Annotated in this window: 54 protein-coding genes; 24 read left to right on the top strand and 30 right to left on the bottom strand. The window is 48.7% G+C overall.

The features are described 5' to 3' along the window. The first annotated feature begins 104 nt into the window (after positions 1–104). Together AAX04_RS07025 and AAX04_RS07020 are read left to right on the top strand one after the other, a co-directional pair. The gene (locus AAX04_RS07025; protein WP_066796073.1) at positions 105–896 is read left to right on the top strand and encodes a helical backbone metal receptor; all 792 of its coding nucleotides are present in this window, start codon (positions 105–107) and stop codon (positions 894–896) included. Between the two features lie 183 nt (positions 897–1,079). Next, on the top strand, positions 1,080–2,162 hold the full coding sequence (locus AAX04_RS07020; RefSeq protein ID WP_066796071.1) for a hypothetical protein: 1,083 nt from the start codon (positions 1,080–1,082) through the stop codon (positions 2,160–2,162). A gap of 327 nt (positions 2,163–2,489) precedes the next feature. Here the strand turns inward: AAX04_RS07020 and AAX04_RS07015 are convergent, their stop codons facing one another. Next, positions 2,490–3,350 (bottom strand): PD-(D/E)XK nuclease family protein, encoded by an 861-nt coding sequence (locus AAX04_RS07015; RefSeq protein WP_066796068.1) that lies wholly within the window; start codon positions 3,348–3,350, stop codon positions 2,490–2,492. A gap of 424 nt (positions 3,351–3,774) precedes the next feature. Here AAX04_RS07015 and AAX04_RS07005 point away from each other — a divergent pair, with 424 nt between their 5' ends. The 4 genes from AAX04_RS07005 (at position 3,775) to AAX04_RS06990 (ending at position 7,402) form a co-directional block, all read left to right on the top strand. Then, complete coding sequence (locus AAX04_RS07005; protein WP_066796062.1) at positions 3,775–4,536, top strand: Rieske 2Fe-2S domain-containing protein; 762 nt, start codon at positions 3,775–3,777, stop codon at positions 4,534–4,536. 9 nt (positions 4,537–4,545) lie between these two features. Further along, positions 4,546–5,925, top strand: coding sequence for a cytochrome bc complex cytochrome b subunit (locus tag AAX04_RS07000; protein ID WP_066796060.1), 1,380 nt, complete (start codon positions 4,546–4,548; stop codon positions 5,923–5,925). A gap of 41 nt (positions 5,926–5,966) precedes the next feature. After that, positions 5,967–6,728: an enoyl-CoA hydratase/isomerase family protein gene (locus AAX04_RS06995; RefSeq protein WP_084761256.1), complete on the top strand. Its 762-nt coding sequence runs from the start codon at positions 5,967–5,969 to the stop codon at positions 6,726–6,728. Positions 6,729–6,883: 155 nt separating this feature from the next. Then, positions 6,884–7,402, top strand: a complete 519-nt coding sequence (locus AAX04_RS06990; protein ID WP_066796057.1) for a DUF4382 domain-containing protein — start codon at positions 6,884–6,886, stop codon at positions 7,400–7,402. 88 nt (positions 7,403–7,490) lie between these two features. On the opposite strand, the gene AAX04_RS06985 is transcribed toward AAX04_RS06990, so the two are convergent. The 4 genes from AAX04_RS06985 to AAX04_RS06980 all read right to left on the bottom strand — a co-directional run bounded on the left by AAX04_RS06985 (position 7,491) and on the right by AAX04_RS06980 (position 8,934). Then, positions 7,491–7,718, bottom strand: a complete 228-nt coding sequence (locus AAX04_RS06985) for a hypothetical protein (RefSeq protein ID WP_066796055.1) — start codon at positions 7,716–7,718, stop codon at positions 7,491–7,493. 112 nt (positions 7,719–7,830) lie between these two features. Then, entirely contained in the window at positions 7,831–7,962 is a 132-nt protein-coding gene (locus AAX04_RS12475; RefSeq protein ID WP_255363531.1) for a hypothetical protein, read from the bottom strand. A 12-nt stretch (positions 7,963–7,974) separates the two neighbouring features. Then, positions 7,975–8,115 carry a hypothetical protein gene (locus AAX04_RS11935; protein WP_156519739.1) on the bottom strand — a complete coding sequence of 47 codons (141 nt, stop codon included), beginning with the start codon at positions 8,113–8,115 and terminating at the stop codon, positions 7,975–7,977. A 312-nt stretch (positions 8,116–8,427) separates the two neighbouring features. Beyond that, on the bottom strand, positions 8,428–8,934 hold the full coding sequence (locus AAX04_RS06980; protein WP_066796052.1) for a PaREP1 family protein: 507 nt from the start codon (positions 8,932–8,934) through the stop codon (positions 8,428–8,430). A gap of 78 nt (positions 8,935–9,012) precedes the next feature. On the opposite strand from AAX04_RS06980, the gene AAX04_RS06975 reads away from it, so the two are divergent. After that, positions 9,013–9,870 (top strand): hypothetical protein, encoded by an 858-nt coding sequence (locus AAX04_RS06975; protein WP_066796101.1) that lies wholly within the window; start codon positions 9,013–9,015, stop codon positions 9,868–9,870. A 194-nt stretch (positions 9,871–10,064) separates the two neighbouring features. Further along, the gene (locus AAX04_RS06970) at positions 10,065–10,835 is read left to right on the top strand and encodes a PD-(D/E)XK nuclease family protein (RefSeq protein WP_066796049.1); all 771 of its coding nucleotides are present in this window, start codon (positions 10,065–10,067) and stop codon (positions 10,833–10,835) included. Here AAX04_RS06970 and AAX04_RS06965 read toward each other — a convergent pair. The 4 genes from AAX04_RS06965 to AAX04_RS06950 all read right to left on the bottom strand — a co-directional run bounded on the left by AAX04_RS06965 (position 10,832) and on the right by AAX04_RS06950 (position 14,823). Then, a complete protein-coding gene (locus AAX04_RS06965) occupies positions 10,832–11,452 on the bottom strand; it encodes a thymidylate kinase (protein WP_066796045.1) in 621 nt (206 codons plus the stop codon). The genes AAX04_RS06970 and AAX04_RS06965 overlap by 4 nt on opposite strands. Positions 11,453–11,504: 52 nt before the next feature. After that, positions 11,505–12,206, bottom strand: a complete 702-nt coding sequence (locus tag AAX04_RS06960) for a queuosine precursor transporter (protein WP_066796042.1) — start codon at positions 12,204–12,206, stop codon at positions 11,505–11,507. A gap of 69 nt (positions 12,207–12,275) precedes the next feature. Beyond that, complete coding sequence (locus AAX04_RS06955; RefSeq protein WP_066796040.1) at positions 12,276–14,114, bottom strand: glycoside hydrolase family 57 protein; 1,839 nt, start codon at positions 14,112–14,114, stop codon at positions 12,276–12,278. 55 nt (positions 14,115–14,169) lie between these two features. Next, positions 14,170–14,823, bottom strand: coding sequence for a helix-turn-helix domain-containing protein (locus AAX04_RS06950; protein WP_238377832.1), 654 nt, complete (start codon positions 14,821–14,823; stop codon positions 14,170–14,172). A 270-nt stretch (positions 14,824–15,093) separates the two neighbouring features. Between AAX04_RS06950 and AAX04_RS06945 the strand changes: the two genes are divergently transcribed. Beyond that, on the top strand, positions 15,094–17,484 hold the full coding sequence (locus tag AAX04_RS06945) for an ABC transporter substrate-binding protein (RefSeq protein WP_066796036.1): 2,391 nt from the start codon (positions 15,094–15,096) through the stop codon (positions 17,482–17,484). A 69-nt stretch (positions 17,485–17,553) separates the two neighbouring features. On the opposite strand, the gene AAX04_RS06940 is transcribed toward AAX04_RS06945, so the two are convergent. Genes AAX04_RS06940 through AAX04_RS06910 form a run of 7 tightly spaced genes read right to left on the bottom strand, consistent with a single transcriptional unit; the run spans position 17,554 to position 23,592 of the window. Then, on the bottom strand, positions 17,554–18,507 hold the full coding sequence (locus AAX04_RS06940) for a MoxR family ATPase (RefSeq protein ID WP_066796033.1): 954 nt from the start codon (positions 18,505–18,507) through the stop codon (positions 17,554–17,556). A gap of 9 nt (positions 18,508–18,516) precedes the next feature. After that, positions 18,517–19,338, bottom strand: coding sequence for a DUF4350 domain-containing protein (locus AAX04_RS06935; protein ID WP_066796030.1), 822 nt, complete (start codon positions 19,336–19,338; stop codon positions 18,517–18,519). Then, positions 19,335–21,119 (bottom strand): DUF4129 domain-containing protein, encoded by a 1,785-nt coding sequence (locus AAX04_RS06930; RefSeq protein ID WP_066796027.1) that lies wholly within the window; start codon positions 21,117–21,119, stop codon positions 19,335–19,337. The genes AAX04_RS06935 and AAX04_RS06930 overlap by 4 nt, the downstream gene beginning before the upstream one ends. Beyond that, positions 21,116–21,370, bottom strand: coding sequence for a hypothetical protein (locus tag AAX04_RS06925; protein WP_066796024.1), 255 nt, complete (start codon positions 21,368–21,370; stop codon positions 21,116–21,118). The genes AAX04_RS06930 and AAX04_RS06925 overlap by 4 nt, the downstream gene beginning before the upstream one ends. After that, positions 21,363–22,073: a hypothetical protein gene (locus AAX04_RS06920; protein WP_066796020.1), complete on the bottom strand. Its 711-nt coding sequence runs from the start codon at positions 22,071–22,073 to the stop codon at positions 21,363–21,365. The genes AAX04_RS06925 and AAX04_RS06920 overlap by 8 nt, the downstream gene beginning before the upstream one ends. A gap of 36 nt (positions 22,074–22,109) precedes the next feature. Beyond that, positions 22,110–22,694, bottom strand: a complete 585-nt coding sequence (locus tag AAX04_RS06915) for a DUF1616 domain-containing protein (protein ID WP_238377831.1) — start codon at positions 22,692–22,694, stop codon at positions 22,110–22,112. Between the two features lies 1 nt (position 22,695). Next, complete coding sequence (locus tag AAX04_RS06910; RefSeq protein WP_084761250.1) at positions 22,696–23,592, bottom strand: DUF1616 domain-containing protein; 897 nt, start codon at positions 23,590–23,592, stop codon at positions 22,696–22,698. Positions 23,593–23,672: 80 nt separating this feature from the next. Between AAX04_RS06910 and AAX04_RS06905 the strand changes: the two genes are divergently transcribed. From AAX04_RS06905 to ppcA, 5 genes are all read left to right on the top strand, one after another. Continuing rightward, positions 23,673–24,305, top strand: coding sequence for a YraN family protein (locus AAX04_RS06905; protein WP_066796012.1), 633 nt, complete (start codon positions 23,673–23,675; stop codon positions 24,303–24,305). 28 nt (positions 24,306–24,333) lie between these two features. Then, a complete protein-coding gene (locus AAX04_RS06900) occupies positions 24,334–24,996 on the top strand; it encodes a hypothetical protein (protein WP_066796009.1) in 663 nt (220 codons plus the stop codon). A gap of 157 nt (positions 24,997–25,153) precedes the next feature. After that, positions 25,154–25,627: an archaellin/type IV pilin N-terminal domain-containing protein gene (locus AAX04_RS06895; RefSeq protein ID WP_066796006.1), complete on the top strand. Its 474-nt coding sequence runs from the start codon at positions 25,154–25,156 to the stop codon at positions 25,625–25,627. A 148-nt stretch (positions 25,628–25,775) separates the two neighbouring features. Continuing rightward, a complete protein-coding gene (locus AAX04_RS06890; RefSeq protein ID WP_238377830.1) occupies positions 25,776–27,134 on the top strand; it encodes a 2-isopropylmalate synthase in 1,359 nt (452 codons plus the stop codon). A 118-nt stretch (positions 27,135–27,252) separates the two neighbouring features. Next, entirely contained in the window at positions 27,253–28,794 is a 1,542-nt protein-coding gene (gene ppcA / locus AAX04_RS06885; protein WP_066796088.1) for a phosphoenolpyruvate carboxylase, read from the top strand. Between the two features lie 127 nt (positions 28,795–28,921). Here ppcA and AAX04_RS06880 read toward each other — a convergent pair whose 3' ends face one another. Both AAX04_RS06880 and AAX04_RS06875 read right to left on the bottom strand, forming a co-directional pair. Next, complete coding sequence (locus AAX04_RS06880; RefSeq protein WP_066796000.1) at positions 28,922–29,407, bottom strand: hypothetical protein; 486 nt, start codon at positions 29,405–29,407, stop codon at positions 28,922–28,924. Between the two features lie 356 nt (positions 29,408–29,763). After that, positions 29,764–30,834 (bottom strand): ATP-binding protein, encoded by a 1,071-nt coding sequence (locus AAX04_RS06875; RefSeq protein WP_066795998.1) that lies wholly within the window; start codon positions 30,832–30,834, stop codon positions 29,764–29,766. 124 nt (positions 30,835–30,958) lie between these two features. On the opposite strand from AAX04_RS06875, the gene AAX04_RS06870 reads away from it, so the two are divergent. Further along, positions 30,959–31,264, top strand: coding sequence for a hypothetical protein (locus tag AAX04_RS06870; RefSeq protein ID WP_066795996.1), 306 nt, complete (start codon positions 30,959–30,961; stop codon positions 31,262–31,264). A 3-nt stretch (positions 31,265–31,267) separates the two neighbouring features. Beyond that, a complete protein-coding gene (locus AAX04_RS12470) occupies positions 31,268–31,396 on the top strand; it encodes a hypothetical protein (protein ID WP_255363528.1) in 129 nt (42 codons plus the stop codon). A gap of 41 nt (positions 31,397–31,437) precedes the next feature. Here AAX04_RS12470 and AAX04_RS06865 read toward each other — a convergent pair whose 3' ends face one another. Further along, entirely contained in the window at positions 31,438–31,626 is a 189-nt protein-coding gene (locus AAX04_RS06865; RefSeq protein ID WP_066795994.1) for a hypothetical protein, read from the bottom strand. A gap of 640 nt (positions 31,627–32,266) precedes the next feature. On the opposite strand from AAX04_RS06865, the gene AAX04_RS06860 reads away from it, so the two are divergent. Continuing rightward, positions 32,267–33,349: a tropomyosin gene (locus tag AAX04_RS06860; protein ID WP_066795991.1), complete on the top strand. Its 1,083-nt coding sequence runs from the start codon at positions 32,267–32,269 to the stop codon at positions 33,347–33,349. Positions 33,350–33,446: 97 nt separating this feature from the next. Here the strand turns inward: AAX04_RS06860 and AAX04_RS06855 are convergent, their stop codons facing one another. The 3 genes from AAX04_RS06855 to AAX04_RS06845 all read right to left on the bottom strand — a co-directional run bounded on the left by AAX04_RS06855 (position 33,447) and on the right by AAX04_RS06845 (position 35,518). Then, positions 33,447–34,004, bottom strand: a complete 558-nt coding sequence (locus AAX04_RS06855) for a hypothetical protein (protein ID WP_066795988.1) — start codon at positions 34,002–34,004, stop codon at positions 33,447–33,449. 151 nt (positions 34,005–34,155) lie between these two features. Continuing rightward, positions 34,156–34,701, bottom strand: a complete 546-nt coding sequence (locus AAX04_RS06850) for a PaREP1 family protein (RefSeq protein WP_066795984.1) — start codon at positions 34,699–34,701, stop codon at positions 34,156–34,158. 100 nt (positions 34,702–34,801) lie between these two features. After that, positions 34,802–35,518: a hypothetical protein gene (locus AAX04_RS06845; protein WP_238377827.1), complete on the bottom strand. Its 717-nt coding sequence runs from the start codon at positions 35,516–35,518 to the stop codon at positions 34,802–34,804. 110 nt (positions 35,519–35,628) lie between these two features. Between AAX04_RS06845 and AAX04_RS06840 the strand changes: the two genes are divergently transcribed. The 5 genes from AAX04_RS06840 to AAX04_RS06820 all read left to right on the top strand — a co-directional run bounded on the left by AAX04_RS06840 (position 35,629) and on the right by AAX04_RS06820 (position 39,531). Further along, positions 35,629–36,837, top strand: coding sequence for an ATP-binding protein (locus AAX04_RS06840; protein WP_066795977.1), 1,209 nt, complete (start codon positions 35,629–35,631; stop codon positions 36,835–36,837). Between the two features lie 307 nt (positions 36,838–37,144). Then, the gene (locus AAX04_RS06835; protein WP_156519738.1) at positions 37,145–37,771 is read left to right on the top strand and encodes a hypothetical protein; all 627 of its coding nucleotides are present in this window, start codon (positions 37,145–37,147) and stop codon (positions 37,769–37,771) included. 2 nt (positions 37,772–37,773) lie between these two features. Continuing rightward, a complete protein-coding gene (locus tag AAX04_RS11930) occupies positions 37,774–38,313 on the top strand; it encodes a hypothetical protein (protein WP_156519737.1) in 540 nt (179 codons plus the stop codon). Next, positions 38,313–38,876 carry a PIN domain-containing protein gene (locus AAX04_RS06825; protein WP_084761249.1) on the top strand — a complete coding sequence of 188 codons (564 nt, stop codon included), beginning with the start codon at positions 38,313–38,315 and terminating at the stop codon, positions 38,874–38,876. The genes AAX04_RS11930 and AAX04_RS06825 overlap by 1 nt, the downstream gene beginning before the upstream one ends. 235 nt (positions 38,877–39,111) lie before the next feature. Next, on the top strand, positions 39,112–39,531 hold the full coding sequence (locus AAX04_RS06820; protein ID WP_066795963.1) for a PaREP1 family protein: 420 nt from the start codon (positions 39,112–39,114) through the stop codon (positions 39,529–39,531). Positions 39,532–39,558: 27 nt separating this feature from the next. On the opposite strand, the gene AAX04_RS06815 is transcribed toward AAX04_RS06820, so the two are convergent. The 6 genes from AAX04_RS06815 to AAX04_RS06790 form a co-directional block, all read right to left on the bottom strand. After that, positions 39,559–39,951, bottom strand: a complete 393-nt coding sequence (locus tag AAX04_RS06815; protein ID WP_066795960.1) for a retroviral-like aspartic protease family protein — start codon at positions 39,949–39,951, stop codon at positions 39,559–39,561. After that, positions 39,932–40,327 carry a hypothetical protein gene (locus AAX04_RS06810; protein WP_084761248.1) on the bottom strand — a complete coding sequence of 132 codons (396 nt, stop codon included), beginning with the start codon at positions 40,325–40,327 and terminating at the stop codon, positions 39,932–39,934. Before AAX04_RS06810 ends, AAX04_RS06815 begins: the two co-directional genes overlap by 20 nt. Positions 40,328–40,554: 227 nt before the next feature. Next, complete coding sequence (locus AAX04_RS06805) at positions 40,555–40,848, bottom strand: PaREP1 family protein (protein WP_066795958.1); 294 nt, start codon at positions 40,846–40,848, stop codon at positions 40,555–40,557. A 188-nt stretch (positions 40,849–41,036) separates the two neighbouring features. After that, complete coding sequence (locus AAX04_RS06800; RefSeq protein ID WP_202904429.1) at positions 41,037–41,417, bottom strand: clan AA aspartic protease; 381 nt, start codon at positions 41,415–41,417, stop codon at positions 41,037–41,039. 145 nt (positions 41,418–41,562) lie between these two features. Further along, positions 41,563–42,078, bottom strand: coding sequence for a PaREP1 family protein (locus tag AAX04_RS06795; RefSeq protein ID WP_066795956.1), 516 nt, complete (start codon positions 42,076–42,078; stop codon positions 41,563–41,565). A gap of 114 nt (positions 42,079–42,192) precedes the next feature. Then, positions 42,193–42,693 (bottom strand): PaREP1 family protein, encoded by a 501-nt coding sequence (locus AAX04_RS06790; protein ID WP_202904428.1) that lies wholly within the window; start codon positions 42,691–42,693, stop codon positions 42,193–42,195. 209 nt (positions 42,694–42,902) lie between these two features. Here AAX04_RS06790 and AAX04_RS06785 point away from each other — a divergent pair, with 209 nt between their 5' ends. Together AAX04_RS06785 and AAX04_RS06780 are read left to right on the top strand one after the other, a co-directional pair. Beyond that, entirely contained in the window at positions 42,903–43,511 is a 609-nt protein-coding gene (locus AAX04_RS06785; protein WP_202904427.1) for a PaREP1 family protein, read from the top strand. Between the two features lie 31 nt (positions 43,512–43,542). Continuing rightward, on the top strand, positions 43,543–43,938 hold the full coding sequence (locus tag AAX04_RS06780) for a PaREP1 family protein (RefSeq protein ID WP_066795953.1): 396 nt from the start codon (positions 43,543–43,545) through the stop codon (positions 43,936–43,938). Positions 43,939–44,310: 372 nt separating this feature from the next. Here the strand turns inward: AAX04_RS06780 and rfbC are convergent, their stop codons facing one another. Together rfbC and AAX04_RS06770 are read right to left on the bottom strand one after the other, a co-directional pair. Beyond that, complete coding sequence (gene rfbC / locus AAX04_RS06775) at positions 44,311–44,874, bottom strand: dTDP-4-dehydrorhamnose 3,5-epimerase (protein ID WP_066795950.1); 564 nt, start codon at positions 44,872–44,874, stop codon at positions 44,311–44,313. Beyond that, positions 44,855–45,304 (bottom strand): sugar nucleotide-binding protein (locus AAX04_RS06770; RefSeq protein WP_156519736.1); only part of this gene is annotated, 450 nt, incomplete at its 5' end. The genes AAX04_RS06770 and rfbC, both read right to left, overlap by 20 nt.

Below are 45,304 nucleotides of genomic sequence, written 5' to 3'. Positions count from 1 at the left end.
CAAGCAATCCCCTAACCCTATCTGAGTAGGCCATGGTTGGGTTGTGTGGTTGGTTTTATTATCTTTGTGGTGTTGCTTTAAAAGTAGGATTAGTATCCAGCGCCGTGAGGGTGTTCAGCGAGGTTATGGGTGAGGCCGTGGAGCTGCCTGATAAGCCAAAGAGAATAGTGTCCCTAAGCCCATCAATCACGGAAACTCTCTTCGAAATGGGACTTGGGGATAGGGTTGCAGGCGTGACGGTCTACTGCCATAGACCCCCAGAGGCAATGCTTAAGCCAAGGGTGGCGGCATACACTGGGGTATTGGTGGATAGGCTGAGGGGTGTTAACCCAGACCTAATACTAACCACCACGGGTGTCCAGAGGGGGCTAATCAACGAGGTTAAGGCCATTGCACCAACCTACCCAATACCAATACCAGTAACCATATATGGTGTCCTAGACTTCGTGAAGAAGGTAGCCCTGGTGGTTAATGAACTGGATAGGGGTGAGGAGCTGGCCATTGAGCTACTTAGGACCCTAACCGAGTACGCCAAGGCATGCCCACCCCTAAGGACATACGTGGAGATTGAGTTCGAGGAGCCGTACACGGCCGGCGCACACACCTACGTAGACTCAATGCTTAGGTTACTCGGCTTAAGGAATATTTACGGTGATGAACCAAGGGCGTACTTCAGCCTAGGCAGAGGGACCATTGAAGTGGACTTGGCCATATACGACCCTAAGCCCATTGGTAGGAAAAGGGGTAGTGAAGAGGTGGTTAATTGGCTTAAGGCTAGGGGTATTAAGGCTAGGGCCTACCTAATTACGGAAGGTGATGAACTGGCTCACCATGGGCCTTACTTAATCAGGGTGACCTTGCGTAAAATAGCCGAGATCTGCAATAAACTGCATTGAGGGTAGTGGTTTAAATAGGTGGATTAATAACCCTCAACGGTGATGAGGGGTCGATGAGTTGATGAATTATGATTATGGAAGGGACGAACTGACCTTAAACAGCATTACTATGCAGCAATGGTGAGACTTGCCGTTCTTTCGCCATGAAGGTACCTTTTTAAGTGCACCAGGTCTATGACACCTATGAGTATGGGTTGGGTTCAAGTGGGGCTGATACTGGTTGTGCTGGCGTTGGCGTTGGTTTCACTAGTGGCTTATCTGAACCCCATTAAACACTTCGCCGTTAACATATTGAACAGTGAGCACGTGGATAGGGCAAGTTACCTAAACCCAACCCTAAGCCTTGTTGAGTCAATTTACAGGTACCAGTACATCAACACATCCGCTGTGCTAAGTAACTTAACTGGGATTAAGAATGTGTACCTTTCACCCACACTAAACCTAGCCTGGAATGTGTACAGGTATGAGGCGGTTAATGAGTCAGCAACCCTCAGCAGGCTAAGCATGGTTAACTCAAGCCTCTACACAATGCTGATCAAGGTCCTTACTGAGCTAAATACGGACACGTCCAGCATAGTGAGTAGCGTTGAGGGTAGTGAGCGGGGCGTGTTGAGCGGGGTTAGGTATTACAGTAACTTAACGGTAGTTAATGTGACAAGTGGCCTCAAGGAGGAGTCCACTAGGATATTAAGTAGCATTGAATCTAACTCATCATTGATACTTAACTCAATGGGCTACTACTACAATGAGCTGATGGGTAACTTAACCTCAAGCTACATAAGCATCAACGGTAAGCTTAATGAGGCCCTTGGAGGGCTTAGCGGCATTAATAGCAGCATCGCTAGCCTAGGTAATGAGGAGGTAGGTATCTTAAGCAGCATCAACAACACGGTTAGCGAAATAGGCGACAATGTAACCAGCATTAAGGGTAAGGTTAACCTAATTCTAACCGAGTTAACCGCCATGTACCAGGTCTATGGGACTCCGGGTGTTCAATTGGGGGCTGGGCAATACGCACTGTTCACCTTCAGCAACTTAACCCTCGTCTCAAGCCTACTAATCAACTTAACGTTAACCAACCAATCAGCCTACATATACTGCTACACGGTACCCAGCACAGGCATATACGTTACGGCGGCTTCCATGGCGAATTACACCGGTACAGTGACTCTGAGGGTTGTTAATTACCCGTGTTGGCAGGTCACCGTTTACGCGCCTGGTGCAATGTTGAACTGGTTCTCAGGTGTCCTGCTTTACCAGGGTTAATCCATAGTCTTAGTTTAAATAACAACTATTAAACATTAAAACTGATACCACAATGACCCCCTCCCCGTCCTGAAGGGCGGGGTTTCACCGTGGGGGTCTTGGGTGTTACCCCGTCTGTTGCGGGGTTAGTGGTTTTGTTCTTGGGGTGGTGGTAGGGGTGGGGTATCGCCCCACCGGCTCATCCAAAAAGCCCAAACCCCCTCTTGGGGGCACCACCCCAAGCACCAAAACCCCAGCAGAGTTGAATTGTATAAACCCACCGCAATGAAACCCACACAGTGGTGCAACCCCGCCCCTAGAAGGGGCAAGGCTTGTCGTGTGCAGTCATTAACGGGCCAGGCTATAGGGGCAGTGGGACTTGTGGTCGCATAGTGCACACTTTCCCTGGCTTGGGCTTGGTTTGGCATTTCTTGAACCCAGCCAGTAGTCTAATGCATATTCGAGTTCACTCATGAACTCGTTGAAGCTTGTAACATCCACGACATGCATGTAGACCCCATTACTCAACTGCCTATGCCTAACCCCATCCTCAATAGCCTTGGTTATTGAATCCACGTGGTCTATTAGCCTATAATCCAGCCCCCTAATCATCTTAACCACCACAGCCCTCTCAACGTTTAGGTTCAGCATCCTTAGGAAGTGGTAATAGGCCTCCACCTGGTAAGCCTCCCTGGGGTTAACGTAACTAAGCCTATGTACCCTATTGGTGGTTTTAAGCTCAACCACTAACCATGGTTTACCATCCCTGTTAATTATCAGGTCCGGTAAGCCCAGTATTGGAATCCCCTTAACAATGGCTAGCACACTCCTCTCCTCAACATATGGCTTGGTGAAGTCCGCCTTACCCACCCAGTTCCTCATCCTCATGTTGAAGAAGGAAACCCCCTCCTCACCCCTATTAACCACTACAGGATCCCACCCCGACTCGAGACTAAACTCATCGGCTATGCCGCCGAGTTGCCTTGCGTGTTCGTAAAGCCCCTCCACGGCTTCATCCCCAATAACCCTGCCCTTGGTGTAGTCTAAGTGAACCCTGTATTCGCAGAACCTTAACTGGGTGGATAGTTGATTGACCATTAGGAACAGGGCCCCATGCTTAAGCCTCGGTACCCTATGCACCTCCCCACCCCACTCTAAGTACGCTTCATTATTATCAATCCTTAGTACAGGTACATCACTTAACCTCATGGTGACTTACCGTTAGTTAATGCTTAACGCCTAAAACACCTAGCCCATACCAATGCCTAACCATGTTACCCGCAGGGTAATAAGGTAAGTAATCATAACCATGTTCATTTACCGTAGGTTGGCGTATCATGATCCCGCGGCCTAGTTTCAATATGTTGAAGAAAAACGTATTAATTAACTCATCTAATGTCTCCTTAATGTTCATGAATCTTTCATTCGTTAAATGGTGTTTAATGTGCAATCCTTTATCATAACTCATGGTAATGCCCCTCCCCTTATTCATACCACCTCCACTACAATAGATGAAGTGGGTTATTTAAATTAAGCGTATCTTCATGTATACTTAAAGGCCTAACTCACCCAACCAATGGGTATAAAACGCTTCCGCTGTTAAATCTTAAATACGTCATGCGTATCTGCGGTTATGGCTGGTGGGGGTGTTGATGAAGGTAGGAGGAACTTTCTTAAGGCTATGATTATAGTGGCTGGGTTAAGTGTATTCGTCGGCATGTTACGTGGTCTTGAGGTTTTAGTACCGCCTAAGGTGGGGCTTGAGGAATTCCCAAGGCTACTACTTGTTGATGAGAGGGGCAACCCCATTAAGGCATCTAGCATACCAGTTAATGGTAGGCAAATTGCCCTATTCCCATATCCACTTAACAATGAACCTAACATGCTGCTTAACCTGGGTGATGAAAACGGTAAGCCTGTGGAGGTTCCACCAATCACCGTTGTGATACCACAGAATGGGGTCTCATACGAGTTTCCAGGTGGTGTTGGGCCAAGTAGGTCGATTGTAGCCTACAGTGCCATATGTCAGCACCTTGGGTGTACCTTCCCCGAGTTAACCTTTTACCCACCTGGCGTTAAGGTTATGACCGCTAATGGACCAATGGATAAGATAATCTACTGCCGCTGCCATGGCTCAACCTTCGATCCTTATCGCGGCGGTGCTGTGGTTACTGGCCCTACCGTGAGACCCTTGCCGGCTGTTGTTCTTGAGTGGGATCCAAGCACGGATGAGCTATATGCCGTGAAGATGATAGGGCCGGTGATATATGGTCATCCAGGCTTCAGCAACCCAACACTGGACACTGTTAAGAACCCAACGGGAGACCTACAGGGGGGATCACCAGCAGGAGTAGCAACAACGGTGGTTAAGTACTACAGTAACCCCATACTGTAAGGTGGTGATATGGGTGAGTGTAGTTTCTGGGATTGGATTACGGATACCCTTCACTTAAGGGATTTACCATTCATGGGTGCGCCAAGCCTCATGTTCAATGTAAGGTATTGGTTTGGGACCATAGCAGTAGCAGCGTTGGCATGGCAAGTGTTAACTGGGTTAATATTACTACTTTATTATCAACCTAGCAACGCCTACGACTCAACAATGGCTATAATACACAACGTCCCCTTCGGCTCGATACTACTCTCAAGCCACCTATACGGTGCATACGTAATGATACTTGCAGCCTATGTCCACGGCATTGACGTGTTCCTCAGGGGTACTTACAAGAAGTCTGGGGGTGCTCAGTGGGTGTTGGGTGTCTTACTGTTTGTATTAACCTTAGGTGTATCCTTCATAGGATATTCCCTAACTGGTGATGTGTTAGCAACCGATGCTGTTGATGTTGGTAAAGGCGTACTTACGGCATTAGGCTTACAATCGCTAATACCGGTGTTTTTCGGTAATGGAACGCAACTTGACTTATTCACAAGGTTGCTGGGTTGGCACATAATAGTTGCCGCTGTAATAATACTCCTCTTCATGCTCCACTACCCGAGGGTGGGCTATAGGGTGCCGGCTATATCGAGGAACAATGACCTTACAATCAAGCCTTGGTGGCCGAGGAACCTCATATTCACATTAGCAGTGACCCTCCTAACCTGGGGCGTAATTCTGCTGGTACCGTCAATACTAGCAGTGCCACAGGTACTGGGTAAGGTACCGATCCTGTTCTCACCATACCCAGGTCCATCACTAACTAGCCCACAGGCCAGCAGTATACCTGCTTACCCGCCGTGGTTCTTCCTCTTCCTGTACAAGATGGTTGACATGCCATTCGGCTTAACGGTAAACGCGGTAATGGGGATCGTAATACCCCTCGTGGTGCTTTTAATAATACCAGCCCTAGATAGGGGCGGCTCACCCCACCTGCTTGATAGGCCATGGGTGACCGCATTGTTCATAACCGGGCTAATCTGGGTTATTGAGTTAAGCGTATGGGGTGCAGTACAACCTGGCATACCCGTTAAGCCTACGTGGTTCGCAGTGGTCATAATACCCCCAGTCTTGGTATCCTTTGGAGGCGTCTATGCTGCACGTAGACGTTGGATTAAGGTTAAGGGGCGTATAGCCAGATTCACTACTAGAGGCGTAAAGTTTAGTCTAAGTAAAAACACGGCTGTGGCATTAGGCTACTCAACATCAATGATAGCCATAGTTGCAATAACCACATCCTTCGCCCTGAACCCTATTTCAGATGGCCCATATGTAGGCGTGATGTGGGGTATAGCCTTAATCTCACTAGCAGCCTCATTGATGGCGTACTTATACGTAGAGTACCTATAGGTTAAAACCCTAAAACCCGATTAAAAACATGGGTGATTGCAGTGGGGTTGAATAGGATTAGGGTTTGGAATGAGGATGGGGTTGGGGTTATAGCCATTGATAATGGCCCCGAGAACCAAATCACCGTTGACGTAATGGCCCAGTTAATGGAGGCCCTAATGGCGGCCAACCAGGACTCGAATGTAAAATGGGTTGCCTTAACGGCAACTGGTTCAGCCTTCTTCACGGCTGGGTTTGACTGGGGTTCCCTAGGGGAGGATTACGACTCGGTTAGGGAGTTCGTGAGGGTTTTTAAGGCCCTGGTGTCCCTCATGGTGACGCTCGATAAGCCGATAATAAGCATCCTAAACGGCTCAGCGGTTGGCATGGGCCTTGAATTGACGCTGCTCAGCGACTTAACCATAGCACCACCCGACGTTTACCTATGTTACCCGGAGGGTTCTGTGGGTGTCCCGCCGGCCTTCTCAATGCCCATCATCCAGGGTAGGCTACCTAAGCCACTTGCCATTAGGCTGCTTTCAGGTGAACCCATAACACCGGTGGAGGCTGAGGGGGCTGGTTTACTTAAGGTTGTGCCTAGGGGTAACCTGTTCGGCGACGCCAAGTCCATGATAATGGGTATTAGGGTTAATGCACTAATGCGGAGGCTGATGAATAGGGAGGTTAGGTTAAGCATTGATGAGGCTGAGTCCGTGCTCATAGACGCATTAATGTCTAGGTGCCTAACCCACACCTCAAGGGATGAGTTAATCAAGGCTGTTAAGGAGGCTAGGGGCAGGTGCAGGGGCAGGTACCATGCATAGCGCTCACCCCCAATGACCCTAAACCCCCCATTGATTAAATTAGCTATTTCGAATTTACCTGTAAGCCTTTCCACGGGAACGGAACCGTGAAACCTGAGGTGGAATCGCATGGAACTTGGATTATCCTTTTAAACAAACCAAACAATGAGGCTTATATGAGGTCTTGGGTAGTAGCCGTGGTGGTTGTGGTGTTGGCGGTGGCCGCGGTGGTGGGATACCTCAGCCTAACCTACGTTAAACCAGCATCAGTGTATGTTTACATGAGTGATAAGCCTACGCAGGTACAGCACCTTTACATTACCGTGTCATCAATAATGCTTCATAATGAGGCAAGCGGCCAATGGTACACCTGCAGCAACTCAACAATAAGTCTCGACCTAGCCCAGTTAACATCAACATCGCAACTGGTGGCCAAGTGTAACCCACCCAACGGCACCTATAACTTAATATTCCTCGGAATATCAAGCGTCAAGGCTGTGGTTAATGGACAGACGTACGACTGCACGGTGCCCAGCGGCGTAATCAAAGTACCCCTTGAACCCCAACCCATTGTAATAAATGGCACAGTGTACAACATAAATGTAGACATGGGCATGGTTAGCAACGTTAACCTAACTGGGAACGGCAAGTGCATAGTGAAGCCGGTGGTAAAGGCAACAACATCAAAACGTTAAATATCTACATTCCATTCTCCTTTAAAATCAATTACCTAGGTTTTTATGCCCATAGACTGTTTAAGGGAACCATGGGCAATGCTTCTCATTATACCTCCCTAGTGAAGTCGTTGATTGCTTTGAGGATGCCCTCGGCGTCTACATTAACCTTCCTCTCCTTAACCATTGTCCTCAGGGCCCAGTGGTATACTGGGACTTGGTATGCATAGTCCCCACCTACCCATAGCTCACTGGGTAACTCAGATAATAACTCAAGTCCAGGTATCCCTAGGTAGATCATTATGTTCTTCTCAAGGAGACTGAAGACACCCCTCACCGCATCTGGCTGAACCGTGAATTCACCAAGGCCACAGTTCCTGGCTCTGTGGCTACCATACGCTTATTAACCTTTGTAGTACATCGTTAACGTCAATGAGATTATGCCACTTTCAGTACTTCTTAAAGGCATCACATATAGCGGCGATGACTTGCTCATTAAGCCACGTCTTCATGTCCCAACTTAGCATTATGACCTCGTCAAGCATCCTCACGTTACCCCCTATTAGGGTCCACATCGACATTTTTAACGTCGGTTAGTTCAATGGCTTCACTAGCCACGTCCTTAAATGCTCCTCTTGTAGGTTCCAGGTTAAGTACCTTGGGCCACCCTTACTGCCCAATTTATCAATCACGGATATGGCCGCTTGGTCGCTAACCGATAGAAGCGCCTTCACCCATATATGACCCCCCTTCCCCACCCTTTGGGGTGGGGTTTCGTTGTGGGGGTCTTGGTTGTTACCCCCTCTTTGGGGTTACTAAAAACCCTAATAGAGCCAGTATTTACAACCCCATCCCACGTAGTGGGGCAACCCCACCCCTAGAAGGAGCGAAGCTTGACCATTATGTCACAGCGGTACTTATAGGCTTACCATAATTTAAAGCCTTTCATACCTCTTCCACCAATGCCGCTTAAAGATACATCAGTTAGTGCCCTCACCTTGAATCTTAGCCTAGTATTAATTGATAGATCTCAGGAGTAATGGGTATTAATGTATATTACTCATGATAATCTCTTGAGCCTTTTTAACCATTTTCTCTACGTTTGATTGCCTTACCTTAATGGCGTTTGCGTCTAGTTTTGCCTCGTGAAATCCCCATATGTGTAGGTAATTTGCCTCATCCCAAGCCACCCTAAACCATTCGCCAAGCCTCTCGCTTATTGCCTCCACTGCCTTCTCCAGTTCAGTTACAGTCCACCTACCCCTCTCATTAACCTTATTAAGCACTGTATCCAACTTGTAATGAATAGTCAACGCCTTAATAGCCTCCTCTGTAGCCTTGTAAAGCTTCTCACTGGCTTGAACAGGATCCCTATCCACTAACCCCTTACCCTCCTCAAGAAACATTACAGCTAATTCCATATGAGCATCAGCCGTGATTTCAGGATCCAAGCCCAGGTGCCTTGAAATTAGGTCTATTAAGTAGGATTCCGGTTCAATACCCCTCCCTTTAAGTTCCTCAGCTAGCCTCTTAGGGATGGTTAACGTGTACATTGGGTTTATGTTGTTATTTGATTAATGCTTTTAAAGCTATGCTTAACGTTGAATTAGGGTTTCGTTGAGGTGCGTTGCATGTCGGGTAATGTGATGCATAGCCTAGTGAGGGCTGTGGTGCTTGATGAGCCGATTAACCTAGGGCCTGATGTTATTGAGCTGGCCAGGTTGAATAAGGTCCTTCTTCACGTTCTCAGGGTTGCTAACCATGATGGTGAGTTAAGGGTATCCCAGGAGGATGGCTTAAGGAGAATTATTAATATTGTTGCTGAGGTTGAGGATGCCTTAGGCGGCATAGAGCACGCCTTCATAAAGCTCATTAAGCCCATTACCTACGTGCCGGCTGACGTTGACATTCTAGTTAAGGGTAGTCAAGTGCCGTTAGCCACCTTAAGGCTATCAACACTTGGCTACAGGGTTCTGGTACATGAACCATACACCATAACGCTGGTTAAAAATGGCGTTAACGTTGATCTATATACGCACCCATCAGCAGCCAACCTGGTTTACATTAGAGGTGAGGAGCTATTGAACTCAAGAGTTGAGGCAAATTTCAACGGCGTTAGGGTGACCAGCATTAATGAGAATTACGAGGTGGCTTTAACCGTGCTTCACGCAATCTACAAGGAGGGTATAGTGACCCTCAACGACTCAGCCACGGTCCTCAAGTGGCTAAATGATGACTCACTTAAATTATGTGCTAGGTTAAAGTGTATACATGCCCTTGGTTTAACGCTCAACGCCATGCTGCTGTCCATTGAGGGGCAATTAAGGCTCCCATACAAATTACCCATGGGCTACTGGGCGGTTAAGCTACTAGGCAGGGTAATCGGCAATACGCAGTATACGCCATCAATCCTACAGGGCATTAGGCGGATCAACGACCCTAGATTCATGATGCAGTTGGTCGATAGGATCACAAGGATAAGCTACTGAAAATTTAAACAAACCCCTCACCCTGAGGGGTAAGACTTCTCGAAATCTTTGGGTTAACCCATTTACCAATACCGCCATGTGATTCAAGTAACCATCACATGTGAAATTATCTACGTAAAAATGTAGTTAAAGTTTAACCTAGCTAAGGAAACACTTATTTAGCAGTACCCAATTTAACCCTTGAGGGGGAAGTAATGTCTGTTGATTTGAGGGGTTTGTTGTTGAGGTTGCTTCGTGAGGATGAGGAGTTTAGGTTGGCTGTTATGGGTTTGCTTGGTTATAGTGATGTTAAGTCTTCTGTTGATAGGCTTGTTGAGGCTGTTAGCGAGTTGGCGAAGGCTGTTAAATCGCATGATGAGAGGTTAACCAGACTCGAAAATGCAGTGGAGGAGTTAACGAGAGCAGTTAAGGCACATGAAGACAGATTAACCAGGGTAGAAGATAGACTAACCAGACTGGAGAATGCCGTGGAGGAGTTGACGAAAGCAGTTAAGGAACAATCTAAGGCGATTGAGGAGTTAGCTAAGATCGTGAAATCGCATGAGGATAGGTTGGCTAAGGTTGAGGAGGCTATTAAGGCTTTTGATAGGAGGTTGATGGCGCTTGGAGCTAGGTGGGGTGTTGAGTCTGAGGAGGCTTTTAGGAATGCCATGATGGGCGTGGTTGAGGGGATTCTGGGTGTTGCCACGGTTGGTAAGTGGGTTTACTTCGATAAGGATGGCGTGGTTTATGGGCATCCATCCCAGGTGGAGGTTGATGTAGCGATTAGGGATGGAACACACATACTAATTGAGATTAAGGCAAGTGCCTCAAGTGGCGATGCGCTGGAATTCTCAAGGGTTGGAAAGCTGTACGAGACCGTCACGGGCATTAAACCGAGACTCGTCCTAGTGACACCGTTCATTGATGATAGGGGGTTGGAGGCTGCTAGGAAATTGGGTATTGAAGTTTACACTAGTGTTTAATTTATCAATCCCAATCCACTAATTAACTTAGCTAGCGACTCTGATGGTGTCTCATGGGTCGTGTCTATGGTCACTAATCCCAGTTCCCTTGATAATGCCCTGTAGATAACCCACTGCTTTGGTATTGTCTTAGCCGTTGGCTCACTACCCTTACGCTTAACCAACTCCCTGGGGCTGGCGGTCACTAGCACGTTCCTGCAGTACCTAGTGGCCAAGGCTAGTGTGGCCCTACCCCATAGACTGCCTAAGAAGCCCACGTCAGTGGTTACACAGACCCAGACTAGGAAGTCTAGGAGCCCCCTCTCACCCACAACCACCCCGTAGGTGCCTGGTATTAGGAATTGGAGGAACCACCTTGGCAGCATTGATGCGAATTCTAGAAACCACCACAGTGGCCTTAAGCTACTGGGTATCGATATCCCGTAGTATGGGTTACCCGGTCCCCTCATGTTACTGAACAGTGATAGGAACCTGGCCATTAGTGAAGCTGCGGTATGAGATCCCCTTAGCCAAGATACCTTAACCCGCCTATTACTGGATAGGTGCTTAGCCAGTAACCTAGCTAATGTGCTCTTACCTGAGCCATCAGGCCCAGATAAGCATATTACCCTCTCCACGCGTTAAAACCGCCACAATGCCCTTAATAACTATTGGTAGTGTATGGGCCTGCTAGGCCGTGCGTATTAACGGCGCGTACTTGAGCGTGCTCCTGTTCATGGCGACGGCCCCTATGGTTAATGGGACTAGGGTTAACTTACCGAGTATTAGGCCTAGCATTGTGCTTAATAATGCTGGTGTTGGTATTACGCCTAGGAAGGCTATTGGTACAAAGACTAGGCTATCCACTGTCATGCTAACTGGGTCACTTACACCAACCCTCTTAAACACGTTGCCCAGTATCCTACTGACCAGGGTTACGTCGAGGGTCTCGGCGGTGAAGAAGGCCACCACGCTGGCCACGGCTATCCTGGCTGACTCACCCACTATGGCTATGTAGGCTGACTGCAACCCCCAGAAGGGTGCTGATGGGGCGTATATGGTTAATTGGGCCATGGCCCATAGGCCGAGTTGAAGTAGGGCTGCAACCCTAACAACCCAGTAACCCAGCCTCCTACCATACTTAAGCGTTATCACGTCTAGGGTGGCCACTGTGGCCGAGTACGTCACGGTGCCGGCTGGTAGGTTGGCGTAGCCTATGTTCATTATTTTGCTGGCTAGGAATTGGCTGGCTGTCAGGAGCATTAGGTATGTTGCCACTGATGAGGCTAGGAGCACGCTATCCCCTCCAAGCCTCCAGGACAGGTACATGACTATGGCCGTTATCCCATACACCACAGCAGCCTCGATTAGGAAGTAGATGGCAGGGTACATTGGGCAGGCCTGGGCTGCAGGTTTATAAGCTTTTACCTGTGTATTAATGAATCAAGATTCAGGTAACATTTAGATGAGAAACTTGCCCACTGGGTTACTAGGTTCACCAGCACTGCTGGGTGGGTCCCTGTTGCCGTAAACCACGTTCAGTGTTACGTAGGTTTGAAGGTAAATGTAGTTGCCGGATACGACGAATATTGGCACCCTGTATGAGCCCGCCAACCTAGGCACTACCGTGCACTTAACCCTCGATGAACCGGGCTGTATGGTTAACTCAATCTGGGTGTCCAGGCAGATGACCCTGAACCTGGCTTGGGTACCCATGTCGTTGTTGAACTCAAGCTCGATGTCAATTGGCCTATTCACAACCCCACTGTACACATCCTTAAGTGGCCTCATGGACATCTTGAACCGTGAGTCCAATACGCCCCTAGCCTCGTTGATCCAGTGCTCAATTAGGTCCGGTGTCCAGAATTCAGCCCACCAGAAGTCGCTGTCTAATGCATGCCAGATGGCGTACCTGGCCTCAGTCACCTTACCACCCAACGCCTCCTCAAGCCCCCTCATGTATCTGTAGGTGTCGAGGACCCTTACCCAGTAGTCAGCGTGCTCCCTCCTCTCCCCATCCCACTTAGTGAATCCACCTAGCCAACTGGTCGTTGGAACGTACGTTATAACCCTCCTGGGTTGGTTAACCTGGCTTAGCCTAACGGTCTCCACTATGCCGAGTTCCTGCATCCTGGTTAGGTATGAGTATAGCTTATCAAGCATGAAGCCTACCATGGCTGGGGTCTTGGACATGGCTATGAAGTTCTCCCCATCGAGTGCAATAACCACTAACTCACCCCCAGTCTCTACAATGGATCTACTTAACATTGCGGCTAACTTAAGGGCACTCCTCTCATCAGGTAGGTTGTTTTGGAATGACAATATGTCGCTGAGCCTCTCATCCCTAAAGAAGATGGTTAACCTACCACCCAGGCTGTAGGCCTCGTAAATACTCCCCTTATCACCCTGCACACCTGGGAAGTGGTTACCTCCGCAGAGGACCGTGTACCTTATGCCGTGCTTCTCGTAAATGTCGAGGAGATCCATGCTCCAGGCCATTTCAGGGGTCCACGCGCCCACTGGGTTAACTCCAAGTACGCTCCTGGTAACCTCCATGCCTGCCCCAAGCTCCTCGTCAACTACGTCAATCATCTCGTACCTTGAGGTTAAGTAGCCTAGTATCGTGTGGGCGTAGACGCTTGTTAGGGCCTCCAACTGCCCCCTACCAACCTGAACCCTATACATGTCAAGTGCCTTTGCCACGAGGCCAACCTCATCACTACCCCTTGGGTGGACCTCACCGTTAATCAGGGTGAAGCCCCTCTCAACTGCATCAACCCACTGCTTCAGTAGGCTTGGGGATAGGTGCACGTTAACCTTAATATCCTTATACTTTTCATGCAAATAGGCGTGGAATAGGTACGGGCCGCCGTTGAAGAATGGCCTCATTACTGGTGCGTAGACGTACCTAAAGGCCCAGTCGGCGTAATACTTACCATTGCTCATGTACCAGGGTGGCTGGTGCATGTGGTAGACTAGGGCCAGTTTAACGGGTCTCTGGGTCTCAATAACCCTAACCTTAATCGACTCCGTGAACCTGCTGCCCCCTGCATCACCGTTAAGCCTAATAACCCAAAGGCCAGGTTCATCAACCTTAAAGGACTCCTCAACCACGGTGGCCTCGCCGGGCAGCGCCATGGCTGACCCGCTCCACGAGGCCATGTGCCTATTATCAAGTAGGTAGTCTAGGGTTAGGTTAACCTTAATTGAGGACTGTGAATCATTAATCAACCTAACCTTGACGCCAACCTCATCCCCGACCCTATGCACAGGGCTATCGACATCAAGCAGTGACCTCATTAAAGTAGCCATGTCAGGGCTGAATTAATAAGACTTCCGAGGAAAATAATGAAGGTTACTGGTCATCATTGAAGCACCTGCTCATGACCTTTCTAACGGCATTCCTAAGGTGGAAGTCCACTGTAGCCTTGGATAAGCCTAATTCCTTAGCCAATTCACCCAACCCCACACCCCTGGGGTAGTTGAAGTAGCCGAGTTCAATAGCCTTAGTTAACACTACCCTCTCCATTAACGTTAAACCCCCACCCCTAACCCTCCTTTCCCCAACCCTACTGTACGTTAATGAGGCCACGTAGGCCTTCTCCCTAAGCCTACTAACAATCTCCCCAATAACCTTACCAGACCTATTACCTGGTATGGCCACTGTGAAGTATTCGAAGCCGTCACTGTACTTAGACGACTCTATGAAGATCCTACTATCCACGAAAACCGACTTAACGCTGAACTTGTAATCCGCGTAAAGCACTATGTCGGTGAAGTTCTTACCGGGATTAACACTAATGATCCTTACAACATCCCTATACCTACTCCTCAAGTCGCTGATAAACGACTTAATGGTGTCATCAAGCCTCTTATTTATCCTGAAAACCTCGAAGTTAAGGCCCTCACCCTGTAGGGGAATGAAGTACGGGTTATTAACCGTTAACTGATACTTCTCCGTTAACTCAGTCCAATCCCCATAATGGTGAAGCTTAATGTTAAGCAGCATCACAACTCCACATAATGATTACTCCTTATTAAGTTTTATTCATATATTTTACAAATATTTAACAATGAAATCATATGGTATTAAGACATACTCATTTAGTTTAAAAGAGAAGAAGAATTTCAAGGTTTGGCTAGTTACCCTTAGCAGTAGTTACTATGTCTTATGTGAAATTTAAAGTATATAATGTATCAATTTACTTATATTAAATGCATCTGAAACATCGAACACGTTAGAATAAGAAATATAAGTCTAGAACCATTAAGCTGGGTTATGAAGTGGGGTTACGTATTACCCGTGGTAGCGGTTGTTGTGTCTATAGTAGCTGTGTCTAGTGTTAATGTTGTGGGTGCCCAGCAGTCCTACCCAACATACTCAATGTATATGGCAGCCCCCTGGTACTATACGCTACTTCCACCTTGGCCTGCTCCTTGGTGGAATCCCTTCGCCACAGGTAATATACTGTTCTTTACCGGTACCTGGATGCCTATTGCTGATTTTGAGGATCCCACTGGTCAGTGGTGGCCTGTTTTGGCTAAGAGTTGGACTGTTTTTCCTCAGAATCATACGTTAATCATCTACTTTAGGCATGATCTTTACTGGTTTAATGGCACTGTCGTAATACCATTCACCGCATGGGATGCATATGCCTGGTTCTACATCAGTGATAAGGTGTTTGGTGATTGGGAATCCTATGGCTTAATGCCCCAGAACGCCGACAAGGACTTCATAATCATCAACAACTACACATTATCAATACACTTCGACTACTGGACAAATACCGGGTATTATTGGCTTCTAATGAGCTGGGTTCCTAATACGCCATGGCCAGTTTGGGAGAAGGTAGTCGAGGAACTTAAAACAATGAGTGTTACTCAGGCTCAGAGGTTTTCAAATAACATAACGAGCATGGTTGTTCCGTATTGGGGCCTTGCACCATATTACGTTACTAAAGTCTCCTCAGGTTACGTCACAGTTCAACTTGAGCCTGAGTACTTTAATGGCAAGCCACTGTTAGCCACATGGAATAAGATACTGCCATTCCACACGTGGCAATACTACCCAACAATAACGATAAACATTGGGCTCTCAGGTGGGTTAACCCAAGAGGTCTCATTAGCGATTCAGACCGACAACTACTTCATACATACATGGTATCCGTCATTAAACTTCATGCAGGTTCTTGAGAGTCATGGTTACTCAATACCGTTAATACCAGACATATCCATTGAGGGTATTGCTATACCAACCTACTACCCGTTTAATATTCCTCAGGTTAGGCAAGCCTTCCTCTACATTATTAATAGGACTGAGGATGCCTTGGCTTGGGGTGCACCGCAGTTAATCACCCCAGTTTACATTAATGTGCCTGCACCTGAGCCTAACGTTGTCCCAGGTCTGTGGTTGTCTTTCCCTGAGGATATTAGGGCTATGGTTGTTAACTTCACCCAGCCCAACTGGACTAAGGCGGCTCAACTCCTTGAGTCAGCCGGCTTGTATTATAAGAATGGGCAGTGGTACCTGCCCAATGGGACGCCACTAACGTTAACGCTTTATGCTAATTCGGGGGCTCACTTAGCTTGGCTTAAGGCGGCTCAAGTTGATGCGCTGGCATTAACCGAGTTTGGCATTAAGACTACCCTAGTAACTGTCGAGTCAAGCACGTATAGCACTGAGATCACCAGTTGCCAGTTGCCTAATACGGCTACTGACTGGTTCTATGCTGGTTCTAATAAGGGTGGTGTTGATGAGTCATGGATATACTACGACTACGCCTACGGTACGGCACCTGCACTTTACCCATCAGCATGGTGCATACCAGGTCGTACAACCCCATTCGCTTACCCGATTGTTCAGAATGGTCAGATTACTGGTTGGTACTGTAAGCCATTGGTCACGAACCTACCCATACCAAACAATACAATTATAACATGCGTAAACTCAACATTCGGCTACTTCAACTTCTCGAATTGGGAGAGTGCCATAAGTGCAGCCATGCCGGGTTCAAGCACATACTATGACTTGGTTAAGGCTTATTTCGCATGGTTCGAATACTGGGTGCCGGGTGTTGAACAGTTTGAGGCTCAGATAGCGTATGCGTTCCCAAGCGATAAGGTTGACCCAATGTGGGCCTACCAGTGTCTAAATGTCACTAACCCGAAGTACACTAGAGCAGCCTACGCGATACTTCACAATTGGGCTATGGGTTGGGGTTGGGATGGTCTCTACCCAGGATTTAACACCTGGCTATTCATGGGTGCCTTTGCGCCTCCAGGTCAGATACCACCATTAGCTCAAGCGATTATTAATGGTAGTCTTTGGACTAGGTATCCTCAGTATGCTGCTTTCATTGGTTTGCCAACGCCGGATCCTGAGTTGCAGGCTTGTGTTGCCTCATACTTCCACACAACATACACACCAGTAACAACAACCACAACCACTACAACAACCACGACTACTGCCACTACTACGGCAGTATCAACGGTGACTTCAACAACCACAGTAACGAGCACTATAACAAGCACCTCAGTATCAACCACAACAGCAGTAAGCACGGTAACCGTGACAAAACCAGTAATATCAACAGCATTAATCGCAGGAATAGTCATAATAGTAGTGGTCATCGCCGCAGTGGCCGCAATAATAGCACTAAGAAGGAGGTGAGGATACTCATAAAGTTTAAAATAGATTAAAATAATTTCCTTTTGTTTTTGCCTTATATTTATCTTCTATTTAGGCTTGTTGCTCAATATACGTTGGTGGTTCGGTGTTTGCTAGGGCGTCGTTTATGATGTCTACTGCTGTTACTGATTCCCTGAACTCTGGCTTGATGAGTATCCTGTGCATTAACGCTGGGTATGCTGCTGCCTTTACATCGTCGGGTATTACGTAGTCCCTACTCTCCATTAGTGCCATTGCCCTTGCCAGTTTAAACATGCTTACCAGGGCCCTTGTGCTTATTGGTGCATCAATCCTCTTATCCGCCCTGACCCTATTAACTATGTTAATCATGTAGCCCAGCACCGAGTCGTCCATGTAAACGCCCTTAACCTCGCCTGCCACCGAATCAAGCATGCCGTTGATCATTGAACCATCCCCCATGACCTCACCCTCAATAGTATCAATACCCCTTATTATGGCTGCCTCATACTCGGGTTTTGCGTAGTCCACGTATAGGCTTACCATGAACCTATCCAGTAGGGCTAGGGGAAGTGGTTGAGTTGCACCTAGGGTAACCTCAACAATGTTCATCGTGGCTATTATAACATTTGGCCTTGGTAGTGGTATTGGCTTACCCTCAATTGTCGCCTGCCCCTCCTGCATAACCTCAAGCAGGGCCGAGAGGGTCCTGGCTGGGGCCCTGTTTATCTCATCAAGGAGAACCACGTTGTTGAATATTGGCCCCTTGTTAATCCTCAATTCACCACTGGGCGTGTAAATGGCGAAGCCAACTATGTCTGATGGGAGGGTTTCGTTGGTTACCTGAACCCTCCCAAAGCTACCACCAATGGCCCTGGCCAGTGCCTTAGCCAGTGTGGTTTTGCCGCTCCCCACAGGGCCGAGGAGCAGTATGTGTCCCCCCGCTAGTAATGCCGCAACAACAGTGTGGACGACTGTTGGGTTGCCTATGAAGACCCTGTTGACGTACTCCTCAATTTGCCTAGCCACCTCGGCGGCATTAACCACACGGTGCCCTTACCTCCGCCTTTTTAAAAATAGCATTAAGGATAGTAGGACCATGGGTGCCGCCGAGAGGGCGTAGTTGGCTGGGTACTGTGATGCGTAGTGGCGTAGGTATGCTACATACATCCTGAGGGTTAACTGAACCCCACCACCCAGTGATGGGATTAAATACGCGGCTGAGCCATTGCACAACTCCCTGAGCAGCATCATGTTGCCCCCGTAACCCAGTAGTGAGTTCATGAATACCCCTGGGCTTGAAATAATGACCACGTAACCCTTACCAACCCTAGCAGTAACCATTACCGGGAATGGACCTGCCTCACCACCTGCTATGCTGCTTAAGCCGGTTAAGGCGACTACAGCGGCATTCCCCGGGTTAATCACCGTGGCGTTGTCCAGTGTTATGAAGGATGCCGTTATGTTCAATGGACTATAGTTACTCACTGCGGCTATTGGGAAGTACTCGTTTAGGGAGTTGAAGAGTGGGTCCTTGATCACCAGGCCCGTGATTGATACATCAACACCCAGTTCCCTTAGTAGGTGATTGGCTGTGGGTGAGTTAGAGAGCACCACAACCACACCACCCCTTGCCAACACGCCCCTAAGCCCATTGACATACGCCTTAGGTAGGTTGACGAGGGGTATTACGAAGACTACCCTACTGCCGTTCAACTCCCAGGGCGTGTAAACTGGCCTTAGGCAGATTGAGGCTGCCTTTGAGTAGCCGTCCCAGTTTGGGTTGCTTGGACTGTAGGGGGCTGTGTAGGGGTATAGGTAGACCACTGCTAGGGCTAGGAGGATGGATAGGGTAATGGCCACCGCCAGCGTCCTCACCGCCTAATCACCATGGCCAGGTAGCTTGATGCGGCCTCAACATCACTATCGGTGGGTAACCTCGGTGAGTAAAGGGCCTCCTCGGCTAGGGCAATGAGCCCATTGAGCCCCTTAACAACCTCACCATCGGTAAGCCTACCACTCACTAGGGCTAGGTACTCCCTAAGCGTTAACCCGCCGCCAAAGGCTATCCCGGTGGCCGCGCCCACAGCCATTATTGCCTTGGTGAGGGAGTCTAATATTGCCTTAACCCTTGGGTCACCTAACCTTGCTGAGGGGATGGGTTGCCTAAGGGACTTGGCAACGGCCTCAACTGTAACGGCCACTGGGGTTTGGGTTACTGGGGCTCTATGCCTAACCCCCCTTGTTAGCCTAACGGCGACTAATGCTGCTGGGGCTAGGGCGGCTAGTATGGCTAGTTGGGCTAGGTTAACCACAAGCACCCTCACGGTTGCGGCCACTCCTTCAATGGGTGGGTTTGGGGTTATGGTTACGTTGAGTGTGGTGAACCCCATGCCTAGGGTTAAGGGTAGCCTAATGGGTATGGTCACTGTGGGTGAATTAACCACCACAGCCCTTCTCAGTGGGCCTAGGTTAACCAGTAGGGTTAGGTTTCCCTTAACCGGTGGCTCAATGCTTATGCGTATGGCACCTGTGAGGCCGGCTAGGAGAACTGTGCCGCTTAGCCTAATGCTCGGCCTAACCCCAACCACCGTGATGTTCAGGGCGCGTTCAGCTGGGGAGTAGGTTAAGTTCGGCTTAACATAGATGAGTAGGGTTATGTTGCTTGGCCTTAGAACTGAGGTTGGTATGGTTAAGTTGAAGCGGCCGTTTATGGAGGTTGCATTGAGGCTTAACCCACCAACCATAACGGTAACTGCCCTATCACCCCCAGTCACGTTACCCCAAATCAATAGGTAGTCACCCCACTTAACAACTGTGCCGTTAACGTGAATCACCAGCCTGGTCTCATTGAAGAGCAGCCTAACCGTGGCCTCGGCGGTTGAGCCAGCCAGCCCCTTGTTGACCGGTATGAAGAGTGCCTTAACCGAGGTTTCGTTGACGTAAATGTAGGGTAGCGTTATGTTTACGGTGTAGAAGCCAGTGGAGTTGGTCACGGCTGAGGCGATTACTCTACCGTTAACGGTTACCAGGATTAACTGACCCCCCAGCCCCGTGCCGTTGGGTAGTGTTAACCTACCGTAGGCCGTGATGGTTGAGCCTACGGTGGCTGAGCCACTGGTTAGGTTTATGGTTAACGTGGTGTTCATGGCGCTGCTGCTTGACGCTAGTTTACTGATTAATTGGCTTAGGGTTGAGTTACCTAGGGCAGTGGTCATGTACTGGGCCGCTAGCAGTAGGCCTGCACTGTGGCCTAATAGGCCCTGCACTCCGGTGTTGTTCAATATTAACTCACCTATCATCGACGTGTTGATTAATGGCACATTATATGGGATGGCTAAGTGACTTGAGGAAGCTAGGTTGATTAGGGTGCTTAATTCATTAGTATTTAGTGGTGGTGCCTGGCCGTTGGAGTAGGCTGTCCTACTGGCGTTTATGAAGCCTATGATGGAGGCCAGCTTAGCCTTAGTTAAGTTGCCTAGTGTTGAGTTGATTAGCATGAGGGTTTCCTTAATATCGTTAATGCTTATGACCTGCTGGGCTGTGGTTGGGTTGACTAGGTTAGCCTCCGTGGGTGTCTTAAGCATGGGCTTAATGGCGATTAGGGCAGCTACGAGGATGATTAATGCTAGGGTTGAGTAGACTAAACCAAGTCTCATAACGAGACACCTAATATCGCCATTATCCTCAGGGCGGCGAAGTATGTGAAGACTGCCACTAGGGTTATGGAAATTACATTGTGTATAAACCTAACCTTCCTCGGTATTGGCTCGGCTAGGAGCATGCTGGCTAGGTATATTATGGTGTATAGGGATAGGTAAATGTCCAGTGAACGAACTCCCAGGTAGTAGAGGAAGGAGGTCAACACTCCGGTTAGGGTTAGCTGGGTGATTAAGGCGTCCTTAAGCATTACCCAACACCCTTAACCTAACCAACAATGCACCCCTATCCCTAGCCTCATCCTGAATGGCAATTGGCCTATTAAGAACCTCGGCGGTTATTGAGGCTACTATGGAAGCCACCACTGAACCTAACACGGCCCTTATGGCTGAGTTTCCGTATAGGTCAATTAACCTAGCCCCCTCAACCCTAACACCAATAACCTCACCCTCAGTCACAGCCACCCCCCTAGCCAGTGAAAGCTCCCTAACTAGGCAGTTCCTCAGGGAGGTCTCGAGGTCGCTTGAAATAACCTCCCTACACGCCGCCACAGCCCTGGATCCTGGGGAGGCTAGGAGTAGCCCCGTTGCCCCCTGCCCGTAGGTGGCTAGGGGCTTACCAATAATCTTAATACCGCCTAGGCCTGCAATCGGCGTTGACGGGACAAGGACCATTGGCTCACCCCCCACGGCGCTTGAGGGTAGGTAGATGCCGTTGTTGACAACACCGGAGGCCTCCACAAGGGCTGAGACGTTCTCCCAGGCTGCGGAGGCTAGGTTCACGATGGTGTGCTCCATGGCCCCCTCATCCCACTGCACCAGTATGCCTATGACGAAGACGGCCACCCCAAGCACCATTAGCGGCGTTAATCCGGGTTCAAGGTAACCCACCACGGCTAGGGCTGAGCCAAGCGCCATTAGCGATGGGCCAGCGTCGCTGCGGGTATTGGGCATTGGTTGAGGTGGCTTGATAGACTTAATAAACTTAATTCAAGTGAAGCAATCCCTAGGTGTTGAGGCGTACCTCGCCTTCCTCAATGCCGCCACGGTGAGCAGTGCAATGGTTAGGGCTGTGTTGCTGACGACAATTGGGATTAGCCTAATCCCCCACGGAGTGTAGTTGAGTATTAAGCCAACCAGCGGCACTACGGCTAGGCTTAGGCCTATTGATAGGGCTAGCCTCTCAAGGGGGGCCAACTCATCGCCCCTTGGGTATAGGGCCTCCACTATTGAGTAACCCGGCATGAAGAGGACGCTTACTGCACCCAGTAGGTACCTGATAGGCATTAGGGGGCCACCCTTAACCAGCATTACAACGGTCAGTGAGGCTAGGGTTATGGCTAGGGTGACCCAGTACCAAACCCCATCAACACTGGCCAGGAACATGACGGCGTTTTCAAGTGGTTCATGCTCAATGTTCAACTCACCCCTCTTCCACATTAGGTAAACCTCATAGGCAACCCAACTCCTGGGTAAACCGGTCTCCCTTGAGACCACCTCCACCAGTTGATTAACCGTCGTGCACCTACCCCTCGACGCAGCAGCCCTGATCAGGCTGTGTAAGTCTTTATCCACATCAACCACCCGTCGCGTTCACCCAGAGTTGAACATACTCGCCTGTGTAGGTTAGGGTTAGGTTAAGTGGGTTGTACATCCACAGTTCACCAACAAGCCTAAAGTCACCAGTCTCATTAAGCCTGAGGCTTAAAGGCGCTACCCAGGTCTCATTGCTCAGGAGGACTCTTTGGTAGGTTAGCAGTGGGCTGCCCGGCAGTGGTGGTGGGGTTGTGTTGTTGGTTACGTATATGTAGACCACGAACCAAATGGGCCTGTTCATGTGGTTGTAGACCAGTACGTATAGGTTAATGGTTTGGTTTACGGCCACCGAGGTTGGGTAACCCCCAATCCTGCCCCCAGGCCCCAGTAGGCCTATGGCTGAGAACTGAGTCGCCTCAACCCCGGTGAGGCTGTGGGCGGCTAGGAACACTGCGAAGACTATGACAAGCCCTGTTAAAACGGCAAGGACCTCACTATCAGTCAAGAAGCCCCTCGCCTTACCACCACCTAGGGTTACCCTATCCCCACCCCTGAACCTAAGCCAAAGCGAACCCACCAATTCACGGCGCCTCAGGTAGAGGAGGGTTAAGGCACCCACCGCTAAGGCGCCCAAGGCCCCGTAGGCCACAGCCTCAATGAGCCTCCTCTGCTCAACCTGCCTAGCCAAGGCTGGGGCCTGGTTAAGTACACTTAACGCCAACCCCACCGCATTGTCGTATTGGCCGGTCTCGGTTAGGTTTATAGCCTCGTTGAGTGTGGCCACCAGCCCAGTTACGTTCCCGCCCTCAGCCCCTATGGCCGATACGTTGCCGTAGGCCAGTAGTAGGCTCCTTGGGGGTTGCTGTGCCTCAACGGCCACTGTGACTAGGCTTAATGCCGCAAGCACCAGCATTGCTAAACCTATTAACCTGGCCACATGGGGCACTGGTGGGTGTGTTAAAATGCGTTATTCCGATTATTGGCTAAGGTATTTCAACCTAGGCGTGTTGACTGGTAGTGGGTAGTGGGGTTAGGTTTGAGGATTACGCCGCTGAGTTGCTTAGTAGGCTTGGGTTTAGGGTAATTGACAGGAGGGTTAAGGTTATGAGTAATGGGGTTGAGGTTGGTGAGGTTGACTTAATAGCCGAGGATGAGTGCGGCAATAGGTACTCCGTTGAGGTTAAGGCCGGTAAGGTTGACGTGAGTGGGGTTAGGCAGGCGTACACCAACGCCAAGTTGATCAACGCAAGGCCTCTTGTGTTGGCTAGGGGGTTCAGTAATGACTCAAGTAGGGCCCTTGCGGAGGAGCTTGGGGTTAGGGTTATTGAACTTGAGGAGGCTGTTGTTCTTAAGCCGGATGAGTTGAGGGCTGCGGTGGAGTCAGCCATATACGACCTGATTGATGAACTAGCCAACGCCCTAGTAGCCCTAATGAGCATGAGGAATGCTGACGACGCCCTGGAGGCCGTAGCCCAATGCAATGACTGGGGGTGCGTGTGCGGTAGGCTTGGTTTGAGTGGGGATGAGTGCGGTAGGTGGATTAGTGGGCTTAGGGGTGAGCTTGGGCTTAAGGCATCCTCACTGAGGACGCTTAGGGCAATAGTGAAACTCTATATGCTGATTAAAGGTCTACACGGGGCTAACGCTTAATTACCAGTAGCCGCAATAGTTAATGTAAATGCTAACATCGGGTGAGTTAATCTCAGTGGCGGCTGGTGCAGCCCTAGCAGTGTTAATAGGCCTCAGGAGGCCACCGCCACTAATATCGGCGCTGCTCCTGATAGCCATAGCCCTACTCGGCCTTGGGCTGGCCTACGCCCTGGGTGCATTGGCGGCTGTCGGGGTTTACGTACTCATAATGGACATTGGCTACGTGGCCGGATTAACAGCTTCACTGGTGAGGGAACTAATAGGGGGCAGTCAAAGGCAGGCCGTGGCCGAGGTCGGTGGGCTATTGACCGGTGAGGCTGAAATTAGGAAGATTAGTGGTAGTAATGGCGGTGTGGTGGAGGTTACCGTGTTTGAGGGCAGGATTGCCCCAATCTACATGGATAGGGGGCCCATTGAGGAGGTTGCGGCGGCATTGTCAACACTGGCCAGCGCAGCCATAGGCCTAATGAAGAATGGGCAGGTCATTAGGGTTAAGCTTGGGAGGGAGAGCGAGGAGTCACCCGTCAAGGTGGTTTCAAACCTAGGCGAACTAAGCGAGCTAGCGCAGCTGCTTGTCAATAGGAGTAAGGTTAAGGGCCCCGGCGAAATCAGCGGCGTTAAGCTGGGTGGTAGGGCAATACTGGTTTATAGGAATGGTAAACTGGCCTACATAATACCCATCAACCAGTAACACTAGAGTAATATCAACCTTGAGATAAGGCTAATTTAAGCACAGCTATATACATTATTGTATTATTAGTGTAATTAAAAATAATGCTTTATGTATAGCATGAATAAAGCTTAGGGTAATACTTAAAAATATAGCGGTTAAAATTAACTGACCCAACGTGGCCCAGAGGAGGGGTATATCCAACGTAGTGGCTACGATAATACTCATAGCCGTAGCCATAGCACTAGCCGTGGCAGTGGCGATATGGGTTTTTGGCATGTTTAGGAGTAGTGCCCACGCTGGGACGCTGAATGCAATAAGCGAAGACCTATACTTATCTGGCACTAATGCTTACTTAGTGCTTTATGTCAGTAACCCCACTGGCACAACCCAGAACATAGTCAGTGTAACACTCGGCGGCACATCCTGCAATTTCAGCGGTGAATCACCCAGCAGCCCAGTTAGTACCCTCACTTCATATACAGCTAATAGTCCAAGTCAGGTTGCGATTCCAGGCGGTACTTTTGAATACCTAGTATATATATGTGGTAGTAGTACTTCATACACTGCTGGTGTCCAGTACTCAGGCACCATATACCTATCCACCGGTACCAGCATACCGTTCACCGTAACAGCGCAAGCGTTAAGTTAAGCTCTGGTTAAAAATTGGTTAAAACACCTAAAATTAAAAATCGAAGGATTTTTCCTTACTTCCCTTTGTCTTAACTATTGGTTAGGTAGGTTATGTGTTGGTTTAGTTGTGTGGACGTAATGCTTATATAGTCTAGGGTGTTGGGTGTTTGGGGATTGTTATTGAAGGGTGGGTTAGGGACTCCCGGGATGGATTGTTAAAGGTGCTTAGGGGGGAGGGTTTAGAATTCAGTGAGGTTGAGTTTAGGCCTGGTAACTGGCCCATGCCCCCAAGGCTTCTCTTCGACGGCATCAATGTTGAGCCTGATACGCCCAGTGAACTTTACATAACAGACACGACGTTTAGGGATGGGCAGCAGGCGTTTTATGCATATGGCGTTGAGGATGTTGAATCATTGTTTAGGCTGCTCTCTGAGCTTGATAATGGTAGTGGTAGGGTGGTTAGGAGTGAGTTCTTCCTCTACACTGAGAGGGATAGGAGGATTGTTAGGGCTGTTCGTGGACTTGGGTTTAAGTACCCTAAGGTTATTGGTTGGGGTAGGGCTAGGGTTGAGGATGTTAGGCTTGTTAGGGATAATGGGCTTGATGAAATGGTAATGCTCATGTCCGTGTCGGACATACACATTAAGGCTAAGTTCAACACCACTAGGCATAGGGCGGCTGAGAAGTACCTTGAGGCCGCTGAGGAGGCTTTAAGGAGTGGCGTGGCCCTTAGGTGTAGCCTCGAGGACGTGACTAGGGCGGACGTCGTGGGCTTTGTGCTGCCGCTGGTTGATAGGCTAGTTAGGCTTAGTGAGAGGTACGGCGTGCCAATGGTCATAAAGCTCCCGGACACCACTGGTGTTGGTGTACCCTACCCCACGGCGGCCCTGCCGTACAGTATACCGAAGCTGGTCTGGCTCATGAGGCATGCTCTCAAGTTGCCTAGTAATGCGGTGGAGTTTCATGGGCATGGGGATTACCATATGGCGGTTGCTAACGCCGTGGCTGCCTGGGTTTACGGGGCTGGGGTTAACAATGGGACGCTGCTGGGTATTGGGGAGAGGGCTGGTAATGTCCCCATTGAGGCTTTGGTGGTTTGGTACGGTAGGCTCAGGGGCTCCTTTGATGGAATGGAGCCTAGGGTTATTGCTAAGGTGGTTGAGTACTTCAGGAGGATTGGTTACAATGTGCCTAGGCACCAGCCCATAGTGGGTGGCAACGCCTACGCCACGGCGGCCGGCATCCACATTGATGCCCAGTTGAAGGACCCCGAGACGTACCTATCCATGGACCCGTCCATAGTGGGTATGAGGCAGGTGGTTCTCATAGGCCCATATGCAGGTAAGGCTGGGGTGGCCCACGCCTTAAGGAGGGTTGGGTTAAACGTGGGTAAGGGTGATGGGGAGGTTGAGAGGGTTTACAGGGAGTTGGTTAGGCTTTACGATGAGGGTGTCCTTAGGGAGCCCATTAGCGAGGAGGAGTTCCTAAGGATCCTAGGTAGTTTAAACGGGGATGACTCTAAGTAAACTCGGTAACACCTTAGTTAAAACCTCCCCCGTGGGGCTTAGCGGCGTATTCCTCTTCACCAATTGCCTATATACCTTAACCACAGCGCTTAATAGGCCGTGGTTTAGGGGTGTGGTGGTGCGTAAGATACCGAGGACCATGTGCACCCAGCACCCGGACTATGCCTCAATGCCCCAGTGGGTTAGTGGCGACTTCATTAAGGGTGATGATGAGGTTTACGAGGCCTACGTTAACTACAGCGTCTACGGTTGCCAGGAGACTATGTGGGACTTTGAGGGTAAGGACGTTGACATATACGTCGTTAGGAAGCTCCTGGAGAGTTACGGGGGCTTCTTCATAAACAATGTCCTCGGTGAGGACATTTTCCTAACCTACAGGTTACCTAACCCCAACGTGGAGGTTTCGGATAGGAAGGTTTACGCTGAGGCCCTTGAAACAATACCAATGGCCTATGACTTGGCTAGGGTGTTTTACGGTAGGCCGGTTAGGGCTATCTTCGAGGTTATTTTCCCATTAACCTCAAGCCACATGGACCTGATCCTCACCCTAAAGTACTATGAGAAGGTTGTGGCTGGGAAGTGCAGTGTGGAGCTTTACAATGGGGTTAAGGTGGCTGACCTGATAGGTGAGGTTGAACCCAAGAGCATTGAGGTCATACCACTGGTGGAGGACATGGAGTCCCTACTCAGGGTGGACAGCATAATTGAGGGTTACGTTAAGGTGGCTAGGCCAAGCTACATGAGGGTCTTCATAGCCAGGTCAGACCCAGCCATGAACTACGGCCTGGTGCCAGCGGTGCTACTGGCTAAGATAGCGCTCTCAAGGGCCCATGAGGCTGGCGGTAGGCTTGGCGTTGAGGTTTACCCAATAATAGGTGTTGGCCCAACACCCTTCAGGGGTAACTTCAACCCACGCACTGTGGATAGGACGCTCAACGAGTACCGCGGCGTATACACTTTCACTGTTCAATCGGCCTTTAGGTATGATTACGGTGTTGACAGCGTTAAGGCAGCCATAGACTCCGTCAACAACGCCAAACCCACCGAGCCAGTCATAATGAGTAAGGGTGAGGAGGAAGCTGCCCTAGCCTTGATTAGGCAGTACATTGAGAGGTATCAGGCCGAGGTTGAGGGTTTGGCTAGGGCTATTAACTACATGGCTCAGCTCCTACCCCCAAGGAGAACTAGGAGGCTTCACGTGGGGCTCTTCGGGTATGGGAGGGGGTTTAGGGGGGTTACCCTACCAAGGGCCATAACCTTCGTTGGGGCGCTTTACTCAATGGGCATACCACCCGAGTTGCTTGGCCTATCAACACTGCTTAAGCTTAACGAGGAGCAGTGGAGGGTCCTGGAAAACCACTACGTTAACCTATGGCGTGACCTGGGTGAGGCGGCCCAGTACGTTTGCGTTGAGTGCATTGAGCAGCTGCCTAACATAAAGGTTAATGAGCTTAGGGTCAGCAGGGAGGTTACCTCAATGGTCCTTGAGGACATTAAGGCCCTGGATCAACTTGGGGTTAAAACGCCACTGCAGGGTTTTGAGCACAGGAAGCATTCACTACTGGTTAGGCTATTCCTAGAGAGCCTAAGCAACGGCTATATAAACGAGGCCAAGGGATACCTAGTGGAGATGGCTAAGGCAAGGAGAGCAATAGGCTAATTCAGCCGCATCATCCTATCCCTCAGTATTTTAAATAGTACCATGAGCCGGTAATGAGACTGGTGGTCTGGGGTTGCGTGGCTGCAGTTATCTATCGGTAAAATGGTGCCTAAGAAATGTGTAGTATTCATTTGCTGTGGGTGGTTGTTTCTTGTTTTATTAGTGTTTCGTATATTTTTCCTAGTAGGTCGTATAGTGTGTCGATTCTTTTATTGGTCTCGTCGATCCTCCTGTTTATGCTTTCCCTCATCTCGCTCATACCCTTACCCAACTCATCAATCCTCTTATTAACCTCATCAATCCTCTTGCTTGTTTCCTCTATCCTCCTGCTTAACGTGTCGTTTATTGCATTAATCCTATTGTTAATCTCATCAATTCTCTTATTAGTCTCATCAATCTTCCTACTTAATGCCTCGTAATTCTTACCCATTAATTCGTAGAGGGCGTCGATCCTCTTATTCGTCTCGGTTACATCCTTCCTAATCTCCTGAAACAAACCAAGCATCAACACAACCAAATCCTCCGTGGTTAGCTTCTTACCCTCACCAACCTTCCTCAAGACAGCCTCCAAGGCACCACCAATAGCAGAAGCAGCAACATCAAAACCAGACACAACAAAACAAAGAAACACAAACTAATAAAGATTTAGGTACTTGTTAGCTTAAGTGTGGGTTAAATTCCCTTTAAGGTTCACTGAGTGGATTCTTAACGCTTAAATGAATATTGATCTAATCATTTAGTCGCCTCTTTTATACGTGTTTTCAGTATGTAAATGCAGGTAACGGAAGGTATCGTTAAAGGACGCTGACTATGTTGAGTTTCCCCACTGGATCATTTGCATCGCCAGTGGTTCCTGGGCTCAGTAGATGGATGCGCCATGGTTCCCTTCCACCTGTCTGCTTAACTGATGGATGCTAATTGTGATTCGTACTACGGTGGGTTAACTTGCCCGTGGGTAACTACGTTTAATCATTGAAACCGAACTCTCCTCAGTAGTGGTGTCAGGTTAATTTGCCTGAGGAGTGGGTCGGTTACTGTGTATTCACCTTTACCCCTCTTCTCAACGAAGTTGTAGTTCACCAGTGCATTAAGGGCATTTGTGAACTCCCTATCACCCACCTCCTCACCTAGCATTGCAGATACGGCCGCCTTTAAGTCACCCCACCTGTTGGCTACCCTTAGGGCTTGGATTATGGCTACGTAAAGCGCCTTATTCGCCTTATCCTCCAGGAAGTGCTTAAGCTCGTTAACCATTATCCTACCCCCCTCCTCAACGGTTGCCCTTAGGGCGTCCTCAAAGCTTAACCCCCTAATCGCGTGGTAGTTGCCGAATAACGTGAGCCAGCCGACGACACCATCTACCTTATCTATGACCTCATCGTACCTGCTGAAGGACATGCCCACCTCCTCAAAACCCCTCCTGAGGAACTCCCTGGACTCATCACTATTGAATGGCCTCAGCTTAACCTCAACGGGTGGCCTACCGTAGAGTGGTGAATCTGGCCCGGGGTTAAGTAGGACTTTGGTTAACCCTATGTAGGAGCCGGTGAACATGAAGGTTACCCTTGGGTTGCTTGAGAAAACGTTGCCAAGTATCTTGAGGAATTGGCCGCTGACCCTTGATAATTCCTGAACCTCGTCAAGCCCAATAATGGTCCTATCGCCTATTGAGAGCAGGAGCTCCAGTAGGCTACTGGCAACCCTACGCCCACCCCTCACGGTTAAGCCAAGGGAGCCTATCATGAAGTTTAGTGACATCCTTAGGCTTAGGTTAACCCTGGACCTACTCAACTCATTGACTAGCATTGACAATAGGCCTTTAAGCGAGTTAACACCCCTAAGGTTTACGTAAACAACCTTGAAGCCGTCACCCTCCAGCTCCCTTAGGGCAACCTTAATGAGACTGGTCTTACCTATACCACGCTGCCCACTGATGACAACCCAGTTACCGGCTGTAACCTGCCTCCTAATGAAGTCTAGTTCAGAATCCCTACCAAACAACTCGCTCCTGGTTTCCTTGGGGTGTAGGTCGAAGAGCACTGCAGACCCAGCAGTAACTGCAGACCCACCAGTTAATAAACCCACCGCATGGATCAGTGGAATTGAATGGCACCCATGAATTGGGAAAGGTTTTTAAATTGCGTGTCCAAAAATTGGTAACAGTATGAATGACTGGAAGCCCCCGCCCACCAGCCTGCATGCCCTAGTTAGGTTGTTGACTGTTATTGAGGAGTTTACTAGGTTGCATGGGCGTGGCCCTTACACTAGGGAGTTGCTTAGTCAACTCCGTTCCTGGGGTTATGGTGAGGGGTTGCTTTCCCTGGCTTGGGGTTTGGGACTTGTTGAGAGGTATGATGATTATTGTAATGGGCGTGGTGGGAGGGTTTGTAGGTTTAATAGGCTTAGTGAACATGGCCGTGAGTTCCTGAGGAGTTACAGTGAATTACTGAGGTTGCTTAGCCAGCAGTAAAGCATGCATTCACTAAGGTGCATTGTCCTGGGTGGATACGGTGACCTAAGCCTAGGCTCCAGGGAGCTACTGGATATAGCCAAGAGGGTCTCTAGGGGTGAAATCCCCTGGTCTCTCCTGAAGGCTAACTAGACCCACCCTCTCGGCTACCTTACTCATCCTCCTCACAGCCCTCATCGCCTCATCAACCTGTCGTCAAGCGTTATTGCATTACCTGGATCAGCTATTAAGATGTAGAGGTCCATACGCAGGTTACGTTTAACCAAGGTAGTCTTGCCGGTCTTCCTCCTACCGTATATAAGGGTCCAGTTTCCTATGGCCCTTACCGCATCCTCCTCCCTCCTCTTAATATATAGTCTCACTGGACTAGTCCTATAGGACTAGTTTAATAAAGACTACTTATGGAGATCAGAGCATTTGTTTTACAGGGCTGATTTATTGCGAATGCATTAATGGGTGTGCCACTTGACTTCATTTTTATGGCTACTAATGCTTTAAATAATAGTTAATGACTTGAGCGAGGATAAGTATATATTATTATTGGTAGGGGAAACCTAGTAACAGGCATGAATTAGGTGCAAAAGAATTGCTTTTTACAACAATAATATAATTTTTTAATAATCCTAACTGAGGAATATTGGTGGTGAAGCCTCAATGGAGCATGTATGGGTTAATGTAAGATTAGTAAACCCCATCACTGGTAAAGAGATTGAAACCAAGGCATTAGTGAACACTGGCGCAAGGCACAAAAGTCCACAAAAGTCTCCACCGTCTCCAGAGAGACGGCATCTCCAGTGCTTGCCTCCAATGAGTTGAATGAGGTTTTAATAGGCGTCATAACCCTTGAATCACTGGGCTTAACCGTGGATCCGATGACTGAGGAGTTAAGGGAAACTGAGATACTAATGCTTTAGTAGATATAATTAATGTAGCGATAAGACCGATCTCACTTAGTTATGAGGGACCATAAAGTTAATAACCGAGTTCACGATAATCAGTTGAATGTCTGTTGATTTGAGGGGTTTGTTGTTGAGGTTGCTTCGTGAGGATGAGGAGTTTAGGTTGGCTGTTATGGGTTTGCTTGGTTATAGTGATGTTAAGTCTTCTGTTGATAGGCTTGTTGAGGCTGTTAATGAGTTAACGAGGGTTATTAAGTCACATGATGAGAGGTTGGCTAGGCTTGAGACTGCAGTAGAGGAGTTAACAAAGGCAGTTAGGGCTCATGAGGAGAGGCTAACGAAGGTGGAGGATAGATTATCGAGGATTGAGGCAGCCATCGAGGAATTGACAAGGGCTGTTAAGGCACATGATGAGAGACTAACGAAACTGGAGAGTGCAGTTGAGGAATTGACGAAGGCGGTCAAGGCACATGAGGAAAGACTAACAAAGGTAGAGGACAGGTTGACTAGGCTCGAGAACGCAGTCGAAGAACTAACAAAAGCAGTTAGATCACACGAAGACAGATTAACCAAAGTAGAAGATAGACTAACCAGACTAGAAAACGCAGTAGAGGAGCTGACGAAAGCAGTTAGGTCGCACGAAGAAAGACTAGCGAAGGTGGAGGAAAGATTAACGAAGGTGGAGGATAGGCTGACTAGGCTAGAGAGGGCAGTCGAGGAATTAACGAAAGCGGTTAGATCACATGAGGAGAGGTTAACGAGGATAGAGAGGAAGATGGTTAACGTGGAGAGGAGACTTAGTAGGATTGAGAGGACTCTTGATAACATCACCATTAGTCTCGAGGATGAGGCTAATTACATGGTTCAGTATCTGCTTAAGCAAAGGGGTATTGTTGTTAAGACTAGTGGCATATTCTTTGACTCTAAATATGAGTTCGATATATACGGTGGTGATGGTGATGTTACGGTTATTGGTGAGGTTAAGTCTAGGGCTAGCCCGAGGACTGTGCAGAGGCTGGTTAATAAGGTTAGGAGGGTTATGGGGAAGTGGCCGGAGAGGTTTAAGGGCAAGGTGATAATAGTCCTGTACTGCCTAAGGGCACTACCGGGCACTGTTGAGGAGGCTGGGAGGCAGGGTGTGTGGCTGATGGAGGATTTAGAGGAGAAAACGAAACCGAATATTTAACGGGCCAGTTGCTTAACCGTTAATTGAAGTGCTGAAGCTTTACCTAATGATAATTTTGTAAATGACCCTAAGCCTCTGCTGCGCAGATTCTTGACGGTTACGTTAAGGTTGCTATTACTATGGCAATTGCTATTACGCCTAGGAGCATCGGGATGCCCATGATGCCGCTCGCGTTCCCACGCCACGTCTCAATGGTTAGGGTTAGGATGAAGTTACCTGGCTGAAGTGCGTATAGGCAGGTTAAGTAACCCACCAGTAGGAGGGCTAGTGGCGCCAGGACATCGAGCGCTATGAAGCTTAACCTACCCACACCAAGCCTCCTCCTGTAGGATGCCGTGAGTAGTATGGCTGCTATGTAGGTCATAGCCAGCATAACCATGGTTATGATAATCCCCCATACCGCCGACGCCATTGCGTGGGCCGCCACGTAGGTATCCCATTCACAACCCACGTAACCGGGCCTACACAGTGGTTGAACTGCGTGGAGGGCGTATTGAAACACCTGCTGAGGCACTGGGGCATTTGATGTGGAGAATACGTTGGTTAGGGCCCAACTGGTAAGGGACTTGGGCACGGTCAACAAGCCCCTCAGCGCAATATACTCGCCGCCAATGAGCGCTAAAACGAGGTATATAACCCCTTCCCACCTCCTCATTAAACAACGAAACAGCAACACCCCTTAAAAGCTTACCAGCCGCATGCACATAGCGTTAGGTAATGACTAAAGGTTGATGAGTAGAAGGCTTTATAAGTTGCGTTACCAATGGTTGGTAACGTTAATGTTCAGTAGTGCTTTGGGTATTGGCTTAAGTTTTCATGCTCCCCTTCAATTCCTCAAGCTCCTTCTCCAATTGCTCACTCCACTTGGTTCTCCCCCTTAACGACTCCACCTGCTTCACTATCTCGGCTATGAGCTCCATCGTAGCCCTTGCGGCCTCCTCCCTACTCCTGAATTTTGAGAGCGCCAGGTCTGGGTCTGGGCCATTGTACTGGTAGTCGTGTAGGTTCAAGGCCCTATCAGTCCACGCTGATATGCCAGTATATCCAATGTCGCTTAGCATTAGCGATAGCTGCATTATTCTAGTTGTCGGCACCCTCGGCACTGCAGTGGATTCAAGCCACCTCCTCTCCTCATCCGCCTTAACCATTGCCCTTAATTTATCTAGTTCAAGCCTGAGTAATGCAGCCATTAGGGCTCTCCATGCTTGAAACGCCTTGCCAGCGGCATTCCTAACGAGACCCTTACTGAGGAACTCTAGGGCTAGCCTCGACTCAACCAAGGCCTCAAGAAGCCTAGCCTCCACGTAGGACTCATCAGTTGGTTTAGGTAGCGGCCTCTCAATAAACTCCACGCCTTAAGTGGCTTTGTAGGCTTAAAAGGATTTGCCTAAGCCCACATGGGTATTGAACCATGTCTCAAGCCAGTGTTAATGATGATCCTTGAGGTGGTGCCTATTGCAGGACCTCCTCCAGTGCCACTAATTCCCTGTTGTTTTCAATGAGCCACACCTTTAATTCCCTGGCCCTTTGCCTTGCTGATGGGTCTGCTAACATCGTGTAGAGGACTGGCACTAACCTACCCGATACCTTGTCAGGCCGCCTGTGCTGTAGCTCCTGGGCTCTGTGGAGTACGTCCTCCACTATGCCTGCGCCGGCCCTAACCTTGGCTTCACCGGCTACTGTTATTGAACCGGCGTTGCAGTATATGTCGAGCTCGTAGGAGTTGTCAACCCATAGATGCTCGGCTACGCACCTGTAGCCCCTTTGCCCAAGTAGGTATGAAACCCAGTCGCGGGCTGACTCCTCAATATCCAGTGTTAATCTTTCAAACTGCTCCTTAGTGGCCATACGATTCCTAATATCCTCAATCTCCCTTCTGAGGTCTTCAATTTCCTTCCTAAACTCCTCCTTAGTTACCATTTCCTCCCTTAATCTCTTCACTGCCTCCTCTAGGTCTTGCCTTGTCACTACGTTTAAAGGCACGGTTATTGCGCTGGCTATTGCCTCGGCTAGCCTTAACCTGGCCTCAGGGTTTTTCGTTATTAAGTCGACAATAGCCTCAACAGCCTTACCATCACCCCTCAACGCATCGATAAAAACATCCCTAATGAAAGCTGGGTCACTACTAGCAACCTCCCTCAAAACCCTCTTAAAAACCTCAACATCCACAAACAAAACAACATTAAAATAATTAAAAACCTAACGCTACATTGTTGCCGTGCCTATGGGCTTAGCGGTAGTTTTAAATCCTGCTTGCGTTTTAATTACTTACTGGTATAATGGGTGAAGTAATTGGGAGGCTTATTGATGTGATGCATGGGAGGTTGGTGCCCCTTGAGGGGGTTAAGTCAGTTATGGTTCACTTTAGGGATAGGGAGGGTGAGGTTGAGAGGTTTTATGCTGATGTGAGGAGGCTTCGTGGGGTTGTGACGCTTTATGGGCCACGTGGTGCAGGTAAGTCGACGCTCATGAGGTTAATGGGTGAGGGGATTAGGGAGGTGGGTGGTTTTGAGGATACGCTCTTCGTGCGTTACTCCTTCGCGGAGGTTATGATTGAGGAGGCGCACGTAAGCATTCCCGGTGTTAATGAGGGTAGTGTGCGTGAGGTTATCAATGCCCTTGAGGACGCGGCAAACGGCGTTAGCCTAAATCTAAGCCCCTTTGGCCTTGCTGGTGCACTCGTAAAGCCCATCATACTGCTCAGTAGGGCGATTAGAAGCCGAGCGGAGCTTAGGGGTAGGGATAATGTGGTAGTTGTCTATGATGATGTGGATAAGTTCCTGAGGAGGTATGGGGGTTATGATGTACTTGAGGCGATAGCAAACGCAACGGCGGATGTGATAACGGAGCATGATGCACCGGTGAATGCAGTTTTCACGGTAAGTGACCAGGCCGCTGTGGCAGCTGCTGGGAGACTGGGTAGTAAGGGGCGTGTGTACCTGCTTTGGAACCTGCCTAGGGGCGCATTTGAGGATGTTGTTAATGAGGCTGCGGGGATAATGAACGTGGGTAATGTGGATACTGAGCTACTGTGGAACCTGATGGGTGGAAACATGAGGGAGCTTGGAATCCTCGCAGGCAACTATAACTGGGATGTAAAGGCATGGCTTCAGGGGGTAATTATGAGGGTTACGGCGGCGCTTGAGGGGTATGGGAGGGTGAGGGAAATTAAGAGCATTAGCGAGGTTTTAGCCAGGTTAATTAGGAAGGGTAAGAGTGCGGCCGATGCCTATGGCCTTGGTGAGTTTGTGGGTCAGCCGGACGCTGTTGAGGGTTACTTTAACCTCCTTGAGGAGAACATAATGATTTACCTGGGGATGCCAGGCTGCAGGTACCTATCTGAGTTGCCCAGGGAGCCGTGGGTTGGTGGTCGGTTTGCCTATCAAATCCCTGCCTATTACTGGGCTTTAAGAGCCATGATTGAGAGGGGTAGCGTCAACGTGGACTCCGATGACGTGATTAAGGTAATTAATAAGAGTAGGAACTAATCCTAACTCACGCCACCTCTCTATCTTCACAATTCCTTAATCTCCTTACAGTTGTTGCTTTAGTTGTTGATAAGGCTTTAGAGATTGCCTTAAGAAAGGTTAGTGAAGGTAAGAAGTTATCCATAGAGGGCCTTGGCGTGTTATGCTTGGGTTATTCCGAGAGATGGGTGATGAAGTAGCTGAGGTTAGGAAGGGAATAGCTTTCCGAGGCAACGTAAATAAGAGAATTCTCTACGACCTACTGGGTAAAATACGAAATATTAATAAGGGAGACGCCACACAGAAGCAACAAAGGGTGTGATGAATTATGGCTGAGGTCAGTATTCTACAGATCCGTGTGGTAACTACATTTATGCTTGATCCTGATGTTGTACTGCTATTATCGTACTTATCTAAGATGGGGTATGTTACTGCCCCTACAAGACTTGGTCTTGGTGGTACCTCTATAACTCCTATTATGCCACCAAACATTATTGCAATGAAAGGTAATGTTAAGGTGGATTACGATTTCGGTAGGAAGAGCCTTGGCGTGGAGGGTTTATACGCTCGAGAAGTTACCTCAACACTCCAAGATCTGTGGCAGGCTCTTAAAAATCTTAGTATCGATGTTGATAGGGCTCTGGTTCCGTACGAAGTAATAATGGTGGCATCAGCATCCCTAAGTCCTAAATTTAGTAATAACGTTGAGGTATCGGATCTACTGGGGTTTAACCTTAGAATAGTTGAAGCAAGTTTTGCACTTGAGAATGGCGATCCCACATCACCTAGTAAATGGTTTCACGTAAGGATAACACCTGTATATAGTTCATATAGGCCAGGTGAAAGGGAAAACCTCTATAGGATTGAGGTGGTGTATAGGGATGAAAAGGAAAAAATATTAAAATTTATAGAAAATGCGGGCGACATACTTAAGAGACTGCTTGAGAGGGTGTAGCCATGAGCGCTGAGGTTCTAACCTATGGCTACGAGTATCTCATGCCAAGCCACATAACATTCTTAGACACATTACTTAGCGGTATCGAACAAGGGTATTCAGAACCCACCATGTTAAGATCTCTTGGAACCAATACCACCTCCTTAACTTTCTATTCGCCAGCGTCTCAGGAAATATCTCCGCAAAGATCGTGGGAAGGCCTATATCTTATAGTACGTACTACTGTGGCTAATATTGTTGGGAGGGATGTGGTACGCAATGCCATGATTTACAGTGACCCTAATTATGGACTTGTGATGAGGCTTATTGTTGATTTGAGCGCTAAGGAGGCCTTGGAACTATGGTTAAGGCTTGTGGAGAAGTTTCCATATAGGAGGTATGGCATTGTTTTAGGTGTTAGGTGGACTGGGGAAAACAATGTTTCGGAAGATGAGCTTATTAACTATGTGGTTAAGATAATGATTACCTCAGGGATTGAACCAGTAGCTAAAAGAGCCTTGGACGTTGTGGGGGAGCTTCGTGAGGAACGGGGTAGGGGGTAATGGCTTATCTCGATACAAACGTCATCATTGCTTACTGCTTTCCGCGGGATAATAACCACCGAAACGCCAAGAGCCTTATAACAAAGTTACAGGAGTTGGGTGTTAAGGAGCTCTACCACTCTCCTCTCACCCTTGTGGAGCTCTACTCATACGTATCTAGGAATGCTGATATTCTCAATATTCCTGAAGAACTTAGGGAACTCATTAGGACTAAGGAACAGAGAGTGCGTGTAATTGCTGAATACTGTCTTTCAAGCCTTTCGAGTTTAACAACATCAGTGTTTATTTCCGATACCGAGGGCTTGATAAATTTAATTATAAATAATCTACCAAATGTGAGGATCTTTCACAAATTCGCTGAAGCGCTGAGACTTGCCCCTGAACTGCAGCTACCATCACTGGACCTCCTACACATAATCTACGCCAGGCAAGTTCCTGAACGCATTAAGTACTTTGCAACATTAGATAAAGCCATTATAGGTAAAGCGGAGAGCATAAAGAATGCATTGGGAATCGAGGTTATAACCGCACCACCCCAAGACTCCGAAGAAATACGGCAATAAAAGTAATGCCCCTCCTTACCCTAAAGAATGGGGCTTGACCGTTATTGGGGTTAAGCGAACTTGTTTTACGTTTCTAAACATTGTAATTGCATGAGTCTAATGTGCTCTAAACAGTATTGATAGCATCATTAATATTCATTGTATTCCGGATTCCAATATAACTAAACCCCAATAATAAACTAAGAAATCTTAAAATACGCCGCAATGCATTAATCTTCTGTGTAGGGTGTAGGTAATGAATGACACCACGGACCACTTGAATATGGCTAGGCAGTACCTTGACGAAGCATTTAAGCTTCTTGAGCATGGGGATCCCTTTGATGCTGCTGAGAAGGTTTGGGCCGCCGTTAGGCATGCCACAATAGCCTTAACCATGAGGGTTTTAGGGGAGGCAGCACCTCCGAAGGGGGTTTCATGGAGGTCGTTTATTAAGGAGGCTTTCATGAAGGCTGGCCTTAGTGAGGGGGAGGCGTCCAGGTGGGCTGCATACTTCATAGATGCTAGAAGTAGGCTTCATGGGGACTGCTTTTACGGGTTAATGTATGAGGAAGAGGAGCACAAGCCACTCATGGAGGAGGCTAGGGAGTACATAAACCTCATTGACGAAATCTTGAGGAAAATGGAGCAAAGGCACGGTGAATCATCAACCCGTTAAGTGGGTGAAGGTAAAAGTTGAAACCCCCTAAAGCATCAATGGTAGCCCCTTAACCAGCCTCCCCGTCACTGGATCTACCCTGAAGCCCATCTGCTCTAACGCCACAACACCAATTAAGGGCGTTGTACCCCTGGGCCTCACTATGACGTAACTCGCCGCTGTCCTATCCTCCACCTGGATAACCGCCAATGCCAGCTTCACCCTCTCCCTACCAGTGGCTGTCTCGGCTTCAACCTCACCATGGATGGGTAGACCAAGCCCCTCAACAACATCCTCTGGCAGGGCGGGGAAGGTCGCTCCGGTGTCTACTAATGCCTTAAGGTTAACCCTCCTAACACCCTCTAACTCACGCCTTCCTTGGGTGAACTCCGTGTAGTCGATGGGGTTGTGGAAAAATGCATCAACGTAAATGTGCCCCAAGGCGCATCACCCGTATTCGCCTTAGATGCAGAAATGCTACACTTCCCCTGAGCCTACCTGTGGCTGGGTTTACTTCCAGGCTAAGCTGCTTAAGTATTGCAACGCCTATAAGCGGAAAGCCCACGTCCTTCGATACCAGCATGGGTGCAGCCCTTCTCCTGCTCGTAATCCCAATAACTCCGGTGTATTCATCAGGCTCCACAGGTCCCTTAGTAGTCGGCACGGTACTTCTACCAGTTATGGGTGGTTGAAGCTCCTCGGCAATCCTCCTGGGGATTACGGTGTCGATGGCTCCTGTATTGACAAGGGCCTTATCAGGTATGCTTCTATCTGTAAACGAATTCCTAATCATAGCCCTAACCCAAATGTGGCCCACTCTTAATTCACCTTAGTTAATATATTCTGCTTCCTTTAAATCTTACTATCTTAAGCATGGCAATTGCTGCCTGTTAACATGTCTAGCATCACCTCCTCAGCCATCGCCAGTGTTACTCTGCATCTGAGTAACCTTTTTCGCTAGGTTGACCCCAGCTCTATTAGGATATTTTAGTAACCCCGTAGTAGGCGGGGTAACAACCAAGACCCCATGGTGAAGCCCACCCTTCAAGGTGGGGAGGAGATCATGTGAGCTTCGATGTGCTTGTAGGTGGAGGCTACATGGTCGCTTCCAAGTCTTGCCTCATGAAACCCCTCCACGTGTAGGACCCATGCTGTGTGCCACCAGTTGCGAATATCCTCACCGAAACTCTTAACTAAGGCATTAACGGTTTTAAACAGCAGCTCCGTGCTCCATCTATCAATCTTCTTGGTTTCCTCAACATAGGGTAAGTTAAGGGCTATTGTAATGGCCTTCACGGATTCCTCGGCAGCCTTGTAGAGCTTCTCACTGGCCTGTATGGGATCCTTATTATATCAAATCCCTGCCCTTAGCAAGGAACCCCTCAGCCAATTCCACGTGCGATGTAGCATCCTTACTCATCTAAGCATCACCCCATGCCGCATAAATCATTAATCTAAAATATAAGGCTTTACTTATTCATCAACGCTTATGAATGGTGTTTTACGCATGGCTAAGGATTCAATTATTAGAGTAGTAAAGTTGCGCTTTCCCTGAGCCTGCCTGTAACTGGGTCGACTTCAAGCCCCAAAAGCTCAAGGGTTGTAACACCTATTAACGTGAATTCCAGGTCATCGGATACCAGCATTCTCGTCTCCGTTGACTTACCCATAACCTCAATGGCCCCGAAGCACTCATCCAGCTCTACGTAACCCTTAGCCGTCCTCACGCTCCTCCTACCTCTTAGGGGTAGTTGAAGCTCCTCAAAGACCCTGCGTGGGATAACCGTAAGGGTGGCTCCAGTATCAACAAGGGCCTTTACGGATACGTGCTTACCCGTGTTGGGGTTCCTAATCACTGCCTCAACCCAGACGTACCCCACCCTTAACTCACCCCACAAGGTACGCATTGCCTAAGAATTTAAAACTTTGAAATTCCTACTTTCTTTACTTAACCTTTAGCATAAATGAATGCAATGTGGCGATATCACTTTACTAGGCTTCACATGGATCTTGCCCACAGGCAACTGATCCTTAGGAAAATTGCTGAGGATGCTAGGGTGTGGTTGTCTTTTCCAGTATTTTCCTTAGCTTCTCCACGAATCTTTTTACGTCCTTAATATTCCCCTCGACCATTTCCCGTGGAAGCCAGTTCTCGTAAAAGTTTTGGTGGAGCATCCCGGCGGACTGCCAAAGCATCCTCACCTCCTCATCCCCAGTCTCCGCAGCAATCTTGACGACTTCCCTGTGAAGTTCCCCATGGCTCCTAAGCTCCCTACCTTCCCTTGCCGCCGCAGCCTTCACGATCTGCGCCGCTGCACCCCAGGCCTTCTCCGATGCTTGGACAAGGTCCCCCCTCCTCAAAAACTCCTCTGCCTCCATCAACTCCTTCTCCGATAACCGTAAATGCATTTCAACCTCCGTATCCGGGTCGAGTTTCTCGCCAAACCTCTCCGACAGGACATTGACCAGTAGTTCCTCCTCTGAGGCCCCGGTTCTCTCAGCCTCCTCCCTCAGCCTCTCTACAATCTTCCTAGGTAGAAGTAACTCCAATGAAACTAAGGTATCCATGGTTATGAAAAGCTACTCCATCCTTTATAAAGCTTCCAATGCATAAAACCTATCTAAGTGTTCCTAGAAGCCTCAATCATTATGAGACGGCATGCAAACCCAAGGGTTTTCAGGCTATTGGTGCACTAGCTTCCTGAGTTCACCTATTAACTGCTTCACGTCCTCCGCGTACTCCTTAACCACGTCCCCACTCAACCAATTCTCGTAGAAATTCTGATGCAACGTGCTAGCCACGGAGAAGAGCCTCCTGAGCTCTGGGTTACCTGTTTCCTCGCCTAGCCTCCTAACGTAGCTGAATAACTCGCCGTGGGATGAAATTGAGATGCCTCTACTGGCTGCAACGGCCTTAACCATGAGTGAGGCCGCTCCCCAAAGCTTCTCAGATGCCTGGGCGTAATCCCCCTTAGTCAGGAACTCCTCAGCATCCTTAAGATATCTCTCGGAGAGTCTTGCGTATAGTTCCGTCTTCTCGGCTGGGTCAACCTCCTCACTCATTCCTCTATATAGTGCATCCAAGGCAACCTCCTCAATACTGGCGCCTGTCCTCTCAGCCTCCTCCCTCAGCTTCTCCTCAATCCTCCTAGGCAGGATAAGCACAAGCTCCAACAAGACCACTTATGACCATAAGCCTCATTGAAAATTTAAACCTTTCCATGACGGTTTGCGTGATGCCCTTAGTGGGGCGTTGTGTCTATGGCGTAATCAGTAATTCCCTCAAGCAATGCTTTGTAGATGCAATAGTACGATATTACCTCAAAGATTACCCCTACTGTGTGAGGTTTATGGTGGAGAGCTTATTAGGAGGCGTCTCGTCTATTCACTGAGTGGTGAGTGGTTCAACAAGTAATGACTGGGTGATGTCGGTTAAGGAAGCCATTAACCATAGAAGGGATAACTATCAAGACCCCTGCATTGAAAACCCCACCCCTAAAGGCGAGGAGGGTGTCGTGGAAATAATGCTCGGTGAAAAGCTGTACAAGAAGTTGGAGACTGAGGCTGATAAGATGGGTGTCTCCGTCGAGGAGCTTATCACCGATGCACTTTCAAGGACGCTCAATGTACTGCTAGATCCAGGGGATAGGGTGGAGTTTCACCTTAGACTTTGTGAGAAGTATCTCCATGAGTCTGAGGAGTTACTGGCTAGGGGCAATTATGTGCAAGCCTCAGAAAAGGCCTGGAGAGCCGCAGTGCAGATTGTTAAGGCACTGGCGGCTGGGGAGGGTAGGGAGCTTAGGGGTTATGCGGAGCTTTGGAGGTTTATTGATGAGGTGGCTGGGAGGTTGAATGATGTTGAGTTAAGGCGCCTGTGGCGAACTGCTAATGTTCTTCACCAGAATTTTTACGAAAACTGGATGCCGCCGGGTGATGTGAGGTACGCCATAGAGGATGTTAAGGAGTTTGTTGGGAAGTTGAGGAAACTCCTACAGCAGTAGGGTTTTAAGGTGAATTAATTAGATGATTTCTGTGGGTTATGGTGAGCACTTGAAGAGTGCCAGGTACTACCTGGAGGAGGCACGTAAGCTACTGGAGCGTGGGGACCCGTATGATGCCGCTGAGGAGGCGTGGGCTGCCGTGAAGCACGCAACAATAGCATTAACCATGGCCTTTCTAAGCGAGGCCACTCCACCAAAGGGTGTCTCCTGGAGGGTGTTTGTTAAGGAGGCTCTTGTTAAGGCTGGGCTTAATGAGGATGAGGCCTCTAGGTGGGCTTCATACTACATTGACGTGAGGGATAGGTTACATGGAGGATGCTTCCATGGGTTAACCTATGAGGAGGTGGAGCATAGGCCATTAATGGATAGGGCCAGGGAGTACGTGGATTTAATTGAGAAGTTACTGAAGCAGCACCAGGGTGAATAATTGATTGCGGATACGTCCCACTCATGTATTAGATTTCTAACTAATCTATATCTAAATTTAAAGCATTTTGGAGTGCTAACCTGGGAGTTAAGGAGGTTAGTGACGGTGAGGGTGAGTTAACGAAGATTGTTAAGGATCCAACCCATAACCTTAATCTATCTGAGGTTACCTGGTGTTTAATGTGCAGAGTCTTCCTTATCTCAGAGCGTTAATGGTATGGTTTTGTGTATGGTTAGGGTAGTTTCTGTCTTCTCAATATTTGTGATGTTTATTTTCATTTGATGTCTAAATCCCTAGTTAACTTTAAAACCTGACCACAACACCCCTTAACCGTACCCCTGGGTTTTCGAGATCCGTAGGGCTGGGAACCATCTACTGAGAAACTGTGTACTCGAAGTTGTACTCTGCCTGGCTTAACGGTGGGCATGCCTTATCCCTATTGCTTAGTATTGCCCCAGTTGGGTTGGGCCACTTAACGCCTATTACTGGGTCGCTCCAGTTTATGCACCTCTCCCTGGCTTGATCATACTCCTTGGTCACTAGGTATAGGAACCAGGATTCCTCAATGGCCTGGAACCCATGTGCAAAGCCAGGTGGTACCCAAAGCGCCTGACCGGGCCTCAAATCAACCCCAACCCACCTACCAAACCACGGTGAACCCCTCCTCACGTCGACGGCCACGTCAAACACCCTACCCTTAACCACGTAGACGAGTTTACCCTGCTCAGAGGGCTTAAGCTGGTAGTGGAGACCCCTAACTACGTTTGGGTGTGAGTAGCTTAAATTAACCTGCACGAAGTCGTAGGGTAGGCCGAGGGCTAGGTACTCCCCCCTCTTCCAAAGCTCGGTGAAAAAGCCCCTATTATCCTCAAAGACCCTAAACTCGAAGAGCATTACGTCAGGTATCTCAAGCCTCCTAACCGACACCACCGGCATGCCTCAACCCCTCCCACTCACCTTTAAAAATAGATAATGCATAATTAAGGTCGTTAATGGGCACCTCAAGCATTTTAACAGCCATTGAGCTGTCCAGGCTTGAGTCCCTGGGCCTCTGGGCCCTGTAGTTCAAATCCCTTACTGAAATCGGCTTGACTAGGCTTGTCTGGAAGCCGAAGAACTTGGCTATGGCCATGGCGAACTCGAATCTACTCAACCTAGGCCCAGCCGCATGCAAGACACCCTCAAACTCCCTATCAACCAACCTGGCCATGACCTCACCTATCAGTGTGTTTAGGGTTGGTGAACCCCACTGGTCGACAATAGCCTTAACCTCCTCCCCCCTACTAAGCTTCTCAACTACGCTCTTACCGAAGTTAACCTTACCAGGGCCAAGGCCGTATATCCACGCAACCCTAACCACAGCCCC

The sequence above is a fragment of the Caldivirga sp. MU80 genome (genome assembly GCF_001663375.1).
GTDB lineage: Archaea > Thermoproteota > Thermoprotei > Thermoproteales > Thermocladiaceae > Caldivirga.
Note: the sequence above shows the minus strand (reverse complement) of the source record. Positions and strands in the feature narration are given on the sequence as shown.

What these genes read in the sequence shown, in the direction of transcription:
- AAX04_RS07020 (WP_066796071.1), top strand. Translation starts at nt 1,080, where the DNA reads ATGAGTATGGGTTGGGTTCAAGTGGGGCTGATACTGGTTGTGCTGGCG.
- AAX04_RS07015 (WP_066796068.1), bottom strand. Translation starts at nt 3,350, where the DNA reads ATGAGGTTAAGTGATGTACCTGTACTAAGGATTGATAATAATGAAGCG.
- AAX04_RS07005 (WP_066796062.1), top strand. Translation starts at nt 3,775, where the DNA reads ATGGCTGGTGGGGGTGTTGATGAAGGTAGGAGGAACTTTCTTAAGGCT.
- AAX04_RS07000 (WP_066796060.1), top strand. Translation starts at nt 4,546, where the DNA reads ATGGGTGAGTGTAGTTTCTGGGATTGGATTACGGATACCCTTCACTTA.
- AAX04_RS06990 (WP_066796057.1), top strand. Translation starts at nt 6,884, where the DNA reads ATGAGGTCTTGGGTAGTAGCCGTGGTGGTTGTGGTGTTGGCGGTGGCC.
- AAX04_RS12475 (WP_255363531.1), bottom strand. Translation starts at nt 7,962, where the DNA reads ATGTCGATGTGGACCCTAATAGGGGGTAACGTGAGGATGCTTGACGAG.
- AAX04_RS06980 (WP_066796052.1), bottom strand. Translation starts at nt 8,934, where the DNA reads ATGTACACGTTAACCATCCCTAAGAGGCTAGCTGAGGAACTTAAAGGG.
- AAX04_RS06975 (WP_066796101.1), top strand. Translation starts at nt 9,013, where the DNA reads ATGTCGGGTAATGTGATGCATAGCCTAGTGAGGGCTGTGGTGCTTGAT.
- AAX04_RS06970 (WP_066796049.1), top strand. Translation starts at nt 10,065, where the DNA reads ATGTCTGTTGATTTGAGGGGTTTGTTGTTGAGGTTGCTTCGTGAGGAT.
- AAX04_RS06960 (WP_066796042.1), bottom strand. Translation starts at nt 12,206, where the DNA reads ATGTACCCTGCCATCTACTTCCTAATCGAGGCTGCTGTGGTGTATGGG.
- AAX04_RS06955 (WP_066796040.1), bottom strand. Translation starts at nt 14,114, where the DNA reads ATGAGGTCACTGCTTGATGTCGATAGCCCTGTGCATAGGGTCGGGGAT.
- AAX04_RS06950 (WP_238377832.1), bottom strand. Translation starts at nt 14,823, where the DNA reads ATGCTGCTTAACATTAAGCTTCACCATTATGGGGATTGGACTGAGTTA.
- AAX04_RS06945 (WP_066796036.1), top strand. Translation starts at nt 15,094, where the DNA reads ATGAAGTGGGGTTACGTATTACCCGTGGTAGCGGTTGTTGTGTCTATA.
- AAX04_RS06930 (WP_066796027.1), bottom strand. Translation starts at nt 21,119, where the DNA reads ATGAGACTTGGTTTAGTCTACTCAACCCTAGCATTAATCATCCTCGTA.
- AAX04_RS06925 (WP_066796024.1), bottom strand. Translation starts at nt 21,370, where the DNA reads ATGCTTAAGGACGCCTTAATCACCCAGCTAACCCTAACCGGAGTGTTG.
- AAX04_RS06920 (WP_066796020.1), bottom strand. Translation starts at nt 22,073, where the DNA reads ATGCCCAATACCCGCAGCGACGCTGGCCCATCGCTAATGGCGCTTGGC.
- AAX04_RS06900 (WP_066796009.1), top strand. Translation starts at nt 24,334, where the DNA reads ATGCTAACATCGGGTGAGTTAATCTCAGTGGCGGCTGGTGCAGCCCTA.
- AAX04_RS06870 (WP_066795996.1), top strand. Translation starts at nt 30,959, where the DNA reads ATGAATGACTGGAAGCCCCCGCCCACCAGCCTGCATGCCCTAGTTAGG.
- AAX04_RS12470 (WP_255363528.1), top strand. Translation starts at nt 31,268, where the DNA reads ATGCATTCACTAAGGTGCATTGTCCTGGGTGGATACGGTGACCTAAGC.
- AAX04_RS06860 (WP_066795991.1), top strand. Translation starts at nt 32,267, where the DNA reads ATGTCTGTTGATTTGAGGGGTTTGTTGTTGAGGTTGCTTCGTGAGGAT.
- AAX04_RS06855 (WP_066795988.1), bottom strand. Translation starts at nt 34,004, where the DNA reads ATGAGGAGGTGGGAAGGGGTTATATACCTCGTTTTAGCGCTCATTGGC.
- AAX04_RS06840 (WP_066795977.1), top strand. Translation starts at nt 35,629, where the DNA reads ATGGGTGAAGTAATTGGGAGGCTTATTGATGTGATGCATGGGAGGTTG.
- AAX04_RS06835 (WP_156519738.1), top strand. Translation starts at nt 37,145, where the DNA reads ATGGCTGAGGTCAGTATTCTACAGATCCGTGTGGTAACTACATTTATG.
- AAX04_RS11930 (WP_156519737.1), top strand. Translation starts at nt 37,774, where the DNA reads ATGAGCGCTGAGGTTCTAACCTATGGCTACGAGTATCTCATGCCAAGC.
- AAX04_RS06825 (WP_084761249.1), top strand. Translation starts at nt 38,313, where the DNA reads ATGGCTTATCTCGATACAAACGTCATCATTGCTTACTGCTTTCCGCGG.
- AAX04_RS06820 (WP_066795963.1), top strand. Translation starts at nt 39,112, where the DNA reads ATGAATGACACCACGGACCACTTGAATATGGCTAGGCAGTACCTTGAC.
- AAX04_RS06800 (WP_202904429.1), bottom strand. Translation starts at nt 41,417, where the DNA reads ATGCGTACCTTGTGGGGTGAGTTAAGGGTGGGGTACGTCTGGGTTGAG.
- AAX04_RS06795 (WP_066795956.1), bottom strand. Translation starts at nt 42,078, where the DNA reads ATGGATACCTTAGTTTCATTGGAGTTACTTCTACCTAGGAAGATTGTA.
- rfbC (WP_066795950.1), bottom strand. Translation starts at nt 44,874, where the DNA reads ATGCCGGTGGTGTCGGTTAGGAGGCTTGAGATACCTGACGTAATGCTC.